This is a genomic window from Hyphomonas sp. GM-8P (assembly GCF_003263315.1).
GTDB lineage: Bacteria > Pseudomonadota > Alphaproteobacteria > Caulobacterales > Hyphomonadaceae > Hyphomonas.
This window is the reverse complement of record NZ_AWFE01000116.1, coordinates 1-56543: the sequence shown is the minus strand read 5'-3', so window position 1 is coordinate 56543 and position 56543 is coordinate 1. Positions and strand designations below refer to the sequence as shown.

The 56543-nt window shown below is 61.9% G+C and carries 52 protein-coding genes (1 of these 52 running past the window's edge); 33 read left to right on the top strand and 19 right to left on the bottom strand.

The features are described 5' to 3' along the window. Nucleotides 1-179 carry the 3' portion of a glycerol-3-phosphate dehydrogenase gene (locus HY26_RS16580; protein WP_034766845.1) on the top strand. 1321 nt of this gene lie to the left of the window's left edge, so the window shows 179 of its 1500 coding nt (coding positions 1322-1500); the start codon falls outside the window, past its left edge; it ends in the stop codon at nucleotides 177-179. 127 nt (nucleotides 180-306) lie between these two features. Beyond that, complete coding sequence (locus HY26_RS16575; protein ID WP_034766843.1) at nucleotides 307-1296, top strand: complex I NDUFA9 subunit family protein; 990 nt, start codon at nucleotides 307-309, stop codon at nucleotides 1294-1296. A 1-nt stretch (nucleotide 1297) separates the two neighbouring features. On the opposite strand, the gene HY26_RS16570 is transcribed toward HY26_RS16575, so the two are convergent. Next, nucleotides 1298-2152, bottom strand: coding sequence for an undecaprenyl-diphosphate phosphatase (locus HY26_RS16570; protein WP_034766841.1), 855 nt, complete (start codon nucleotides 2150-2152; stop codon nucleotides 1298-1300). 231 nt (nucleotides 2153-2383) lie between these two features. On the opposite strand from HY26_RS16570, the gene HY26_RS16565 reads away from it, so the two are divergent. Together HY26_RS16565 and gltB are read left to right on the top strand one after the other, a co-directional pair. Continuing rightward, nucleotides 2384-3826, top strand: coding sequence for an NAD(P)-dependent oxidoreductase (locus HY26_RS16565; RefSeq protein ID WP_034766839.1), 1443 nt, complete (start codon nucleotides 2384-2386; stop codon nucleotides 3824-3826). 4 nt (nucleotides 3827-3830) lie between these two features. After that, entirely contained in the window at nucleotides 3831-8372 is a 4542-nt protein-coding gene (gene gltB / locus HY26_RS16560) for a glutamate synthase large subunit (protein WP_034766837.1), read from the top strand. Between the two features lie 65 nt (nucleotides 8373-8437). On the opposite strand, the gene HY26_RS16555 is transcribed toward gltB, so the two are convergent. After that, nucleotides 8438-9373 (bottom strand): DUF4349 domain-containing protein, encoded by a 936-nt coding sequence (locus tag HY26_RS16555; protein WP_034766835.1) that lies wholly within the window; start codon nucleotides 9371-9373, stop codon nucleotides 8438-8440. Between the two features lie 327 nt (nucleotides 9374-9700). Between HY26_RS16555 and HY26_RS16550 the strand changes: the two genes are divergently transcribed. Continuing rightward, complete coding sequence (locus HY26_RS16550) at nucleotides 9701-10864, top strand: histidinol-phosphate transaminase (RefSeq protein WP_034766833.1); 1164 nt, start codon at nucleotides 9701-9703, stop codon at nucleotides 10862-10864. A gap of 30 nt (nucleotides 10865-10894) precedes the next feature. Here the strand turns inward: HY26_RS16550 and HY26_RS16545 are convergent, their stop codons facing one another. Further along, nucleotides 10895-12442: an acyl-CoA carboxylase subunit beta gene (locus HY26_RS16545; RefSeq protein ID WP_034766832.1), complete on the bottom strand. Its 1548-nt coding sequence runs from the start codon at nucleotides 12440-12442 to the stop codon at nucleotides 10895-10897. A 209-nt stretch (nucleotides 12443-12651) separates the two neighbouring features. Between HY26_RS16545 and HY26_RS16540 the strand changes: the two genes are divergently transcribed. The 4 genes from HY26_RS16540 (at nucleotide 12652) to HY26_RS16525 (ending at nucleotide 16571) form a co-directional block, all read left to right on the top strand. Next, nucleotides 12652-12954 carry an SCP2 sterol-binding domain-containing protein gene (locus HY26_RS16540; RefSeq protein WP_034766830.1) on the top strand — a complete coding sequence of 101 codons (303 nt, stop codon included), beginning with the start codon at nucleotides 12652-12654 and terminating at the stop codon, nucleotides 12952-12954. An 82-nt stretch (nucleotides 12955-13036) separates the two neighbouring features. Further along, a complete protein-coding gene (locus HY26_RS16535) occupies nucleotides 13037-13987 on the top strand; it encodes an alpha/beta fold hydrolase (RefSeq protein ID WP_034766829.1) in 951 nt (316 codons plus the stop codon). Nucleotides 13988-14022: 35 nt separating this feature from the next. Further along, a complete protein-coding gene (locus tag HY26_RS16530) occupies nucleotides 14023-15492 on the top strand; it encodes an AMP-binding protein (protein ID WP_034766827.1) in 1470 nt (489 codons plus the stop codon). Between the two features lie 74 nt (nucleotides 15493-15566). Continuing rightward, nucleotides 15567-16571: an NAD(P)-dependent alcohol dehydrogenase gene (locus HY26_RS16525; RefSeq protein WP_034766825.1), complete on the top strand. Its 1005-nt coding sequence runs from the start codon at nucleotides 15567-15569 to the stop codon at nucleotides 16569-16571. Between the two features lie 150 nt (nucleotides 16572-16721). Here the strand turns inward: HY26_RS16525 and phbB are convergent, their stop codons facing one another. Further along, nucleotides 16722-17447: an acetoacetyl-CoA reductase gene (gene phbB / locus HY26_RS16520; protein ID WP_034766823.1), complete on the bottom strand. Its 726-nt coding sequence runs from the start codon at nucleotides 17445-17447 to the stop codon at nucleotides 16722-16724. Nucleotides 17448-17599: 152 nt separating this feature from the next. Between phbB and phaR the strand changes: the two genes are divergently transcribed. Beyond that, a complete protein-coding gene (phaR, locus tag HY26_RS16515) occupies nucleotides 17600-18184 on the top strand; it encodes a polyhydroxyalkanoate synthesis repressor PhaR (protein ID WP_034767076.1) in 585 nt (194 codons plus the stop codon). Between the two features lie 76 nt (nucleotides 18185-18260). Here the strand turns inward: phaR and HY26_RS16510 are convergent, their stop codons facing one another. Then, nucleotides 18261-18827 (bottom strand): hypothetical protein, encoded by a 567-nt coding sequence (locus tag HY26_RS16510; protein ID WP_233348775.1) that lies wholly within the window; start codon nucleotides 18825-18827, stop codon nucleotides 18261-18263. 148 nt (nucleotides 18828-18975) lie between these two features. Further along, complete coding sequence (locus HY26_RS16505) at nucleotides 18976-19707, bottom strand: glycosyltransferase family 2 protein (protein ID WP_081813124.1); 732 nt, start codon at nucleotides 19705-19707, stop codon at nucleotides 18976-18978. 169 nt (nucleotides 19708-19876) lie between these two features. Here HY26_RS16505 and HY26_RS16500 point away from each other — a divergent pair, with 169 nt between their 5' ends. Then, the gene (locus HY26_RS16500; RefSeq protein ID WP_034766819.1) at nucleotides 19877-21871 is read left to right on the top strand and encodes a glycosyltransferase family 39 protein; all 1995 of its coding nucleotides are present in this window, start codon (nucleotides 19877-19879) and stop codon (nucleotides 21869-21871) included. Here HY26_RS16500 and HY26_RS16495 read toward each other — a convergent pair. Then, the gene (locus HY26_RS16495) at nucleotides 21868-24081 is read right to left on the bottom strand and encodes a TonB-dependent receptor (RefSeq protein ID WP_051600042.1); all 2214 of its coding nucleotides are present in this window, start codon (nucleotides 24079-24081) and stop codon (nucleotides 21868-21870) included. The two genes, HY26_RS16500 and HY26_RS16495, sit on opposite strands and share 4 nt — an antisense overlap. Nucleotides 24082-24272: 191 nt before the next feature. On the opposite strand from HY26_RS16495, the gene HY26_RS16490 reads away from it, so the two are divergent. Further along, nucleotides 24273-25589, top strand: coding sequence for an amidohydrolase (locus HY26_RS16490; protein WP_034766817.1), 1317 nt, complete (start codon nucleotides 24273-24275; stop codon nucleotides 25587-25589). Between the two features lie 10 nt (nucleotides 25590-25599). Here HY26_RS16490 and HY26_RS16485 read toward each other — a convergent pair whose 3' ends face one another. After that, nucleotides 25600-26172: an ActR/PrrA/RegA family redox response regulator transcription factor gene (locus HY26_RS16485; protein ID WP_051600041.1), complete on the bottom strand. Its 573-nt coding sequence runs from the start codon at nucleotides 26170-26172 to the stop codon at nucleotides 25600-25602. A 48-nt stretch (nucleotides 26173-26220) separates the two neighbouring features. Then, complete coding sequence (locus HY26_RS16480; protein WP_112074147.1) at nucleotides 26221-27606, bottom strand: ActS/PrrB/RegB family redox-sensitive histidine kinase; 1386 nt, start codon at nucleotides 27604-27606, stop codon at nucleotides 26221-26223. A gap of 64 nt (nucleotides 27607-27670) precedes the next feature. Between HY26_RS16480 and HY26_RS16475 the strand changes: the two genes are divergently transcribed. Further along, complete coding sequence (locus HY26_RS16475; protein ID WP_034766815.1) at nucleotides 27671-28282, top strand: SCO family protein; 612 nt, start codon at nucleotides 27671-27673, stop codon at nucleotides 28280-28282. A gap of 17 nt (nucleotides 28283-28299) precedes the next feature. On the opposite strand, the gene HY26_RS16470 is transcribed toward HY26_RS16475, so the two are convergent. Next, complete coding sequence (locus HY26_RS16470) at nucleotides 28300-29082, bottom strand: 3-hydroxybutyrate dehydrogenase (protein ID WP_304412372.1); 783 nt, start codon at nucleotides 29080-29082, stop codon at nucleotides 28300-28302. Nucleotides 29083-29175: 93 nt separating this feature from the next. Here HY26_RS16470 and HY26_RS16465 point away from each other — a divergent pair, with 93 nt between their 5' ends. The 6 genes from HY26_RS16465 to HY26_RS16440 all read left to right on the top strand — a co-directional run bounded on the left by HY26_RS16465 (nucleotide 29176) and on the right by HY26_RS16440 (nucleotide 35078). Continuing rightward, nucleotides 29176-29607 (top strand): DUF350 domain-containing protein, encoded by a 432-nt coding sequence (locus tag HY26_RS16465; protein ID WP_034766813.1) that lies wholly within the window; start codon nucleotides 29176-29178, stop codon nucleotides 29605-29607. 21 nt (nucleotides 29608-29628) lie between these two features. Further along, the gene (locus HY26_RS16460) at nucleotides 29629-30450 is read left to right on the top strand and encodes a serine protease (RefSeq protein WP_034766810.1); all 822 of its coding nucleotides are present in this window, start codon (nucleotides 29629-29631) and stop codon (nucleotides 30448-30450) included. Then, nucleotides 30447-31346, top strand: a complete 900-nt coding sequence (gene pyrF / locus HY26_RS16455) for an orotidine-5'-phosphate decarboxylase (protein ID WP_034766808.1) — start codon at nucleotides 30447-30449, stop codon at nucleotides 31344-31346. The genes HY26_RS16460 and pyrF overlap by 4 nt, the downstream gene beginning before the upstream one ends. Nucleotides 31347-31465: 119 nt before the next feature. Beyond that, nucleotides 31466-33613, top strand: coding sequence for a PQQ-dependent dehydrogenase, methanol/ethanol family (locus tag HY26_RS16450; protein ID WP_034766806.1), 2148 nt, complete (start codon nucleotides 31466-31468; stop codon nucleotides 33611-33613). A 61-nt stretch (nucleotides 33614-33674) separates the two neighbouring features. Then, complete coding sequence (locus HY26_RS16445) at nucleotides 33675-34214, top strand: hypothetical protein (protein WP_034766804.1); 540 nt, start codon at nucleotides 33675-33677, stop codon at nucleotides 34212-34214. Between the two features lie 36 nt (nucleotides 34215-34250). Continuing rightward, entirely contained in the window at nucleotides 34251-35078 is an 828-nt protein-coding gene (locus HY26_RS16440; protein WP_034766802.1) for a sulfotransferase family protein, read from the top strand. Here the strand turns inward: HY26_RS16440 and HY26_RS16435 are convergent. After that, nucleotides 35062-35742, bottom strand: a complete 681-nt coding sequence (locus tag HY26_RS16435) for a glutathione S-transferase (protein ID WP_034766800.1) — start codon at nucleotides 35740-35742, stop codon at nucleotides 35062-35064. The two genes, HY26_RS16440 and HY26_RS16435, sit on opposite strands and share 17 nt — an antisense overlap. Further along, the gene (locus HY26_RS16430) at nucleotides 35739-36035 is read right to left on the bottom strand and encodes a YciI family protein (RefSeq protein WP_034766797.1); all 297 of its coding nucleotides are present in this window, start codon (nucleotides 36033-36035) and stop codon (nucleotides 35739-35741) included. The genes HY26_RS16435 and HY26_RS16430 overlap by 4 nt, the downstream gene beginning before the upstream one ends. A 134-nt stretch (nucleotides 36036-36169) precedes the next feature. On the opposite strand from HY26_RS16430, the gene HY26_RS16425 reads away from it, so the two are divergent. Beyond that, a complete protein-coding gene (locus tag HY26_RS16425) occupies nucleotides 36170-36769 on the top strand; it encodes a TetR/AcrR family transcriptional regulator (protein WP_034767067.1) in 600 nt (199 codons plus the stop codon). Nucleotides 36770-37031: 262 nt separating this feature from the next. On the opposite strand, the gene tsaD is transcribed toward HY26_RS16425, so the two are convergent. Then, on the bottom strand, nucleotides 37032-38141 hold the full coding sequence (gene tsaD, locus HY26_RS16420) for a tRNA (adenosine(37)-N6)-threonylcarbamoyltransferase complex transferase subunit TsaD (protein WP_034766795.1): 1110 nt from the start codon (nucleotides 38139-38141) through the stop codon (nucleotides 37032-37034). A gap of 104 nt (nucleotides 38142-38245) precedes the next feature. On the opposite strand from tsaD, the gene HY26_RS16415 reads away from it, so the two are divergent. From HY26_RS16415 to HY26_RS16405, 3 genes are all read left to right on the top strand, one after another. Next, nucleotides 38246-38767 (top strand): RNA polymerase sigma factor, encoded by a 522-nt coding sequence (locus HY26_RS16415; RefSeq protein WP_034767064.1) that lies wholly within the window; start codon nucleotides 38246-38248, stop codon nucleotides 38765-38767. Then, entirely contained in the window at nucleotides 38760-39347 is a 588-nt protein-coding gene (locus HY26_RS16410; RefSeq protein ID WP_034766793.1) for a hypothetical protein, read from the top strand. Before HY26_RS16415 ends, HY26_RS16410 begins: the two co-directional genes overlap by 8 nt. Before the next feature lie 102 nt (nucleotides 39348-39449). Further along, nucleotides 39450-41138: a serine hydrolase gene (locus HY26_RS16405; RefSeq protein WP_034766791.1), complete on the top strand. Its 1689-nt coding sequence runs from the start codon at nucleotides 39450-39452 to the stop codon at nucleotides 41136-41138. Here HY26_RS16405 and HY26_RS16400 read toward each other — a convergent pair. Beyond that, nucleotides 41135-41974 carry a class I SAM-dependent methyltransferase gene (locus HY26_RS16400; protein WP_034766790.1) on the bottom strand — a complete coding sequence of 280 codons (840 nt, stop codon included), beginning with the start codon at nucleotides 41972-41974 and terminating at the stop codon, nucleotides 41135-41137. The two genes, HY26_RS16405 and HY26_RS16400, sit on opposite strands and share 4 nt — an antisense overlap. A gap of 72 nt (nucleotides 41975-42046) precedes the next feature. Here HY26_RS16400 and HY26_RS16395 point away from each other — a divergent pair, with 72 nt between their 5' ends. Further along, on the top strand, nucleotides 42047-42472 hold the full coding sequence (locus tag HY26_RS16395; RefSeq protein WP_034766789.1) for a helix-turn-helix domain-containing protein: 426 nt from the start codon (nucleotides 42047-42049) through the stop codon (nucleotides 42470-42472). Between the two features lie 3 nt (nucleotides 42473-42475). Here the strand turns inward: HY26_RS16395 and lepA are convergent, their stop codons facing one another. After that, a complete protein-coding gene (gene lepA / locus HY26_RS16390; RefSeq protein ID WP_034766788.1) occupies nucleotides 42476-44281 on the bottom strand; it encodes a translation elongation factor 4 in 1806 nt (601 codons plus the stop codon). A 199-nt stretch (nucleotides 44282-44480) separates the two neighbouring features. On the opposite strand from lepA, the gene HY26_RS16385 reads away from it, so the two are divergent. From HY26_RS16385 to HY26_RS16370, 4 genes are all read left to right on the top strand, one after another. Next, nucleotides 44481-45581 carry an aromatic ring-hydroxylating dioxygenase subunit alpha gene (locus HY26_RS16385; RefSeq protein ID WP_034766787.1) on the top strand — a complete coding sequence of 367 codons (1101 nt, stop codon included), beginning with the start codon at nucleotides 44481-44483 and terminating at the stop codon, nucleotides 45579-45581. A 28-nt stretch (nucleotides 45582-45609) separates the two neighbouring features. Next, entirely contained in the window at nucleotides 45610-46884 is a 1275-nt protein-coding gene (locus HY26_RS16380) for an SDR family oxidoreductase (RefSeq protein WP_034766786.1), read from the top strand. Further along, nucleotides 46884-47354, top strand: coding sequence for a DUF2269 domain-containing protein (locus HY26_RS16375; RefSeq protein ID WP_051600039.1), 471 nt, complete (start codon nucleotides 46884-46886; stop codon nucleotides 47352-47354). The genes HY26_RS16380 and HY26_RS16375 overlap by 1 nt, the downstream gene beginning before the upstream one ends. Before the next feature lie 184 nt (nucleotides 47355-47538). Next, on the top strand, nucleotides 47539-48336 hold the full coding sequence (locus tag HY26_RS16370) for a helix-turn-helix domain-containing protein (protein WP_034766785.1): 798 nt from the start codon (nucleotides 47539-47541) through the stop codon (nucleotides 48334-48336). 6 nt (nucleotides 48337-48342) lie between these two features. On the opposite strand, the gene HY26_RS16365 is transcribed toward HY26_RS16370, so the two are convergent. Continuing rightward, the gene (locus HY26_RS16365) at nucleotides 48343-49200 is read right to left on the bottom strand and encodes a hypothetical protein (RefSeq protein ID WP_034766782.1); all 858 of its coding nucleotides are present in this window, start codon (nucleotides 49198-49200) and stop codon (nucleotides 48343-48345) included. 175 nt (nucleotides 49201-49375) lie between these two features. Between HY26_RS16365 and HY26_RS16360 the strand changes: the two genes are divergently transcribed. From HY26_RS16360 to HY26_RS16340, 5 genes are all read left to right on the top strand, one after another. After that, nucleotides 49376-49867: a hypothetical protein gene (locus tag HY26_RS16360; protein WP_034766780.1), complete on the top strand. Its 492-nt coding sequence runs from the start codon at nucleotides 49376-49378 to the stop codon at nucleotides 49865-49867. Nucleotides 49868-49939: 72 nt separating this feature from the next. Then, nucleotides 49940-50443 carry a crossover junction endodeoxyribonuclease RuvC gene (ruvC, locus tag HY26_RS16355; RefSeq protein WP_034766778.1) on the top strand — a complete coding sequence of 168 codons (504 nt, stop codon included), beginning with the start codon at nucleotides 49940-49942 and terminating at the stop codon, nucleotides 50441-50443. Continuing rightward, the gene (ruvA, locus tag HY26_RS16350; RefSeq protein ID WP_112074146.1) at nucleotides 50440-51060 is read left to right on the top strand and encodes a Holliday junction branch migration protein RuvA; all 621 of its coding nucleotides are present in this window, start codon (nucleotides 50440-50442) and stop codon (nucleotides 51058-51060) included. The genes ruvC and ruvA overlap by 4 nt, the downstream gene beginning before the upstream one ends. Next, nucleotides 51057-52085, top strand: coding sequence for a Holliday junction branch migration DNA helicase RuvB (gene ruvB, locus HY26_RS16345; RefSeq protein WP_034766776.1), 1029 nt, complete (start codon nucleotides 51057-51059; stop codon nucleotides 52083-52085). Before ruvA ends, ruvB begins: the two co-directional genes overlap by 4 nt. Nucleotides 52086-52176: 91 nt before the next feature. Further along, entirely contained in the window at nucleotides 52177-52866 is a 690-nt protein-coding gene (locus tag HY26_RS16340) for a hypothetical protein (protein ID WP_034767058.1), read from the top strand. A gap of 602 nt (nucleotides 52867-53468) precedes the next feature. Here HY26_RS16340 and HY26_RS16335 read toward each other — a convergent pair. From HY26_RS16335 to HY26_RS16325, 3 genes are all read right to left on the bottom strand, one after another. After that, a complete protein-coding gene (locus tag HY26_RS16335) occupies nucleotides 53469-53900 on the bottom strand; it encodes a hypothetical protein (RefSeq protein ID WP_034766775.1) in 432 nt (143 codons plus the stop codon). Nucleotides 53901-54012: 112 nt separating this feature from the next. Beyond that, on the bottom strand, nucleotides 54013-54942 hold the full coding sequence (locus tag HY26_RS16330) for an HNH endonuclease (RefSeq protein ID WP_081813122.1): 930 nt from the start codon (nucleotides 54940-54942) through the stop codon (nucleotides 54013-54015). 18 nt (nucleotides 54943-54960) lie between these two features. Further along, a complete protein-coding gene (locus tag HY26_RS16325) occupies nucleotides 54961-56202 on the bottom strand; it encodes an argininosuccinate synthase (protein ID WP_034766773.1) in 1242 nt (413 codons plus the stop codon). Nucleotides 56203-56543: the final 341 nt, after the last annotated feature.

The window sequence follows — 56543 nt, the reverse complement described above, 5'->3', positions numbered from 1 at the left end:
AATTCGGCGGCAGCCTGACCGAGCGCGAGGTCGCTTGGCTGGTCGATCAGGAGTTTGCCCGCAGCGCTGAGGACATCCTCTATCGGCGCTCCAAGCTCTACCTGCACATGACAAAAGAAGAGCAGGGCGCCTTCACCGACTGGTTCAATACCAGTCATCCCGTCACCCCTCCCGCCTGACGGCGCGCCTGCTGACATTATGTGCAGGCGCGCATGCGCTGCTGTGCCCCGTACGGCGGCCATAGACAGGCCCGGCGGCGTGTGGTGAAAGGCGGAAAATCAAACGTTCAGGCAGGGTTTGACCAACATGACCAAGGGCTTGGTGACCATTTTCGGCGGTTCGGGCTTCATCGGGCGCTATGCGGCCCGTGAGCTGGTGAAAAAAGGCTGGCGTGTGCGTGTGGCCTGCCGCCGGGTAAATCTGGCCGGCGATGTGCGTCTGGCTGGCGCGCCGGGCTGGGTCGACATCGCTCAGGCCAACATCCGCGACCGTGCCTCGATCGAGCGCGCGCTGGAAGATGCCGATGCGGTGGTGAACCTGGTTGGCGTCCTCACCGAAAAGGGCAAACAGACCTTCGAATCGACGCAGGCCGAAGGCGCGGCCCTGCTGGCCGAGATTGCGGCAGAGAAGGGCATCACCCGGTTCGTTCAGGTTTCCGCCATCGGCGCCGACGCAGAGTCGAAGTCTGTCTACGCAAGGACCAAGGCAGAAGCTGAAGCCGCCGTGCGCGAAGCGATCCCGACCGCCACCATCCTGCGTCCGTCCGTCGTGTTCGGGCCGGAAGACGAATTCTTCAACCGCTTTGCCCAGATGGCTCGCGTGGCCCCGCTGATGCCGGCCATCGGCGGCGGGAAGACGAAGATGCAGCCGGTCTATGCTGGTGACGTGGCCGAGGCGATTGCCGTGGCCGTCGACGATGAGGCGACCGAAGGCAAGACCTATGAACTCGGCGGTCCGCGCGTCTACACGATGAACGAGATCTATGATTTCGTCTGCAAGACGATCTCCCGCCCGCGCTTCAAGATCACGCTGCCGTTCTTTGCCGCCAAGCCGATCGGTTACCTGTCAGGCGCTGTCTGGCGCTACGTTCCGCCATTCTCCTGGGGTTTCCTCGGCGACGCGCCGGTGACGGGCGACCAGGTCGAGCTGCTGAAGACCGACAATGTCGTCGCTGAAGGCGCCCTCACGCTGGCGGATCTCGGCGTCACCACGCTGGAAACGCCCGAAGCGATCGTGCCGACCTATCTCTGGCGCTTCCGCGACTACGGCGAGTTCCACAAGGCGTCTGAAGCCTGATCTAGAACAGTCCGATCAGGGGTGAGCCCAGCAGGAGCAGGGCCCCCAGAAGGAATCTGTACAGCACGAAGGGCAGGAAGCTCATCCGTCTGAGCAGGGCCATCAGGCCCCAGATGGAGGCGAGCCCGGTGATGAAGGCAATGCCTGCCACGACCAACCCATCCTGCAGGGTCAGTACGGCGCTGCCGTCTGTTTCTGCCGTGAAGAGGCCATAGGCGCCGTAAAGGCCCGCGGCAGCCAGGATCGGCGCACCGATCAGCATGGAAATCCGCGCCGCTTCGGTGCGCTCATAGCCGAGCGCGCGGGCGGCCGTCATGGTGATGCCGGAGCGGCTGGTGCCCGGGATGATCGCGGCGATGGCCTGCGTCGCGCCGATCAGGGCGGCATGGGCAAGGGTCATGTCCTCTTCCTTGCGGGTGCGCGGACCGGCCACGTCTGCCCACCAGAGCAGGGCGCCGAAGAAAATGGTCGCCCCGGCCACGGTGTAGACGCTGCGCATCATGTCCTGCACGCCCTGGGGCAGTACCGCCTCGTAGAGCAGGGCGGCGACGAGGGCGATGGGTGTTGCCACGATAACGCAGGCGGCGAGGCGCCCACTCTGCGACAACGGCTTCTTCGAGACCGGCGCGGCCAGAAGTTCGAACCCGCCCAGGAAGGCAAGGATCACATCCTTGCGGAAATAGATCAGCATGGCCGCCAGCGTGCCAAGATTTGATACGGCATTGATCAGCAGCTCATCCCGTCCGGTAACTCCGAACGTGTCGGAAGCGAGCAAGACATGGGCGGAAGAGGAGATGGGCAGCCATTCCGTGATCCCCTGAAGGGTCGCGATGATGGCAAGCTGTAGCAGTGACAACGGGCTGGCCTTTCAGAGCTTTGCCAGAAGGTCTAATTTGGTTTGACCAGAGAGGCACGCGCTTTTCTCAATATCAAATTGATATTAATAAGGCATATCAAGTGGGCTGGATATGCCATTATCTGCGCTGTTTTTGCATGTAGATATCATAACGATATTGTATATTGCAGATTCATCTTGCCGCCTCCGTGCTCTGGTTCTATGCCCGGTGCAGATACTCGGGAGGCCGGTATGGCGGAAAGAATGCTGCAGTTTATCCATGTGCCGCGCACCATGCCGGACAAACGTGGTGCCAAACAGCGGGCTACGGATTTCGCGGAAATCTACGATGCGTTCGGCGCGGATGCGGCCAAGACGCAGGCGTCCCGGTGTTCGCAATGCGGTGTGCCTTTCTGCCAGCAGGGCTGCCCGCTGCAGAACAATATCCCGGACTGGCTGCGTCTCGCCGCCGAAGGCCGGCTGGAAGAGGCCTGGCGGGTCTCGTCCTCGACAAACAACATGCCGGAGATCTGCGGCCGGATCTGCCCGCAGGACCGGCTGTGCGAAGGCATCTGCACGATCGAGCAATCCGGCCATGGCACGGTGACGATCGGCTCGATCGAGAAATACATTACGGACAATGCGTGGGCGGAAGGCTGGGTGGAGCCGATCAAGCCGGTACGCGAGCGCAAGCAATCGGCGGGGATCATCGGTGCAGGCCCGGCAGGCCTGGCCGCGGCTGAACAGCTGCGCCGCAAGGGATATCAGGTCACGATCTACGATGCGTATGACCGGGGCGGCGGCCTGCTGACCTATGGCATTCCGGGCTTCAAGCTCGAAAAGGATGTCGTGGAACGGCGCATCCAGCGGCTGGAAGACTCCGGCATCAAGTTCAAGTTCAATACGCGCGTCGGCAAGAAGGTGACGCTGCAGAAACTGCGCGACACGCATGACACCGTACTGATCGCAACCGGCGTCTATGCGGCGAAGGACCTGAAATGCCCGGGCTCCGGCTCTGACGGTGTGCATGCGGCGCTCGATTACCTGACGGCGTCGAACCGCAAGGGATTTGGCGATCCAGTGCCGGAATTCGACGTCGGCACCCTTGACGCAAAGGACAAGCGCGTCGTCGTGATCGGCGGCGGCGATACGGCGATGGACTGTGTGCGTACGGCGATCCGCCAGGGCGCCAAGGAAGTGACTTGTCTCTATCGCCGAGACCGGGCCAACATGCCGGGCAGCCAGCGCGAGGTGCAGAATGCCGAGGAAGAAGGCGTGAAGTTCGAATGGCTCGCCAGCCCCGAAGCGATCCTCGACACCAAGGGCAAGGCCAAAGGCGTACGCGCCGCACGGATGAAACTCGGGGAACCGGATGCCTCCGGCCGCCAGAGCCCGGTGAAGACCGGCGAGACCTTCAATGTAAAGGCCGACATGGTGATCAAGGCGCTGGGCTTCGACCCGGAAGACCTGCCGGCCCTGTTCGACGAGCCGGCCCTGTCGGTCAATCGCTGGGGCGCGGTGAAAGTGGACTATTCCACGATGGAAACCAGCCTGCCGGGCGTTTACGCCGCTGGCGATATCGTTCGCGGCGCGTCTCTCGTTGTCTGGGGCATCAAGGATGGACGCGACGCAGCAGAGGCCATGCACCAGGCCATGAAACAGGACGCACGTGCCTCCAAAGTGGCGGCGGAGTAATCAGATGTCAGACTATGTGAAACAGTACGAACAGAACCGTCAGCGCCTGATTGAGGCGAACGCCTACAATCCGGAAAACGAGCATGATGCCTGCGGCGTGGGCCTTGTGGCCTCACTGGACGGCAAGCCGCGCCGTGAAATCGTCGAGATGGGCATCAAGGCCCTGAAGAATGTGTGGCACCGCGGTGCTGTCGACGCGGACGGCAAGACCGGCGATGGCGCCGGTATCCGTGTGGAAGTGCCGCAGGAATTCTTCCGCGAGCATGTCACCCGCACCGGCCACAAGCCGACGGACGATCCGATCTGCGTCGGACAGATCTTCCTGCCGCGTACGGATTTCGCCGCACAGGAAGCCGCGCGGACTTTGGTAGAAACCGAAGTGCTGCATTTTGGCTTCTATATCTATGGCTGGCGCCAGCCGCCGATCGACGTGTCCGTCATCGGTCAGAAGGCGAAGGATACGCGCCCGGCGATTGAGCAGATCATGTTCCGCGATGCGATGGGCCGCTCCAGCGAAGAACTGGAACGCGCACTTTACATCTGCCGCCGCCGCATCGAACGCCGAGCCCGCGAAGCAGCGATCCCGAGCTTCTATATCTGTTCACTGAGCAACGCGTCCCTGATCTACAAGGGTATGTTCCTGGCGCAGGACATCGACAGGTTTTACCTCGACCTGCAGAGCGAGCAGTTCAGCTCCGCCTTTGCGATCTACCACCAGCGCTATTCCACCAACACGTTCCCTCAATGGGCCCTGGCCCAGCCGTTCCGCATGATTGCCCACAATGGTGAGATCAACACGGTGCGCGGCAACAAGAACTGGATGAAGAGCCACGAGATCCGCATGGTCTCGGAAACCTATGGCGAGCATGTCGAAGACGTGAAACCGGTGATTCCGGATGGCACGTCGGATTCCGGCGCGCTTGATTCCGTGTGGGAACTGCTCTGCAAATCCGGCCGGTCTGCTCCGATGGCGAAAGCCATGCTGATCCCGGAAGCCTGGTCGAAGCGCGACTCGGTGATGCCGCTCGCGCATCGTGCGCTCTACGATTACTGCAACTCGGTCATGGAGCCGTGGGACGGCCCGGCCGGTATCGCGGCCTATGATGGCCGCTGGGCGATTGCGGGTCTCGACCGTAACGGCCTGCGCCCGCTGCGCTATGCGCTGACGACGGACGGTATCCTCGCCGTCGGGTCCGAAACCGGCATGTGCCCGCTCGGCGATCACGAAGTTGCCAAGCGCGGCTCGATCCCCGCTGGCGGCATGATCGCGGCAGACCTGAAAACCGGCAAATTCTATGACCACAAGGACATTGTGGACTATCTGGCCGCCCAGGCGCCTTACGAGGAATGGCTGTCGGCCGTGACGGAACTGGATCCGGAAATCGGTCCCGGTGAAGAACCGGCGATGTTCGCCAAGGAAGAGCTGCTGCGCCGCCAGACAGCCGCCGGCTATTCTCTGGAAACGCTGGAACTGATCCTGTCGCCCATGGTGGAATCCGGCAAGGAAGCCATCGGCTCGATGGGGGATGACACGGCCCCGGCGGTGCTGTCCTTCAACTACCGCCCGATGAGCCATTTCTTCCGGCAGAACTTCAGCCAGGTGACCAATCCGCCGGTTGACCCGCTTCGCGAAGAACGCGTGATGAGCCTCAAGACGCGGTTCAAGAACCTCGGCAACGTGCTCGACACGGACAAGTCGCAGCAGGAAGTCTTCGTGCTGGAAAGCCCGGTACTGACGAACGGCATGTATGAGCGGCTGCTGACGCGGCTTGGCGTGTCCTACACCGAGATCGACTGTACCTTCCCGGCAGAGGACGTCACCAATGATGGTAGCGCCCTGAAGGAAGCATTGTCCCGCATCCGTCAGGAAGCCGAAGATGCCGTGCGCGAAGGCCGCGAGCATATCGTCCTGACAGACCAGTATCAGTCCGCCACCCGCACCGCGATCCCGATGATCCTCGCCACCGGCGCGGTGCACTCGCACCTCGTGGCGCAGGGCCTGCGGACGTTCTGCTCCATCACGGTGCGCTCGTCCGAATGTCTCGACACGCATTACTTTGCCGTGCTCGTCGGCGTCGGCGCGACCTGCGTCAACGCTTACCTTGCGCAGGACGCGATCACCGACCGCCATGCCCGCGGCCTTTACGGCGACCTGACGCTCGAAGAGTGCGTGCACAATTACAAGGCCGCCGTGGAAGCGGGCCTGTTGAAGATCATGTCCAAGATGGGCATCTCGGTCATTTCATCCTATCGCGGCGGGTACAATTTCGAGGCGCTCGGTCTCTCCCGCGCGCTGGTGGCCGATTACTTCCCCGGCATGAACAGCCGTATCTCCGGCCTTGGCCTTGCAGGCCTTGAAGAGAACGCGCTGGTCCGCCACGAAATGGCATTTGACGACGATGTCATCTCGCTCCCCGTTGGCGGCTTCTACCGCCTGCGCGCGAACGATGAACCGCATGCCCTCGATGGCCAGCTGATCCACACGCTGCAAACCGCCTGCAACACGGGCGATTATTCGGTGTACCGAAAATTTGCGGACGCGCTGGAGGCACGCAACCCGATTCAGCTGCGGGACCTGCTGGACTTCAAACGCAACCTGCCGCCAGTGCCGCTGACGCAGGTTCAGTCGATCAATGAGATCCGCAAGCGCTTCGTGACGCCCGGCATGTCGCTCGGCGCGCTCAGCCCTGAGGCACATGGTACGCTCAACATCGCCATGAACCGGATCGGGGCCAAGTCTGTCTCGGGGGAGGGCGGCGAAGACCGCGCCCGTTATCGCCCGCTGCCGAACGGCGACAATATGAACTCGTCGGTCAAGCAGATCGCGTCCGGCCGTTTCGGCGTGACGGCGGAATATCTGAACCAGTGCCGCGAGATCGAGATCAAGGTGGCCCAGGGCGCCAAGCCCGGCGAGGGCGGCCAGCTGCCCGGCTTCAAGGTGACCGAGTTCATCGCCCGCCTGCGCCACGCGACGCCGGGTGTAACGCTGATCTCTCCGCCGCCGCACCACGACATCTATTCCATCGAAGATCTGGCCCAGCTGATCTACGACCTGAAGCAGATCAACCCGGAGGCCCGTGTCTGCGTGAAGCTCGTCGCCCAGTCCGGCGTCGGCACGGTGGCTGCCGGTGTGGCGAAAGCGAAGGCGGACATCATCCTGATCGCTGGAGGTGTCGGCGGGACGGGCGCGAGCCCCCAGACCTCGGTGAAGTTCGCCGGCCTGCCTTGGGAAATGGGCCTTGCAGAAGCGCACCAGATCCTGTCGCTCAACAATCTGCGCGACAAGGTCACCCTGCGGACCGATGGCGGCTTGCGCACGGGCCGTGACATTGTCATCGCGGCCATGCTGGGCGCTGAGGAATACGGCATCGGCACGGCCTCGCTTGTGGCCATGGGCTGTATCATGGTGCGCCAGTGCCATTCGAACACCTGCCCGGTCGGCGTCTGCGTGCAGGACGAGGCACTGCGCGCGCACTTCACCGGCACGCCGGAGAAGGTCGTCAATCTGATGAGCTTCATCGCAGAAGACGTCCGGGAGATCCTTGCCTCGCTTGGCCTGAAGTCTCTCGACGAAGCCATTGGGCGGACGGACCTCCTGGCCCAGGTCAGCCGCGGCGCGACGCATCTCGATGACCTCGACCTCAACCCGCTTCTGGTCCAGGTCGATACCGACAAGCCGATCATCTACCATCCGGCTCACCGCGAGGAAGTGCCGGATACGCTGGATGCTCAGATCCTGCGCGATGCAGAACCCTTCTTCGAGCGCAGTGAGAAGATGCAGCTCGAATACGACGTGCAGAACACGATGCGCGCCATCGGCACACGGTCGAGCTCCGCCATCACGCGCAAGTTCGGCATGCATGCCCTGCCGGAAGGCCGCCTGCACATCCGGCTTGAAGGCTCGGCCGGCCAGTCACTCGGCGCCTTCTCGGTGCAGGGCCTGCTGCTGGAAGTCATCGGCGATGCCAATGACTATGTCGGCAAGGGCCTGTCCGGAGCGACCATTGTCGTGGCCCCGCGCCCGAAAGACCGCCGCTCGGCTTCCGGCGATGCCATCATCGGCAACACCTGTCTCTATGGTGCGACCAGCGGAAAGCTGTTCGCGTCCGGAACGGCAGGCGTGCGCTTCGCGGTCCGGAACTCCGGTGCGAAGACGGTGGTCGAGGGCTGCGGCGCGAATGGCTGCGAGTACATGACCAATGGCCGTGCGGTGATCCTCGGCCCCATCGGCGACAATTTCGGCGCCGGCATGACGGGCGGCGCGGCCTTCATCTGGGATCCGACGAACCGGTTCGAACGCGTCGCCAACCCGGATTCGATCGACTGGTATCCGCTGCCGGAAATGCCGACCGAACATATCGGCGAGGCCAAGGCCCTGATCGAGGAACATGTCCGCCGCACGGGCTCTGTCCGCGGCAAGGAAATCCTCGACGACTGGGACCGCGCCGTCCACGACATGCTGATGGTCGTGCCGAAGGAAATCGCACACCTGCTGCTCGGCCGTACCAAGCCAAAGGCGAAGAAAAAGGTCGCCGCGAAGGCCTGATTCCAGACCTGTAAAGAAAAAGCCCCGCGGAGCGATCCGCGGGGCTTTGCTGTTTGGGGGCAGGATCAGGATTTCTTGCGGCGGATGCGCGGCCAGATCAGTTTCAGCCATATCCAGACGAAGACGCCAATCAGGATCAGCCAGGGCAGGCCAATGGCAAAGGCGGTGATCACGGCGGCCAGCGCGCTCGACAGATTATAGAAGAAATCCCCGAAGGCGCGGGCCAGCGGCTCCAGCGCGCCCTGCGAGACCGGGTTGCGCTTGGTTTCATAGCCGATGGAGAGCTGGCTCATGTTCACCCTCTGGCGCAGGGCCGCGAGGGAAGATTTCAGGGAATCGATCTCGCCGTTGACGCGGGCCAGTTCCCGCTCAGTTTCCAGCAGTTCGCCCAGTTTGCCGGGCCGGTCGGCCAGCAGCTGTTCCAGCCGGGCCTGCAGCGTCTCCTGCGCCTTCAGCCGTGCATCGGTATCAATGATGGAAACGGTCAGGTCTTCGGCAGTCGTCTGGCGGTTGGTGATTTCGCCTTTCGCCGCTTTGGCTTCGGCTTCGACGCCGTTCAGGAACTGTTCGATCCAGGCCGGTGTGGCGCGCAGGTTCAGCGAGGCGGAGGCTTCATCCTCCGAATAGGCATTCATCCAGGAATTCGTCACCATGCAGACCGTGGGCCCGGCCTTGTTGCAGGCATCGATATGGCCCTGCAACGTCGGCTCGATCGCATTGACCGGCAGGCGCATGCCGATGGAGTGGGAGTAGGCAATGTACTGCTGGGCGACGGTCTCGCCACCCATGCTGCCATCTGGCCCGCCGCCGGCCTCCATCTCTTCCATCAACATGCCGTCGTCGGCGGCGTATTTCGCGCCCATCGACATTTCGACCGGGGGAGGGGGCGCGTTTATAGGGCGGGCGGATTCCCGCGATGCGCCGGGTCCGCCGCAGGCGGCAAGGCCCATGGCCGACAGGGTCAGCGCCGACAGCGCGAGGCGAAGTGATTTGGTGTTCATGTGTGTCCCTCCAGTGGACTCATCTCCCACATGAAACGCGGAAAAAGGCAAGATTCCGCTCGCAAAGCGAAAAATTGCGGCGGTCGGGTCCGCGGGAGGGGGCAGAGTGCGGCTCAGGCGCGCGACCCGCCCGCAACGGCGCCCGCCTCACAGGCGAATCTGGTCATCAAGGAAGCAATCGCCAGCGGATTCCCCGGCAGGGTAACCTTTGTGTTGCCGACGCAGCAGGCGAGGCGGATCGTTCTTGCACATCCGGCGCCTCGGAGGGTGCGCCGGTCCTCCAGCCTCGGTGAGAGACCCTCCGGACCATTCTAAGGACCCAAGGTCATGAACAGATTTTCCAGCGAACCGCTCTTTTCACCTTCCCGCCGCAGCCTGATGAAACTGGCCGGTGTCGGCGCCGTTGGCGCGGCGACCGCCCTCTCAGCCTGCTCGGAAACCGCCACTGCGGCCACCCCGGCCAATGACGCGATCGACCCGGATGCCCTCGCCATCCTGTCGGCCAACGAAAACCCGTATGGTCCGTCGCCCAAAGCGGTTGAGGCGGTCAGGGCCGAAGCTGCGAACCTCTATCGCTACACCTATCCGACCGTGTCGAAATTTGCCGCGATGGTCGCCGAGCGCGAAGGCGTTGCACCGGAGCAAGTGCTGGTCACCAACGGCTCAACCCCAATCCTGGCGGCGTTCTCCGACTGGGTGAATGTGAAGGGCGGCAAGATCATCACCTCCGCGATTACCTATGAGGGCGTGCCGCGCGTCGCAGAACAGGCAGGCACCGAAGTCGTCTACATGCCGCTGACCCAGGACATGGGCTATGACATGGAAGCCATCGCGGCCCGTGTCGGCCCGGACACGGGGGCTGTCTATCTCTGCAACCCGAACAACCCGACCGGCAAGACGATCCCGACAGCGCAGCTGAAAGCCTTCGTCGAAGACGTCAGCAACAAGGTTCCGGTCTTCGTCGACGAAGCCTATCTGGACATGTCGGACGACTATCCGGGCAATGTGATGTCCGAATTTGTTGCCGCTGGTAAGCCGGTTATCGTGGCACGGACCTTCTCGAAAATCTACGGCATGGCCGGTCAGCGTCTTGGCTACGGCCTGATGCCGGCCGACATGGCGATGGATATGCGCATGACGGGCCGCCTGTCGAACGTCAACTATCTCGGTCTCGTTGCTGGCATGGCCAGCCTTGAGGACACGGCCCATTTCGAAAAGATGCGCGCCACCATGATCCGTGGACGCCAGAAGTTGATCGCCATGGCCGCAGACCTTGGCCGCCCGATCGCACCGGATCCGCAGGGCAGCTTCATCTACATGGATGTCGGTATGCCGGCGAAGGATTTCGCCGCCAAGATGCTGGAGCGCAATGTGCGCGTTGTTGGTGAGCGCTGGAGCGACCTGCCGAACTGGACACGTATCTGCGTGGGCCTCGATCACGAGATCGACAAGTGCCACGCGGCCGCAAAAGAAGTCCTGACCTCGATCTAAAGGGGGGTGGGGCCCCGGCCCTGGCTTCGGTCAGGGCCGGTAGCCCACCTTGCGCTCGCCGGGTTCGAGGACCCGCCAGGCGTGATGGATGAAATCCACCAGCAGCGGCCGCGTGTCGCGCGGGTCGATGATTTCCTCCGCAAGGAAACTTTCCGCCGTTCGGAACGGTGAGCGGATCGCTTCAAACTTCCGGTACAATTGCTCCTTCAAGGCGTCGGGATCTTCCGCCTCGGCCAGTTCCTTCCGGAACGCGGCCTCGATGCCGCCCGCCATGGGCAGGCTGCCCCAGTCGCCGCTCGGCCAGCAATAGCGCCACTTCGTTTTCGACTGGTTCATCATCGCCGACCCGGCGAGGCCATAGGCCTTGCGGATGACCACCGAACAGACTGGCACGTCTGCCTGATAGACGGCCGTCATGGCGCGTACACCTGCGCGGGTGACGCCGGCTGTCTCCGCCTTCACGCCGACAGCGAAGCCCGGACAGTCGACAAAGTGAATGACCGGCAGGTGGAACATGGAGCAGAGGTCCATGTGCCGTGTGACCTTGTCGCAGACATCTGCCGTCCACGCCCCATCCAGGAAGAAGGGGTCGCCCGCCAGGATACCGACGGGGTAGCCATCGATCCGCGCGAAGCCGGTGACGATGCCGCGGCCCCATTCCTTGCCGATCTCGAAGAAGCTCCCATGGTCGACCGTGGCGTCGATGATCTTGCGCGGCTTGTAGGGGGTCTTTCCGTCGGTTGGCACGATGGAGAGCAGGCTCTCTTCCTTCCGGTCCGGATGGTCGGCCGGGGACGTGCGCTGAGGCAGGTCGTGTACGGACGGGGGCAGGTAGGACAGGAAGCGCCGCGCCGCGATGAAGGCGTCGGCTTCGGTATCGACGACATTGTCTACCGTGCCGTTCTGCGCCTGGATCTTCCAGCCGCCGAGCTCTTCCTTGGTCACGTTTTCACCGAGTGCGATGGCCACGGGCGGTCCGGCCACGAACACCTGGCTGAGTTCCTTGACCATGACCGAAAAATGGCTGGCCGCCACACGGCCCGCGCCCATGCCGGCGCAAGGGCCGAGAGCCAGCGAGACGAACGGCACCTGCGTCATGCCGTGGACGATCTCGTTCCAGCCGGGCGTTTCGGGAATATAGGTGCGCGGGTCTTTCTCCAGCGATTTGACCGAACCGCCGCCACCCGTGCCGTCAATCATCTGAACCAGCGGCATGCGATACTCCGCCGCCATTTTGATCATCTGGACCATTTTCTGCCAGATCGAGGCATCCGAGGCGCCGCCGCGCACGGTGAAATCGTCGGCGAGGATCACGGTCGGACGGCCATCCAGCGTCGCCCGCCCAGTGACGGAACTGGCTGGCAGGAAAGTCTCGAGTTCGTCGTCCGCGGTATAGGTCGCCCGGCCGGAGATCTTGCCGATCTCATGGAAGCTGCCCGGATCGACCAGGAAGGCGACCCGTTCCCGGACGGTCAGCTTACCGCGCCCGCGCTGGCGTTCGACGGGTTCTTCGCCGCCCATTTTCTCGGCCAGCCGTTCACGGCGGCGGAGTTCCTCAATCGATTTTTCCCAACTCATGCCGCGACCTTCCACGCTTCCCCAGCGCAACGTCAAGCAGATGTGAAACCGATCTCACAAGATTTCAGCGGGCATGGCCCGGAGAACACAAGGCCGTACCGCGAGAATCTGAAAGCTCCTTCACGATACGGTATGTCACACAGCTTTTCCTTGATTTTCATACCGCGGGTCTGCTTTATCGCATCAAATCCATCCCAAGGAGGAATCTCATGGATCTCGCAGAACTCACAGCCAAGGCCAATGACGCTGTTTCCGCAGGCGGCGACTTCAAGAAAAAGGTGAAGTTTGATTTCGGCGATGCCGGCAAACTTTTCATCGACGGCATGAATGGCGTGGCCAACAATTCTGACGACGCAGCCGATGCGACGATCAAGGTTGATTGGGAAGACTTCAAGAAGATTGCCTCCGGCGGCCTCGACGCCACGATGGCCTTCATGCAGGGTAAACTGAAAGTTGAAGGCGACATGTCGGTTGCCATGCAGCTTCAGAGCCTGATGAAGGCGCTCTCCTAAGGCGAACCGCCCTTCGGGTTTGACAGGTCAGGCCGCCCCGGGACACCCTGCGGGCGGCCTTTTCCGTCTGGGATAAAACTGCATGGACACGACCCCTTCGCCGGATACCGAATTCGTCCTCGTTCCTGGCAATCCGCCGCCTACAGGAGCGGAGATCGTCTGGTTCAAGGGCACGGGCGGACGTGCCCTGCGTGCCTGCGTCGCCCCGGCGCTGGCGCCTGACAAGCCACGCGGCACGGCCATCGTCTGCCCGGGCCGGACGGAATTCATCGAAAAATATTTCGAGGTCGGGCACGAGCTGCAGGCGATGGGCTTTGCCGTCGTCATTCTCGACTGGCCGGGGCAGGGCCTGTCGGAGCGCCTGCTCGACGACACGAAGAAAGGCCATATCGACCGGTTCGAGACGTTCATGGGCGCGCTGGCCAACGGGCTGGAGGCGCTCGATGACCGCCTGCCGCGGCCTTATGTGTCGCTTGCTCATTCCATGGGCGGCGCGATTGCGCTGGCCGCCATTGCACGAGGTCTTGTGAAGGTGGACGCCGCCGCGTTCTCTGCGCCGATGTGGGGGATCAAGTCGAAATTCCTCGGCATGCGCTATCTCGTCTGGGCGATGCGGGCGACCGGCCGGTCCGGTGACTATGCTGTCCAGCCCGGCCCGCCGGAGACGTTCGAGACGAACATCGTGACCCATGACAGAAAGCACTGGCAGCTGCAGCGCGACCTCGTCGATGCCCGGCCGGAGCTGGACCTCGGCCCGGTAACATGGGGCTGGCTCGGTGCGTCGCTGGATATCCTTGCGACCTTCACAAAAGCCAGGACGCTAAACTCTGTGACCATTCCCGTCTTCGTCGCCTCTGCCTCAGAAGAGCAGCTGGTCGACAATGCGACCCATACCGCTGTCTGCAAACGCCTGCCGGATTGTGAGCACGTGATGGTTGAGGGCGCGATGCACGAGATCCTGATGGAAACGGACGACAAGCGCGCGCAGTTCTGGGAGGGCTTCCAACGCCTCCTGAAACGTGCGGATATATAGACAAGAAAAAATAGACTGGGGTTAGGAGGAAACCTGTGGCGATCATTACGCTTTCACGCATTCTGGCTTTCTGGGCGGCGAAACAGCCGGACCGGCCTGCGATCGATCATGAAGGGGCCCAGATCAGCTGGGCAGACCTTGACCGGCGCACCAACCGCCTTGCGCGCGCTTATGAAAAGCTGGGCGTGAAGCAGGACGATTTCGTCACCATTGCGCTGCCGAACGGGATCGAATTCTTCGAAGCCTGCCTCGCCACCTGGAAAGCCGGCGCGACGCCGCAGCCGATTTCTTCCCGCCTGCCCAAGCATGAGCGTGACCAGATCGTGGAGCTTGGCAAGCCATCCCTTGTGGTCGGCGTTCCGGCAGGAGAATATGGCGACACGCCGTCTGTGCCCGAGAACTACGAGCCGGACGCCAGCCTTCCGGACACGGAACTTCCCGAACGCATGGCCGCTTCGCTCAAGGCGATGACCAGCGGCGGCTCCACCGGCCGGCCGAAACTGATTGTATCCAAGATCCCGGCTGCCTGGGATCCGGAACTGCCCTATCTCGAAATCCCGGTGCAGGGCGCGATGCTGATCCCGGGGCCGCTCTATCACAATGGCCCGTTCATGTGGGCGATGATTGCCCTCTTCAAGGGCTGCACGGTCGGTATTACGACACGCTTCGACGCGGAGAAGACGCTGTCGACGATCGAGCGGCTGAAAGTGGATGTCGTCTACACCGTGCCAACCATGATGCGCCGCATCTGGGCACTGCCGGAAGACGTGCGGAACAAGTACAACCTGTCCAGCCTCAAGGCGCTCTGGCACCTCGCGGCGCCATGCCCGGCCTGGCTGAAGGAATGCTTCATCGAATGGCTTGGCGGTGACGTGATCTGGGAGCTCTATGCCGGCACCGAAGGGCAGGGCACGACCATCATTCAGGGTACGGAATGGCTGGAGCATCGCGGCTCGGTCGGCAAACCGGTCGAGGCGTGCGAGATGAAGGTTGTCGGCGAGAATGGCGAAAACCTGCCGCCCGGCGAAGTTGGCGAGATTTTCATGCGCCCGCTGGAAGGCCCGGGCACGACCTATCGTTATATTGGCGCAGAGGCCAAATCGCTTGAAGGCGGCTGGGAAAGCCTCGGCGACATGGGCTACATGGATGAGGACGGCTATCTCTACCTGACAGACCGCCTGTCGGACATGATCCTGTCGGGCGGGGCGAACATCTATCCAGCGGAAGTGGAAGCGGCGATCGATGCCTATCCGGGTGTCCAGTCGTCCGCCGTGATCGGCCTGCCGGACGAGGATATGGGCGCGCGCCTGCATGCCGTCATTTGCCGGCCGGAGGGCGCGGTGGACGAGGCCGACATGGTGGCCCATCTCGCCACCATGCTTGTGCGCTACAAGATCCCGAAGAGCTTCGAATATGTCAGCGAAGCGGTGCGCGACGATGCCGGAAAGGTACGCCGCAAGACACTCCGCGAAGAACGGATCGCGGCCATGGCCCAAAACGCCTGAAGTGATTCCGGTTCCGCTTGACTTACCCTAGGGCGGGACCGCTCCCTTCCTCCCAAATTCAGGAGGAAAACCCCATGAAAGTTGCAGCCGTCAAGAAGCCGGGCGGACCCGGAAATCTCGTCATCGAAGAACGCCCCGATCCGAAACCCGGCCCGGGAGAAGTGCTGGTGCGCGTGCGCGCCTCCAGCCTTAATTATCACGACTTTGTCGTCGTCATGGGCGGCATCCCGACCCCGGATGGCCGCATTCCGATGTCCGACGGCGCCTGCGAAGTCGTCGCCGTCGGCGAGGGCGTCACCAAATGGAAAGCGGGCGACAAGGTCCTCTCGCTGTTCTTCCCAAGCTGGCAGTCCGGCCAGATCGAGGCGGCGGGCTTCCAGTCCGTTCCCGGAGACGGAGCAGACGGTTTTGCGGCGGAGCTTGTTGCTGCGCCGGAAACGGCCTTCACCCGCATGCCGGAAGGCTGGACGTTTGAAGAGGCCGCAACCCTTCCGTGTGCAGCGCTGACCGCTTGGCGCGGCATTGTCGCCGAAGGCAAGATCAAGCCGGGCGACTGGGTGCTGACGCAAGGCACGGGCGGCGTGTCGATCTTCGCGCTGCAGCTCGCCAAGGCGGCTGGCTGCCGGGTGATCTCGACCTCGTCGTCGGCCGAGAAGCTCGAAAAGCTGAAAGCCCTCGGCGCCGATCATGTGATCAATTACAAGGAAAACCCGGAATGGGGCGCTGAAGCCTTCAAACTGGCCGGCGGACGCGGCGTCGATGAAGTCGTCGAGATCGGCGGGCCGGGCACAATGGCCCAGTCCATCGCGGCGTGCCGTCCTGGTGGGCACATCTCGCTGATCGGCGTGCTCACCGGCGTCTCCGGTGAAGTACCGACGGCGGCGCTCTTCTCGCGCAATATCACCCTGTCGGGCATTACGGTCGGCTCGCGCCGGATGCAGGAAGACATGATCGACGCAATCGAGGCGAACGGCATCAAGCCGGTGATCGATAGCACCTTCCCGCTGGACAAGATCGCCGACGCGTTCGCCCATCAGGCGAGCCAGAAGCATTTCGGCAAGATCGTCCTGACGGTCTGATCCGGCAATGTCCGTTATAGTCCGGCATGGTCTTCATTGGTCATGCCGGAGCAGGCCTGGTCCGGTATGATCATGCCATGTTCTATGTGGACATGAAAAAACGCCCTCCCGGCAGGGGAGGGCGTTTCTTTGTCCCGGAACGAAACAGGCTTAGCCGGCGATATATTGCGCGCCGTTCACCGTCATCGTCGCGCCGGTAATGAAAGCGCCGTCGTCGCTGGCGAGATAGGCGCACATGGAGGCGATTTCTTCCGGCTTGCCGAGGCGGCCGACCGGGATCGTCGCGATGATGCCTTCCAGCACTTTCTCAGGCACGGCACGCACCATCTCGGTGTCGATATAGCCCGGGCAGACCGTGTTCACGGTGATGCCCTTCTTGGCGCCTTCCTGGGCAAGGGCCTTGCTGAAACCGATCAGGCCGGCCTTGGCGGCGGAATAGTTCGCCTGGCCGAACTGACCCTTCTGGCCGTTGATGGACGAGATGTTGATGACGCGGCCCCAATTGCGCTCGCGCATGCCTTCCCAGACATGGTGCGTCACGTTGAAGGCGGAGGTCAGATCGATGTCGATCACCTGCTGCCATTGGTCTTTCGTCATTTTGTGGAAGGGCGCATCGCGCGTTACGCCGGCATTGTTCACGACGATGTCGATCGGGCCGAGGTCTTTTTCAATCGCGGCGATGCCGGCGCCAACGGCGTCATAATCGGCGACATCGAACTTGTAGACATGGATGCCGAGCTCGTCGGCGGTCGCCTTGGCGGCTTCCTCGTTACCGGCATAGTTTGCCGCGACTTTGTAGCCGGCTTTCGCCATGGCTGCGCTGATGGCGTGGCCGATACCGCGTGTACCGCCTGTGACCAGAACCGTTTTGGACATGGGTGCTCCTCCCTTAAATTTTGCACTGCAGCATGCTTAGCGTTACTGTTGCAGAAACTTCAATAGCGCATTGGTCGCATGCAGATTTTATGCGAGATTATGCGGCATAGCACAAAAATTGCTTTCCCCTTGCGGAAAGCTGAGGGATGAAAATGGTCAAAGGGTCGGGTTCTTCGGAGCCAATCATCATCAAAAAATATGCGAACCGGCGCCTCTACGACACGTCGACCTCGTCTTATGTGACGCTGGATCACCTGTCCGAACTTGTCCGCGAGGGTCGGGATTTTGAGGTCCGCGATGCCAAGACGGGCGAGGATCTGACGCGCCAGGTTCTGACGCAGATCATCTTCGAACAGGAAACCAAGGGTGAGGGCGCCCTGCCGCTGAACTTCCTGCGCCAGCTGATCGGCTTCTATGGCGGTGGCGCGCAGACCTTCCTGCCAGCCTTCCTAGACATGTCGATGAACTCCTTCGCCGAAGCGCAGAAGGAGTGGCAGAAGGCGGCCAATCCGATGACCATGTTCGAGAAACAAGCCCGCCGGAACATGGCGATGTTCGAACAGGCCATGAAGATGTTCATGCCGACGCTCTACAATTCGTCGAAGCCCCAAAACTCGTCCTCGTCGTCTTCCCCGGCCGGTTCCATGATGGAAATGCAGGCCGAGGCGCTCGCCAACATGCAGGCCCAGATGTCCGCCATCCAGGACCAGCTGGCAGAGCTGTACCGCAAGGACTGAGACGCGCGCTCAAGGTGAAATCAAAAAAAGCCCGCTCCATCGAGCGGGCTTTTCTGCTTTTAGTTTCGGTACCGGATCAGCCGTGATCCACGCCAAAGTCGCGCCGCGCAGACACGATGGTCACCACCACACCGGCCAGCACATCCAGAAGTGTCATCGACATCAGGATGAAGAAGGTGGAGGTGGCGAAGTTAGGCGCCAGCAGGAACTCGATGAGGCACAGGATGAACAGCATCATCGAAATCGCGTGATTGATGATGGTCGAGGTGCCGGTGCTGGTCGACTTCAGGATTTCCAGGAACAGGAAAACGATCGACAACAGCAGGATCGCATCGCCCTGGGTCAGCACCCATTTGACGCCGGAAATCATCGGAAGCGAGAAAAAGGTCTCGTTCAGCACGGCCTGAAGCGGGGCGGTATCGCTGACAATGATCTGGCCAAGCTCATTGGTTGTCGTCGCCGGGCCGCCGGCCATGACGGCCAGAAGGTTGTAGAGGGCCACCGGCACGACCAGTAGCGGAAAGATTCCGAAGATTGCACGCATCAAATACCCCTTTTCGGTGCTGCTGCGGGACCCGGCATTTTGCCGTTTGCGTCTGGCGATGAACCCGCCAATGACGGCTGCCTGCGTGTCCTTTTTCATGTTCACTAACCCGTCGCTCAGCGCGTGTTAACACGAGGTGTACCGGATAGTTTCCGGCGAGGCGAGGAAAAACCCCCACGGCCTTAACCACCAGTATTCCCGCAAATCGGGCGATTTGCAGGCGGTTTGCCCATGAATTTAAGGGGGCTCAGATTTCGTCCGCGCCGCCCGGATTGCGCCGGCGGCGGATCAGCCAGGTGACACCGCGCAGATCTGAGAAAGCATCGTTCAGGCGGCCGAAATTTGTATAGTTCGATTTGCCCGTCCCGCGCTCGCGGTGGTTGACGTCCCGGTATTCCACATTGAACCCTTCAGCCCGCATCAAGGCCGGCATGTAGCGGTGCATGTGATCGAAATAGGGGAGCTGGATGTAGGCAGCGCGCTTCATCACCTTGATGCCGCAACCGCTGTCGTCGCAATCATCCTTCAGCATGCGCTTGCGGATATTGTTCGCAAAGCGCGAGCCGAACCGCTTCCAGGCCGTGTCCTTGCGTTTGGCCCGGCGGCCCATGACCATGTTCAGCTTTTCCGGGGCATCCTGACGGGTGAGCTGGCGGTAGAGATCCGGCAGGTCAGCCGGGTCGTTCTGTCCATCGCCGTCCAGCGTGCCGATGACCGGAGCTTTTGCGGCCAGAATGCCGGAGCGGATCGCACGGCTCTGGCCGGCATTCTTCCGGTGTCCGAGCACACGCAGCATCGGATATTTCGCTTTCAGCTCCACCAGCTGGGCGCGGGTGTCGTCGGTCGAGGCATCGTCGACAAAGACCATTTCATAAGCGCGCCCGTCGAGCGCCTTGGCGATTTCGCCGATCAGGGTCGCCACATTCCCGGATTCATTATGCACCGGGACGACGACGGAGAACTCAAGAGCCTGGTCCAAATCCAGATCCCTTCTGCTGGTGCGCCCCCCAAACTGGCGCTCGAAAAAGTCTTCGCGTCATACAGAGCGTTCCGGCGAAAGGCGAGCCCTGCGCTTCACTTGCGGCTGACACGGCCTTCACGCCCAAAAGCGCAAGACGAAGCGGCGCGAACCGGTTAGAGGAGGGGCCATGACATTGCTCGACCGCCTTTCGACCGGCTGGAAAGCCTGGGTCGCTCTCTTCCTCATCACCTTCAGTGCGGCTGCGCCGGGTGTTTTCATGTTGCCGGCGCTGGACCGGGACGAAAGCCGGTTCGCCCAGGCCTCAAAGGAAATGCTGGAAGAGCACGACTATATTCGCATCCAGTACCAGGACGAGCTGCGCAACAAGAAACCGGCCGGGATTCACTGGCTGCAGGCGGCCTCAACGGCGGTTTTCACCGGGCCGGAAGCCAAGCAGATCTGGACCTATCGTTTCCCGAGCTGGATCGGCGCGAGCCTTGCGGCTGTGGCCTGTTTCTGGTGCGGCATCCCGCTGGTGGGCCGGCGCGCGGCCTTTCTCGGCGCGGCGATGTTCGGCTCAACGCTGCTGCTCACGTCCGAGGCGCATATATCAAAGACCGATGCGGTGCTCGTCTGCCTCACGACGATTGGCATTGGCGCATTGGGGCGGCTGTACCTGCGTGAGGGTTCGCCCAAGCAGATGGCGCTCCTCTTCTGGCTCGCCATGGGGCTCGGCTTCCTCATCAAGGGGCCGGTGACGCCGATGGTCGCCTTCTATGCAGGGCTCGGCGTCTGGGTCTGGGGCCGGGCGGAGAACGGGAAGGGCGGGGACTGGTGGCGTCCGCTGCTCTGGTGGCCGGGACCGCTTCTGTTCGTCGCCTTGGTCCTGCCCTGGTTCATCTGGGTTCAGGTGGCGACAAGTGGTGAGTTTCTGCAGGGCGCGGTCGGCAAGGATCTGAAAGACAAGTTCACGGGCGCGTCGGAAGGTCATGGCGGCTGGCCATTCTATCACCTCACCCATCTGCCGATCTGGTTCTTCCCGGCGATCCTGCTGATCGTGCCGGGGCTTGTCGCAGGCTGGAAGGGCGTGCGGCAGGCGACTGTCGCCCGAACCGGTCGGCCGGGCTTGCTGATTGGCGGCGCGCTGCTCATGATCAGCCTGTTGCTGGCGCTGGTCCTGCCGACGACCGCCGCAAACGGCGTGAAGGTCGCTTATCCGTCAGTACTGCTGCTGGTTTTCTGGTTCCTCTCGACACGGGACGAATGGTGGCGCCGGGCACCGGCCTCTCCCGAAGCCTCAGCGGAGGTGAAGGGCCTGCGCCTGCTCTTGTGCTGGACGCTGCTGACCTATGCCTTTTTCGAACTGATGCCGACGCTGCTCAGCCACTATATCCTGCCAGCCTATCCGGGCATGGCGCTCCTTTGCGGCTATGCCGCGGTGCGCCTGATGGAAGGGGTCAAGATGCCGGTCTCACGCTGGCTCTCGCTTGCCCTGTTCGGACTTGGCGCCGTCTTGTTGCTGGCAGTCTCCTATCCTGGAGTGACCCATAATTTCATGACGGAAGCGGCAGGCGATTTCACTACCGCATCCAGTTCTGAAGTGTTGGAGACCTGGCAGGGCTACCGTGTGTTTCCGGTCTGGCTCTGGTGGGCGGCGTTTGTACTCTGCGGCGCCGCGGCGATCGAATTCAGCCGTGCGCGGATGGCTGTCTCCATCGGGCTCAGCATTGCGGCCGCTTTCGTCATCGGTTGGCATATCCGCATCTTCATGCTGCCGAGCCAGGTCTGGGTGCAGCCGACGGAAACCGCGCGTCTGGCGCTGGAAGATGTCTGCGGCATCCCGGGTGAAGCCTGCGCGATGACACCACCCCAGCGCATCCTTGCGCTTGGCTATGCGGAGCCGTCCTACATCCTCACCATGGGTACTCAGAATACGCACCCACCGGAAACGCCGCTGGATTTGCCGTCAGATGAGAGCGCCTATCCGGTCGTTTATCTCGTAAATTACGAGGACCGGAAGGCCGAACCTCCGGTGGCCGAAGAAGTGGCGCATTTGCGCGCGCAGGCCAAAGGCATGGGCCTCTGCATCACGGAGTCAGAACCTTACTATGCGCTCAACTATTCCAATGGCGATCCGGTGAATTTCGTCGCCATGCGGTTCGACCGGGAAAGCTGCCGCTAGAAAGTGTAGCCGATGCGGAAGCCATAAGTTCGCGGATCGGACCGGAACGTATCGTAACCGATAAAGCCATACCCCGAGAGGGCATAGTCTTCGTCCGTCAGATTCCGGGCCCACAGGGTGACATCTATTCCGGGATCTGAAAACCGGAGACCGGCTTCTGCCTGAAGCGTTGTGAACCCTTTCTGCATGCGGGACGCCAGTCCTTCCGGATCCAGATAATAGCGGCTGCGATACTTCGCGTGCAGCGAGACATGACCATCTGTATTGGGAGTGAAGGCGAATTCATACCGACCACCCAGCATGGCGGAGACGTCCGGCGCGAAAGGCAAGGGATTTGCATGGAACTTTCCGGCATTGCCTCCAATATCTGAGGTTTGATCGATTTCCGTGTCGAGCAGGGTGAACCCGCCTTTCAGAGACAAGGCATCGGTTGCCTGCCAGCGCATATCGGCATCCAGGCCATAAACAGTCGCTGCGTCGAGATTTGAGAGAGAATTGGACGTGATGCTGGAACCGTCCGGAAGCGGGAAGTTCACGAAGATGCGCGCCTGGGGGGCGTCATAGTCCTGATAGAACAGGGCGGCGGTCCAGATGAAACGGCCTGAAGGCTCTGACTTGAACCCCGCCTCATACGCCGTGACGGTCTCTGCATCGAACAGGCCTTCATTGGAAAAGTGGGTGGCGTTGTTCTGCACTTCCCCATTGAAACCGCCGGACTTGTAGCTGTTTGCGATGGACATATAAGCCGTGCCCGCATCCGTCTCATAGGCCAGCGCCGCATTCCCGGTGAGCTTTGTGTCTTCAATTTCGTTCGAACCGGCGGCAAGGCCAAGACCGCCGACATTGTTGTAGCCGATTGTGCCGTCATCGAAGAGGTGCCGTCCCGCGCCGGCACCTTCGATTGTCTCGCGCGTGATCCGGGCGCCGAGCGTGGCGGTGAGCCGGTCGGTCAGCGCCACCTCATTGTAGGTGAAGGCGGCAAGGACAGAGCGTTCCTGCCGGATGTCCGTGATGAGCGTCTTGGCGGTTCCGTCCGAAACAGGCTGAGGACCTGCCCGGCTGGCGGCCCCGACATAGGGGCAGGTGCCGAGGAGGGTGTCCGGGTTCAGCTCTCCGCACCAGATTGTGTAGGTCTGGCTGAAATCCTCTGCGGCGGCATAGATGCCGAACAGGGTGGAGTTGTGGTCGCGCTCCGTCGTCAGGCGGACTTCCTGCGAATACTGCCTGAAATTGCGATCGTAGGAGAGGTTTGCATTGAAGAGCGGGTTGCCGAAGAGGGCCACACCCCCGTCGAAGTCAAACCCGTAAGACTGGTTGAAGCCTTCAAACGCGGTGAGGGAAGTCAGCGTCCAGTCGCCGATTTCGCGCACATAATCTGCGGAGGTTCCGTAGAACGCATTATCTGTATCCTGAACACCATCGCTTCCAACGGAAATATCATGATCCGACAGGCCAAGCGTATCGTTTCGCGGCGCGGCATTCACGCCATTGTCTTCCTCATAGTGCGTACGGATCAGGAGTGAGCCGCCAACGGCATCTTCCCAGTTGAGACCGAGCCGCAGGCCGAACTCGTCCCGTATGCCGCCTGCCGCGTCTGGCCCGCCGGTATTGTCGAGTGCCGCATCGCGGGAAAGGTAACGTCCGGCAAGGCGGTAGCTGAACCCGCCGGACGTCTGACCGAACGCACCTTCCACATCGGTGCGTTCCAGATTGCCATATCCGGCGCGCAGATAGCGGGACTGGCCATCTTCCGGGCGGCTGGTCAGGAAGCTGATTGCGCCAGAGGATGCATTGCGCCCGAACAATGTGCCTTGCGGGCCTTTCAGAACCTCGATGCCGGACAGGTCGTACAGCATCAGGCCGGTCTGCACATTTGTCGCCAGCAGGACACCGTCGGAATAGACGGCCGCTGCGCCCGGTGTCAGCGCCTGATGGTCTACAGCGCCGATCCCGCGGATCTGGAAGGACACCTGGCTGCCATTGGCCACGGCGGCTTCCACACCGGTGAGCAGGTCCGTCACATCCTCGGCGCCGAGATAAGCGGAGGCGAGCCCGAGATCCTCCCCGTTGATGACGCTGACCGACATCGGGATGTCGCTGAGCGGCGTCTGGCTGGCCGTTGCCGTTGTGACGACAGGATCGAGTCTTGCCGGGGCATCTTCCGGACCGGCAGTGAATGTTGACGCGGCGAGGATAAGCGCAAGAGACATTTTGAGGGACCCTTCTTTGGGAAGAGGGCGCTTATCAGGCTTGGCGAAAGCGCATCAACCGGTTCGCTGCTGCACGTCTGCTAAAGTGACTTTGCACTTTACTTGCTGCAGGTTCGGCCGGGGCTGACAGGTCGGTGATTTACACCGCCGGGCATGATGCCTAGCCTGCGTCCAACAGCGGGAGACATCACATGAACTGGAAGCTTCGGGCGTGCGCCGCCTCACTGATCGCACTTGGGACTGCCGGTATGGCATCGGCCGACAGCGAGCTCAGCGCGGCGATCGACAAGGACTACAAGGAAAACCTCGGCCCGCTTTTCCAGTATTTCCACCAGCATCCGGAGCTCTCCTTCCTGGAGACCGAAACGGCCAAACGGCTTGCCTCAGAACTGCGCGCCCTCGGCTATAACGTTACCGAAGGGGTTGGCGGCACCGGCGTGGTCGCGGTCCTGAAAAATGGTGACGGCCCGACGGTCCTGATGCGCGCCGATATGGATGGCCTGCCGTTGAAAGAAGACAGCGGCGTCGCCCAACCCTCCACGGTCACACAGGTCGACATCGACGGCATCGAGAAGCCTGTGATGCATGCCTGCGGGCATGATGTGCACATCACCTCGCTCGTCGGGGCGGCCCGCCAGATGGCTGAGCGCAAGCAAGACTGGTCGGGCACGCTGGTGCTGGTCGGCCAGCCGGCAGAAGAGCGGATCGGCGGGGCACGCGCCATGATCCAGGACGGGCTTTATGAGCGGTTCCCGAAACCGGATTATGCAATTGCCTTCCATGTCGCGGCCGATCTTGAGACCGGAAAACTCCAGGTGCCACTGGAGCAGGTCGCCTCCAGCTCCGACAGTGTGGACATCATTGTGCACGGTGTCGGCGCGCATGGTGCCTATCCGCATTTAGGGATCGACCCGGTGCTGGTCGCATCGCAGATCGTCGTCTCGCTTCAGTCGGTTGTCTCGCGGTCGATCGCGCCGCTGGAGCCGGGCGTGATCACGGTTGGGGCCATCCACGGCGGCTTCAAGCACAACATTATCGGCGACAAGGTCGAGATGCAGATCACTGTCCGCTCCGACGATCCGAACATCCGGGAAGAGTTGCTGGACGGTATCGACCGGGTGGCGCGCGGGGTTGCGATCTCGATGAATGTGCCCGAAGACCTGATGCCGGAAGTGATCCGGTCCGAGACGGAAACCACGCCGCCCACGATCAATGACCCGGCGACCGCCCAGCGCCTGCGCGATGCCTTTGCCGCGCGTATTTCAGACAACGTGCTGGTCGATCCGCCGCGCGACGGCATGGGGGCCGAGGATTTTGCCTATTTCGTCACGCCCGATACCGGCGTGAAAGGCGTCTATTTCAATGTCGGCGGCACGCCAGCCGATGAGCTGGAAAATGCTTCGTCCCACCATTCCCCGTTCTTCAGGATCTGGCCGGAACCTTCGGTGGAACTGGGCACGGAAGCCATGGTTATCGGAGCGATGACCCTGATGCCTGCGAAGGACTAAAAGGAGAAAGTCAGCGCGGCGCGCGCTTGGCGAGAATTCGCTGCAGTGTGCGCCGGTGCATGTTCAGACGGCGAGCTGTTTCCGAGACATTGTGATTGCACAGCTCATAGACGCGCTGGATGTGTTCCCAGCGGACCCGGTCAGCTGACATCGGATTTTCCGGCGGGGCAGGCTTCTCGTCAGAGGTGGCCGTGAGCGCACGGATGATGTCTTCCACGTCAGCCGGTTTTGAGAGGTAGTCCACGGCGCCTGCCTTCACTGCGGCGACGGCCGTTGCGATGGCGCCATAACCCGTCAGAATGACGGCGCGCGCTTCCGGGCGACTCTTCTGCAGTACTTCCACAACGTCCAGGCCGCTGCCGTCTTCCAGGCGCAGGTCCAGAACAGCAAATGCCGGCGGATTCAGGCGGGCGATATCCTTGCCTTCCGCAACATTCGTTACAGCAGATACGATGAAACCGCGCTGCGCGAGTGCCCGGGCCAAACGCTGAACGAACGGGCCATCATCGTCCATTACGAGACAGGAGCGGTCTTCGACGCCCTCCAGGCTCTCATGAAGATTAATATTTACTGGCCGTTCCATGCTCAGCTTCCCTAGCTACCTGATTCTTTTATAGGACTTCCAAATCAATTAATCCAACGCGGATGCTTCAAGAGCTGCACGCGGCCAGAGGGCCTGAACGATGGCGCCCGTCCGGGGTGGTGTGCGGTTCCTGGTGGCTATCCTGCCGCCGGTTCTTTCGATCAGGGTTTTTGCAATAAAGAAGCCAAGCCCCATGTCTCCGCCGCCGAGATGTGCTTCGCTTCGTTCCGAGACATAAGGCTCTCCCAGCTTCGGCAACACTTCCTGAGAAAAACCGGGCCCGTCGTCACTGATCGAGATCATGATCTGGTCAGCGGTCCAGCTGGCCTGCGCGGTCACCCCGGAATCGGCGAAGCTCACGGCGTTCTCCACAAAGGCGCTGATGGCGTGGAGGATTTCGGGGCTCCGGTTCAGGATCGGCGGACGGGAATCTGCTTCGTCTTCTGAGGGCCGGACAACGACTTCCACAGCGACGCCCAGGCCTTTGAAGGGCGCAGCGGCTTCGGCGACCAGCGCATCCAGCGTGACGCGGGCGTGCACGATGTCGGTGGCATCGCGCGCCTCACGGATGGTCGCCAGAATGTTGCGGCACCGGTCGGCCTGCTCGGCCAATAGAGTCAGGTCCTCATATTTCGGATCGTCTTGCGGGGTCTCGGTCAGCAATTCCTTGGCGACGAGGTGAATGGTGGCGAGCGGCGTGCCGAGCTCATGCGTCGTCATGGCGGACATTGCACCGATGGCGGAGAGTTTCTGTTCGCGCGCCATGACAATGCTGGCCGCATCAAGCGCCCGCACCAGCTTGGCCTCGTCCTGGCTGACGCGTCCGGCGGAGACCGCGAAGAACACCACGCCGACGGCAAGCGCCGCAAACTGGCCGAGGTGAAACAGCGGCGGCAGCTCCACCATGGCGCCATTGATCCAGGGCAGGGGCAGCGAGATCAGGGGCATGATCGCCGCAAGGGTCAGCGCCAGCAGGGCGATCAATACGGCCCGCGTGGGAGACAGGCTGAGCGCTGCCACCGTTACGGGCGCGACCAGCAGGAGAAGGAAGGGGTTCGACAGGCCGCCTGTCACCGCCACAAGGGCGGCGAGCTGTACCGTATCGAAGGCCAGTTGCAATGAGGCTTCCCAGCCGCGCGTCAGGCGCTGGCTCTGGAACGCGAACGACAGGAACACGTTCAGCCAGGCCGATGCCGCAATGATGGCCAGACAGGCCGCGAGCGGCAGGTCGAAGTGCAGCACGAAGGCCACGAAGAGCACGGCAGCGGTCTGTCCAGCGACGGCCAGCCAGCGCAGCGTGATGAAGGTGCGCAAACGCGTCCGTCCAAGGGCCGATTGGGCCGACCCAAGCCCTTCCGGGGCGAGGGTAAAGATTGCATCATCGAAGCCGAGCCGGTCGGCGCGATTCACGTCTTGTCGGGACAGATCACTCATTTGTGTCTTATGCGGCAGCGTGACGCCCTCGCCAAGCGGCGGGTCCACGTCCTAGAGGAAGGTCATGACCAGACTTCGTATGTCCGCGGCCTTGCTGGCCGGATTGCTCGCCGCCTGTGGCCCTGCAAAACCTGCTGAACCCTCTGCCGGCGGGTCGGCCGGAGGCTGTATGTCGCGCGCCTATCCGAACATTGGCGGACCGATTTCGCTGGTGAACCAGGACGGGGAGCCTGTCACGGAAGAGACCTATAAGGGCCACCCGACGCTGATCTATTTCGGCTTCACCTATTGTCCGGATGTCTGTCCGATGACTCTGGTGACTCTGAAGCGGGCTTATGACCGGCTGCCGGAAGATGTCAGCCCCCCGCAGACCCTGCTGATTTCCATCGATCCCGAGCGGGATACGCCGGAGCAGCTGGCGCAATATGTGTCGACCAACGCCTTCCCGGACAATCTTCAGGGACTGACCGGAACTCCGGAAGACGTCCGCGCGGCTGCGGATGCTTTCCTGGCGGATTACTCGCGGATCGAGCAGCCGGGCAGCCAGAGCGAATACTCGATGGATCACACGTCTTTGCTGTACCTCATGGATGAAGACTGGAAGCTGAAAACCTTCTTCACCCATGAAGACACGGACGAGACGATCGCCACCTGCCTCACCGAACTGCTGGAATAGGCGGCCAGGCGGCCCGTTTACTGGGCCGTCCAGCCGCCATCGACCGCCAGCAGGGCCCCGTTGATCTGACTGGCTGCAGGAGAGCAGAGGAACGCCGCCATCTCGCCAATCTGCTCGGCTGTGACGAATTCCTTGGTCGGCTGGGCGGCGAGGATCACATTCTTCACGACTTCATCCTCGGTGATGCCGCGAGCTTTGGCCGTGTCGGTGATCTGTGCGTCGACCAGCGGCGTGTGGACATAGCCCGGGCAGATCGCATTGCAGCGGACGCCATGGGTGGCGCCTTCCAGCGCAACTGTCTTGGTCAGGCCTGCGATCCCGTGTTTTGCCGCCACATACGCCGCCTTGTAGGGCGAGGCGACGAGCGCATGGGCCGACGCCGTCTGGATGATCCTGCCCCAGCCCTTTTCCTTCATGCCCGGCATGGCCAGACGGATCGTGTGGAAAGCCGCGGAAAGGTTCAGCGCGATGATCAGGTTCCACTTGTCGACCGGGAACTCCTCGACCGGTGAGACATGCTGCATGCCGGCATTGTTGACGAGAATATCGGCGCCGCCGAATTCGCTCTGCACATAAGCCATCATGTTCTCAATGGCCGGAATCCGCGTCAGGTCGGCACTCGAATAACCTACCATGACCGAGTGTTCTGCGGCGAGCGACCGTTTCAGCGCGTCGATCTCTCCGGAATCGCCGAAACCGTTGAGCACGATATTGCAGCCTTCAGCCGCCAGTCGCTCTGCAATGGCTTTTCCAATGCCGCTCGTAGAGCCCGTGATAAGGGCTGTTTTACCTTTCAGCATGATGGTCTCCTTGAGTGGCGGAAGCGCCATGTTAGGAATAGGGCCGGGCCCCCGCCGGGTCACCACTATAATCACACAGGATTATCAGGATTCATGGGCGGAGAAATCGGTGCATTTGTCGAGGCGTTTCCAAGATTCCTGATCTGGACGGCCAGTGCTGGTGTGATGCTGGTCGTGTCGAGCACAATTTATGTTCTGCTGACACCCTGGAAGGAGTTTGCCGAGGTCCGGCGGGGTAACGCCGCAGCGGGAATCGCCCTGGGCGGTGCGATTGCGGGTCTGGCTTTGCCGATGTCTTCGGCGCTCGCTTCAAGCATCACCCTGATCGATTTTGCCATCTGGGGCCTGGTGGCGCTATTGCTGCAGCTGATCGTCTACCGGCTGGTGGATCTCCTGCTGGGCGGCCTGCCCAAACGGATCGAACAGGACGAAATAGGCGCTGCCGCAGTGCTCGTTTCTGCAAAGCTGGCATCTGCCCTCATTCTTGCCGCAGGATTGTGGGATCCTGCGTTGCAGAGATTTTGATCTGAGGAGCAGATAAGGCCGATGCGCAAGTTCGATTGGCTGCTTTATGTTACCGCGCTCGGGTTGGTCGTTTTCGTCCTGTTTGCGCAGGGCGATCATGCTGACGCGCCTGAGGCGCCGCCCACCGTCCTTGAGGCGGACGGCCCGACCTTGCCGCCGCCCTCCCCATTTGATGAGCAGATCCTGATTCAGGTCGATGCGCCGAAAGACGGCATCGGCACGGCGTTCGCCGTCAATCGGAAGGGCCAGTGGATTACGGCCCGGCACGTGGTTGATGGGTGCGATTCCGTCGGCCTGCTTGTCGCGCCGGGTCAGTATGTGCCGGTGGAGTCAGTTACCCTCGATCCGGATCACGACCTCGCCCTGATTTCCACGGGCCGCAGCCCAAATCCGGTTGAGCTTGATCTTGCGACGCCGCTGCGCATCGGCAGTGAAGGTTATCATGTCGGCTACCCGCAGGGGCGGCCCGGCGAGGTCGCGACAAGACTGATGTCGCGGTCCAACCTGATCACGCGCGGGCGGCGGGAAAACTCCGAACCGATCCTGGCCTGGGCGGAATTCGGCCGGACCCGCGGCCTCGATGGCACGCTGGGCGGGATCTCGGGTGGCCCGGTATTCGATGCGCAGGGGCGTGTTCGCGGTGTCATCGTGGCGGAAAGTCCGCGCCGCGGACGGATCTACACCACGGCGCCAACCTCGGTCGAAGCCTTCCTGACGCGCCTGAATGTCAGCCCTGAAAACGGTCCGGCGGAAGCGTTCGATGAAGCGACGTACGGGCCACGATCCGACAATGCCCGGCGTCTGTTGCAAGTGGTCAAGGTTGCCTGCAAGGTGAAGCCATGACTTGCTTTGCCGACCGCCTGATCTATGCCACCCGCCGGCATGGGCCGCTTTGCGTCGGCATCGACCCGCATGCCGGCCGGATCCCGGCATTGTTCGGCGGCGATACATCGGAAGGGCTGGCAGCCTGGGGCCTCGCCATGATCGGCGCTTGTGAAGGCCGGGTCGCCTGTATCAAACCGCAGGTTGCCCTGTTCGAACGTCACGGCCCGGAAGGCATGAAAGCGCTGCAGACCATTGCCCGCGCCGCAAAAGAGGCCGGCCTGATCGTGCTGATGGACGCAAAGCGCGGCGACATCGGCTCGACGGCGGAAGGTTACGCTGCCGCCTATCTCGGCAAGGACGCGCCGTTTCATTCCGACGCCCTGACCGTGAACCCCTATATGGGGCTGGATACGCTGGAACCCTATGTCCGCGAAGGCGAGGCGAACGGGAAGGGCGTGATCGTGCTTGTGCGTACTTCCAATCCCGGCTCGGCCGATTTTCAGTCCCGCGACCTTGAGGGCGCGCCGCTCTACGCGCGCGTCGGTGAGGCGCTGGCCCCGCTTGCAGAGCGCCTGCTCGGCCAGTCTGGCTGGTCCGGCCTGATGATGGTGACCGGCGCGACGGGACCTGACGAAGCACGGGCCATCCGCAAGATTGCCCCGACATCTCTGTTCCTGGTGCCGGGCTATGGCGCGCAAGGCGCGGACGCAGATGAAGCCCTGGCCGGCTTCACGCGGACCGGCAACCGGCTTGAGGGCGGCGTGGTCAGCGCGTCCCGTTCGGTGAATTTCCCGGCAGGTTCCGAAAAAGCGGCCAATCTGGCCGATTGGCGGGTTCGCGTCGAAGCGGCCATCGATGCTGCGCAGGCCGATCTCTCAAGCCGGACCGGCAGCACGTCTGCAATTCCGGCCTGAAGCGGCCCCGGCGTGCCGCCGGGTTATGCCTCGACAAACGCATTCGAAGGACTAGCATTGCCTGCAACAGAGCGGCTCGAAGACCGCGTGCGAAATATGTCGAGGGGAGGAACACCGACATGGCTGTTTGGAGTCGTATTCTACTGGCTGGTTCAGCGCTGGCGCTGCTGGCCGCATGCGGGCCGAAGGACACCCCGCCTCCGCCGGAGGAAAAAGGATTTGCTGCCGTCGACACGGCGCGCATCGAAACGGCCTCGGCCGGTGCAGAATGGCTCACCTATGGCGGGACCTATGATGAGCAGCGCCACTCCTCGTTGGACGCGGTCAACAAGGACAATGTCGACCAGCTCGGCGTTGCCTGGACGTTCGACCTCGCGACCAACCGGGGCGTGGAAGTCACGCCGATCGTTGTCGATGGCGTGATGTTCGTCACCTCTGCCTGGTCCGTCGTGTATGCGCTCGACGCAAAGACTGGCGAGCTGCTCTGGGAACATGATCCGGATGTCGACCGTGCGGTTGGCGTCAACGCTTGCTGTGACGTCGTGAACCGCGGCGTCGCTGTTTATGACGGCAAGATCTATGTCGGCGTCATCGATGGCCGCCTTCAGGCGCTGGATGCGAAGACGGGCGATCTCGTCTGGGAAAAGGTGACCGTAGACCAGTCCAAGCCCTACACGATTACAGGCGCCCCGCGCGTGGTGAACGGCAAGGTGCTGATCGGAAATGGCGGCGCGGAACTTGGCGTGCGCGGATACATCTCCGCCTACGACGCAGAGACCGGCGACAAGATCTGGCGCTTCTACACAGTGCCGAACCCGCAAAAGCAGCCAGACGGTGAAGCATCTGATGCAGCCTTCGAGCAGGTCGGTAATGCGACCTGGGGCGACGAAGGCGCGTGGGTCACCGATGGCGGTGGCGGCACCGTCTGGGATTCGATCGTCTATGACGAAGTGAATGACCAGATCATCTTCGGTGTCGGCAATGGCTCTCCGTGGAACCGGACATTCCGTGACCCGTCGGGCGGGGACAACCTCTTCCTGTCTTCCATCGTCGCGGTCGATGCGGATACTGGCGAGTACAAGTGGCACTTCCAGACGACGCCTGGCGACAACTGGGACTACACCGCCACGCAGACCATCATTCTGGCGGACCTGCCGCTCGGACCGGATGGTGCCAGCCGCCGGGTTGCGATGCAGGCCCCGAAGAACGGCTTCTTCTATGTGATCGATGCCGCGACCGGCGAGTTCATCTCTGGCGATGCCTTCGGTCCGATGAACTGGGCGACGGGTCTCGATGAGAACGGCCGCCCGATCGAGATCGCTGCGGCACGTTATGGCAAAGAGCCCTACCAGCAGCTGCCGGGCCCGCTGGGCGCGCACAACTGGCATCCGATGGCCTATAATCCGGACCTGGCGCTGGCCTACATTCCGGCGCAGGAAATTCCGCAGGCCTATGCGGAAGACCCGCTTTTCTTCTCCAAGGACACTGCGTGGAATACAGGTGCGGACTTCGCCGCCGGCGTGCCGCCGATCGCGCCGCCGGAAGTGGCCAAGTTCCTGCGTTCGACCCTGAAGGGCCGCCTCATCGCCTGGGATCCCGTGGCCCGCGCGCCGCGCTGGACCGTGGAGCATGACAATGCCTGGAATGGCGGCGTGCTGTCGACGGCTGGCGGTCTGGTCTTCCAGGGCAAGCTGAACGGCCACTTCGTTGCTTATGATGCTGCCACCGGAGACGTGCTGTGGGACTACAATGTGAAGTCCGGCGCTGGCGCCGGGCCGGGCACCTACATGATCGATGGCGAACAGTATGTGACCATCGCAACGGGCTGGGGCAGTGCGTTCGCCTTGGCTGCAGGCTTCGCCTATGACGACAAGGTGCCGTCGACCGTTGGCAAAGTGGTGACCTTCAAACTGGGTGGTACCGGTGAGATTGCAGATGCAGACCTCACGCCGATTGACCGCACGCCGAAAGCCGAACCGTTCGGAACAGATGCTCAGCTGGCGGAAGGCGTCGTCGACTTCTCCCGCAACTGTGCTGTCTGCCACGGCCCGCTGGCCGTCAGCTCCGGTGTGCTGCCGGACTTGCGCTGGTCGGCCATCTCGGCTGACCCTGAAGCCTGGAAAGGCATCGTGCTGGAAGGGCACTATTCGGCAAACGGTATGGTCTCCTTTGCGGAGTATCTGAGCGAAGACGATGTCGAGGCGATCCGCGCCTATGTGCTCGCTCAGGCGCATGCGGCGACCGCAGCGGAGGATGGAGGCGAGTAAAGCCTCTTTCCATCCGACGAATCCTGTAGCGCGGCCCACTGGGCCGCGTTACTGTTTTCGGATGCAAGTACTTCTGTTCCTGCTCGGCATTCTGGTGGCGATCGGTGTCTGGTCGTGGCGGATCCGTATGGCGCGGGAAGGTCTGCGTGAGGCCGGCAAACTGGCGCAAACGGCGATCAACATGCCGCGCAAACTGGCATTCAAATACAGGGCAGGGCGGGGCGGCCTGGGCCTGATCGAAGATCCGCGGGAAGCGGCCGCCATCATGATGATGGAAGTAGCCCGCGCCCGCGGAGGCCCGCTGACGGAGAGCCAGACCGCCGCGATTGACCACGAAATCATGCATCATTTCGAATTCAGTCAGGAAGAAGCCGATGCCCTGACAGCGCATGCGGCCTGGGTTACCAACTCAGCCCCGCCGCCGGCAGAGACCATGCGCAAGCTGAGCCAGTTGATCGTGTCATCTTCCGTGCTCGGTCCAAAAGAGATTATCGATCTTGATGCCATGCTTGTGGCGGTGTCCGAGGCCGAAGGCCTGCCGACCCGTGACCAGCTGGCGCTGCTGCAGGTCTATCGGGACAAGGCCGGCCTGAAGACCTGAGTTGCGCCGTCTGTCATCTGGCCCTAGGGCAGTTCAATGACTGCGACGACTCTGCCTTCTGCCTATCGGGCCAAAGTGCTCAACGAAAACTGGACCAATTTTTCGGTGCTGCGCCATGGTGCGTTCGATGGCGTGCTGGTCACATCGAAGAATTCGGGGACGCACTGGCTGAAATACATGCTGGCTGTGGCGCTTGCTGAAACGCACGGGATCGAGCCACCAAAGTACTTCTCCGAGAATGCCGTGCGGCCCTATATCGGCTGGCCAAAGGATGCGCCGGTTTTCCCGCAGCTTCCCAGACTTGCCTTCAGCCACACGATCCCGCACCGCCTGGTGGACTGGGGCTGGGCGCGTGGCTTGGCCGGTCTGCCGCCTTATGTGTTGGCGGTCCGGCACCCGATGTCGATCCTCGCCAGTCACCACGCAAAATGGGAATACGACATCAAGGTCGACTGGCTGACCTATCTGGAAGGTGATCCGGCCGGCTCAAGATACCGCTGCGATCTCTACTGGCTCGCCCGGTTCTGGAACCGCTGGGGGGAAGTCCTGGCCCGTCACGGTGAGTCCATCCTCGTGGTCCATTATGAGGACACGCTGAAAGACCCGCGGAAGATCCTGGAAGCCGTTGACCGGCATTGGAACCTGAAGCTCACGCCAGCCTCCATTGATGCGGCGCTGAAGGCAGGCACGAAAGAAGCCATGGCTGAGAAAGTCGACCCGGAAGCCGAGCCGAACGTCCTGCAGAATCGCAAGACCAGCCTGTCGGACCTGTTTTCTGGTGAAGCGCTGGAGATTTATCAGCGCAAGATCGGCGAATTGTTCCGGCACGACCTTGGATACGACCTGCTCAGTCTTCCGTCTTGAGATAGCCGCTGGATCGTCCGTCCGGCCCATATTTGATCCACCAGGGTTCTGCCTTGGCCTGCGCCTCCAGTTTCAGGAAGTCGGGATCTGACAGAACGGCAGCCGAGTAATCCGCTGCGGCACCACTGAGCGGCAGGCCATAAGTTCTGAATCTTGTGACGACTGGCAAGTAGAAGGCATCTGCTGCGCTCCATTTACCGAACAGGAACGGGCCATTCCGGCCATATTCGCTGCGCAGGCCGCTCCACAATTCCTGAATGCGATCAATATCGGCAGCGAGCTTGCTGGTCATTTCCGGCGGAAGCTCCCGGCCCCGGATATCCATCGGGCACTGGCTGCGCAGTTCCGGGAAGCCGGCATGCATTTCGCTCGCGGCGGCGCGGGCGACAGCGCGGGCGACCGGGTCTTCCGGCCAGACCGTACCAGGCGGGGCCCATTCGGCGATCCATTCCGTGATCGCGAGACTCTCCCAGATCGTCTGGTTATCCCAGATGAGGAGCGGCACTTTTGCGGTCGGGCTGATTTCCTTCAGGCGTGCCGTCGTTTCCGGAAAATCGAGCGGCACGATGATTTCCTCCACTGGTAGACCCACTTTGCGGGCCACCATGAGCGGGCGGATCGACCAGCTGGAATAGTTCAGGTTTCCCAGAACGAGGCGCCTCATGCGGGTTTGCCTTCCCCGATAGCCCAGCGGGTCTCATTGATATGAACGTGTCCGAACACGCCCCCGGTGACATAGGGGTCCTGCGCATGGATCGTTTTTGCAGCGGCAAGATCCTCTGCTTCGATGAGGAACACAGAACCGACCATGTTGCCGCCCTCGTCCAGAAGCGGTCCGGCCATGCGTACGCAGGCGCCAAGTTCCGCTGCCCAGGCCAGGTGGGCTGGCCGGGCCTTGGCGCGCGCTTCGGCGCCACCATCGGTCTTATCCAGGCAGTGCAGGCAGAAAAGGGGCATAGGTTTACTCCATCCAGACGTCCGGCGGACGCTATCGCACAGTCGGCCGCACCTGCCTATGGCTGCCGCGACAGATTTTGTGCTTCCTGAATGAATCATTGATCCTTCAGTATTTCCCGGTATGGTCCGGCTCCATGAACGATACCACTGATACCCGCCAGCTGATCCTGGATGCCGCCATCGAGCGGATCCTTCATTATGGCTATGCCAAGACCACGATGTCGGAGATTGCCAAGGATTGTGGCATGTCCGCCGGCAATATCTACCGCTTCTTCGCGTCCAAGCTGGATATTGCTGAGGCATTGGCCCGCAAATTCAATGGCGAGATGTATCAGGCCTATGCGTCGATCGCCCGCGAGAAGAAACCTGCGCCCGAACGTTTGCGGGAGTTCTTCGATTACGGCATGGTCAGCACCTATCAGGCGATTGAAGCGAAAGCGAAGATTCTCGAAGTTGCCGAAGTTCTGGCGGACGAACGGCCGCTGTATATGAACGAACAGATGGCGCAGGAGCGTGTCTATCTGGTGCAGATTCTTGAAGATGGCATTCGTGACGGCGTATTCCGGCCGCTCGAGCGGCTCGATGAAACTGCCGAATTCATGCAGGCGGCATTGATGAAATTCCGGTTCCCTCAGCTGTTTTCCCACCTCACCCTGCCGAAACTGAAGCGGGAGCTGAAAGGAGTCCTCGACCTGATCCTCGCGGGCCTGTCGAAAGACGCCAGCGTTCCATGAGTAGGTAAAAATACTAAACTCTGAATAATTTTAAAATCGTTCATTGATTTGTGTTCATGGTTTCGCTATATGAAGCTCGTGGACGGCAAATGTTGCCGTTCCCGAACAAGGAACAGAGACAATGACCCTTTCGAAAACTGAATCCCGCCAGTCGCTCGTTGCCCTCATGGCAGCTCTGCCGTTCACGGTTGGCCTGATCGCCACCATGGTGTCATTCGCCGAATTCGTGGTTTAAGGCGTTGAGCCGTTTCGAGCAGACCCTTCAGGCCTTGGCGCCCCGGCGTCCCGTCGCATAGGCCGGATCTGACTTCGCCGCCGCTTCATCCAGCGGCCAGCGCGGTCTAGCCCCGGCGCCAAGGTCACCTGCCTCGTTTTCGAGGCCGCCTGCAAGCCGCTCCGCCCCGGCAAGGGCAATCATCGCGGCATTATCCGTACAGTGCCGCATGGGTGGTGCGATCAGGACCGCGCCTGCTGCATCTGCCACTTTTTCCAATCCGGCGCGGATTGCCTTGTTCGAGGCGACGCCGCCCGCCACGACAAAACGCTTTCCGGAATCATTGCCCGGATTGAAATCCTCGAGCGCCCGCCGGGCCTTTTCCGATAACACGTCCACGATGGCCGCCTGAAAACTGGCGCAGATATTGGCCATGCGCGCATCCGTCAGCGCTTCTGCCTCGGCGGCGCGGGCGACGGCTGTCTTCAATCCGGCGAAACTCATGTCTAGGCCCGGCCGGTTCAGCAGCGGCCGGGGAAAATCGATCGATTCGGGGTCGCCGTCTGCGCCAATACGCTCGACGGCTGGTCCACCCGGAAATCCTAATCCCAGCAATTTTGCGGTCTTGTCGAAGGCTTCGCCGGCGGCATCATCAATCGTCGAGCCGAGTCGGCGGTAGTCGCCAAGGCCACGCACTTCCAGAAACTGGCAATGCCCGCCCGAGACCAGCAAGAGCAGGTAGGGGAAGGGGCAGTCATGCGTCAGCCGGGGGCTCAGCGCATGGCCTTCCAGGTGATTGACCGCCAGGAAGGGCTTGCCCGCCGCCTGCGCAATCGCCTTGCCCGTCATCATGCCGACCAGGACGCCGCCAATCAGGCCGGGGCCGGAGGTTGCCGCCACCGCGTCGAGATCTGTATAAGACAGGCCGGAATCGGCCATGGCTGCAGCGACTGTCTGGTCTGCGAGTTCGGCATGCGCCCGCGCAGCGATCTCCGGCACGACGCCCAGATAAGGTGCATGTTCTTCCAGCTGGGTGTGGACTTTTTCGGACAGGATCTGGACCCCGCCGTCAGGTGCGAGGCGGATCACTGCCGCCGCGGTCTCGTCGCAGCTGGTTTCAATGCCGAGGAGGGTCAGCGGGCGTGTCATGCCGGGCATATAGCGCCGGTTTCCAGCCCGCCCAAGCGGGGATGTCTTCGGCACCGGGCGCTTTTCTGCAGAATATCTGTAAGAACATCGAGTGGGCTGACACTAAAAAGGGCATGACACAACAGGCTGATCAGGATGCGCTTTATCAGCGGGCCGCCGATGCGTTCGGTCCGGCGCTGCAGCGTGTCGCCCGCGCTAGTGAGGCGAACCCGGAAAAGTGCCGGGACCTCCTTCAGGATATGCATGTCGCGCTCTGGAAGAGTTTTGCTGTGTTCGATGGGCGTTGTCAGCTCAGCACCTGGGTCTATCGCGTCGCGCACAATATAGCCGCGCGCCACGTCGATCGGGAGCGCAAGCACAATCATGCAAGGATCGATCTTGGCGATATCTCCGAGATCGCGGACGACCTTAATATGGCTGGAGCGGTGGAGAAAATCGACGCGCTTGACCGCCTGAACGCCTGGATCCGGCGCCTGCAGACGCCGGACCGGCAGGTCCTAACGCTTTATCTCGAGAACCTGCCTGCCGCCGAGATCGCCGACATCACCGGTCTTTCTTCCGGCGCCGTCGCCACTCGTATTTCCCGCCTTAAGGCGCAGCTTGCCAAAGACTTCCAGGAGCCGCCACATGCCTGACCGTGATCCTTTTCAGGCCCTTTGGACTCAGCAAAAAAAGGAGACTTTCACCATGTCGCTTGCCGATATTCGCTCCCATTCGCGTCGCTTGCAGTCCCGTGTCCGTACGCGGAATTTTACTGAATATGCCGCTGCAGGCCTCGTAATCGTCCTGTTCGGCTGGGTGGGCTTCCTCATTCCGGACGCAGTCGTGAAGACTGGTGCGTTTCTCATAGCGCTCGGTGCGGTCTATGTGGCTTTAGCCCTCCACCGGAAAGCCCGCGCCATGAACTTGCAGCCAGATGGTGGACAGCCTCTGATAGCTTTTCACCGTGCGGAACTCATACGTCAGCGAGAGGCGTTGGCGACCGTGCCGCGATGGTATCTGGCGCCCTTCGTGCCGGGCATCCTGATATTCATGGGAGGAGTCTCCTTTGCGCCGGATACCGGTCTGCCATTGCTTGACCGCCTCAGCCAGTTTGGCATTTCGCTGGCGATTGTGAGTGCGGTCTTTGCCGGTGTTGCTTGGTTGAATGTTCGAGCCGTGAAGCAACTTGATGCCGAAATTGCTGCATTAGATGCTGCAGGTGCCAGTGAGTGATCCATAATCGCAGCGTCAATTGACCCGACGCAGGGTTGCCCCTTTTCCGGGACCGGGAACAGGATAAGACTTTCCGCGGAAGACGCAGGAAAGGGCGGCTGAATGGATATAGATCGCAGGGCGTTTATTGGCGGCGCAACCTTGTCGGCCAGTTTCCTGGCGGCTTGCCAAAAAAGTACGAATGCGCCGGAGAACGCGCCGCCGTCCAATACGCCATTGGTTCCTGACGATCAGGTCACCGGACCGCTGAGAGATTATATCGAGCAGCATCGTACCGCTTGGGGCTTGCCGGGAATGACCGTCGCCCTCGTCACGCGAGACGGCTATGAGGCGGTCATAACATCGGGCTTTGCGGATATTGAACAGAACATTCCGGTTGGGCGGGAACATCTGTTTCAGGTCGGCTCGATCTCGAAAATGTTCACGGCGCTGGCCGCTTGGTCGCTCATTGATGAAGGCCGTCTGTCTCCGGATGTGAAAGTGCTGGACGCCCTGAACGGATTGAAGATCCGTGACGGGGAAGACATTCACCTCCGGCACCTGCTGGATCATACGTCTGGACTGCCAGGAGACTCTGCCCTGTTTCCGGAAGATGGCTTGTGGACTGGCTTCAAGCCGGGATCGGACTGGTCCTATTCGAATTGCGGTTACCGGCTGGCAGGCAAGATCATTGCGCATGCAGACGGACGTCTGTTCCCGGACGTCGTGAAGGCGCGTGTACTCGACAAGATTGGCATGGTGGAAAGCGTCGCTGCGATGCACGTTGCAGACCGCCCGCGCTATGCACAAGGTTATGAACCTGCGCTGACAGATCGGTTGAATCCGATCCCGGTCCGGATGACGCCTGCCCCATGGGTGGATAGCGACAGCGCGGCCGGAAACATCGCGTCCACGCCAGACGATATGATAAAATTCCTCCGCTTCATGATCCATGTCGCGGATGGCAAAGGCGGCGGCGTTTTTTCCGACGAGGCCGCAAAGCGCTTCCTCGCAGATCCAGTGCAGGGCTGGGGCCCCGGATCACAATACGGAAACGGTGTTGCGCGGGTCGAGATCGATGGGCGGGAATACCTGCACCATACAGGCGGCATGATTTCCTTCAGTTCGTCCCTCGACATCGATCCTGAGGCGGGCGTCGCTGCCTTCGCCTCAACCAATGTCCATTACTCGCTCAATTACCGGCCGAAGGATGTGACCGTACATGCCTGCGAACTCATGCGGGCCATGCAGGAGGGTGCTGCAGCGCCTGCGCCGAAGCCGCCGCGTGAACCGCTGGATACGCCCGAACAATATGCTGGCCGGTTCATTGCCAAAGACGGCGACCAGTTCGATGTTGTCGTGTCGGGCGGAGACGTGCGTTTGCGGAAGAACGGACGGGACAGCGCGCTCTACTGTGCAACCGACCGCCTGTTCGCTACCGATGACCCCGACCACGCGATCACTGGCATCGTGATTGAGTCAGTGGATGGCAAGGCGGAGCGTGCCTGGTGCGGGGATGTGGAATACCTGATCGATCCATCCACGGGGTACAAACCACCGCCGCCAGAATCGCTGAGCGTTCTGGGCGGGCGGTATGACAATGACGATCGCTGGGCGGGCCCCATCTATGTCCATGTCCGAGACGGGAAAGTCCTGCTCGGTAATATCGTGGAACTTTTCCCGGGTGACGGCGGCATCTGGCGAACGGCGGATGCCTCCTCGCCAGAGCAGATCCGTTTCGACGGTGTGATCAATGGCGTCCCGCAGAGAATGCTGTTCTCCGGCATCCCCTATATCCGGCGGTTCAGCTAGGCCGTCGCGCGCGTCAACCAGCAGGCGGCGGTGAACTGAATATCCGGGCCGGAGATATACTCGCTGAAGCCGTCGCGGATGGCTGAAATGACGCGTTCGCGGGTGGCGTCGTCTGATTTCGCCAGCATCTGCCCGACCGGGCCCATGAGGCTGAGATAAGTGTCGAGCGCCGCAGCCGGGAAGGCGCAGACCATGTCGAGCGCTTCACTGGAAACATCGGTCCATCCAGCTGCGTCGAGAATGCCGTGCACTTGATCCTGGTCAGCAAAAGCGAACTGACCGGGGCCGCCGCCCCGCTTCGGCAAGTCTGGCAGGAGCGGCGCGGCTGCCCGCTCGGCGACGGTCATGAACGGATTCTCGGTGATACTCCGCCAGGAAATCATGGCGAGCCTGGCATCGGGTTTCGCGGCGCGGCGGAGGTTCGCAAAGGCTGCGACGGGATCGGAGAAAAACATCACGCCGAAGCGGGAGACGATGAGGTCAAATTCGCCGGGCGGGAAGGCATGGGTCTGCGCATCCCCGGCGAGGAAGCGGGCAGGGGAGCCATCTTTTTCCGCAAGCGATTCCGCATGCGCGATCATCGGGGCGGAAAGGTCGAGCCCGAGCGCCGTGCCCTCCGGCGTTATGCGGCCGGCAATGGCGCGCGTTGTGGCGCCCGTGCCGCAGCCGACATCCAGCACGGCGTGTGCGCCGGCCTCTGCCGCCATGTCCGCCAGCAGCGTCTCAAAGCCGTGGAAGGCCTGGTCCAGCACGGCCTGCGCGGTGATCCAGCTGCGCGCGCCGGGGCCGTTCCACAGTTCGGCCATTTGGGGGTTTGCCGTGTTCGTATCGCTCATGTCCGGTCCTCTGCCTTGTGTTTCGAATTCGATAGGCGCACATTGCCACTTCAAGCCAGCTTGAGGTCAAGCATGAAAGATCCGGATATTTCAGAGGTCGCAAAACAGTCCGGCGTGCCGGCCTCGACGCTTCGATATTATGAAGAAAAAGGGCTGATCGCCTCAAACGGGCGGCGCGGCCTGAAGCGAACCTTTGATCCGGGCGTGTTCGAGAAACTGGGCCTTATCGCCCTCGGCCGGGCGGCCGGTTTCACGCTGGACGAGATCGCCGCAATGATGTCACCGGACGGGCCGCGGATCGACCGGAAGCGCCTGATCGAGAAGGCCGACGAACTGGATGAGAAAATCCGCCAGCTGACCGCCATGCGCGACGGCCTGCGCCACGCTTCTGCGTGCCGCGCACCCAGCCATATGGAATGCCCGAGCTTCCGCCGGATCCTGAGGGCGGCCACGGTGGGAAGGATTGCCGCACCTGCGAGTGCGGCGCCCGGAAAGTAGGGATCAGTCCCCATCCATCCGCAGGGCGGCGACGAAGGCTTCCTGCGGGATTTCCACTTTGCCGAACTGGCGCATGCGCTTTTTACCGGCGGCCTGCTTGTCGAGCAGTTTCCGTTTCCGGCTGGCATCGCCGCCATAGCATTTCGCCGTCACGTCTTTTCTCAGGGCGCTGAGCGTTTCGCGCGCGATCACTTTGCCGCCGATCGCAGCCTGGATCGGGATCTTGAACATCTGGCGCGGGATCAGGTCTTTCAGGCGTTCGCACATCTGGCGGCCCCGGCTCTCAGCCCGGTCGCGGTGCACCAGCATGGCGAGGGCGTCGACCGGCTCGTCATTAACGAGGATTTGCAGCTTGACGAGGTTTTCCGCGCGGTGGCCGATGATCTCATAGTCGAAGCTGGCATAGCCGCGGCTGATGGATTTCAGGCGGTCATAGAAGTCGAACACGACCTCGTTCAGCGGCAGTTCGTATTTTACCAGCGCCCGCCCGCCGACATAGGAAAGTTCGGTCTGGATGCCGCGTCGGTCCTGGCAGAGTTTCAGGATCGCGCCCAGATATTCGTCCGGCGTGTAGATCGTCGCGTTGATCCACGGTTCGCGGATCTCCTTGATCTTGGTCACTTCCGGCATGTCGGCCGGATTGTGCAGCTCGATCTCGGTGCCGTCGGTCATCGTCATTTCGTAGACCACGGACGGGGCCGTCGCGATCAGGTCGAGGTCGAATTCGCGACTGAGGCGCTCCTGAATGATTTCGAGGTGCAGGAGGCCAAGGAAGCCACAACGGAAGCCCATGCCGAGCGCCGCACTGGTTTCCATCTCCCAGGTGAAGGAGGCATCGTTGAGACGCAGCTTGCCCATTGCGGCACGCAGATCGTCGAAGTCGCCTGCATCCATTGGGAAAAGGCCGCAGAAAACGACTGGCTGGACTTCCTTATAGCCGGGCAAGGCCTTTTCGGCCGGGCGGCGCTCTTCGGTGATCGTGTCACCGATGGCCGTGTCGCCGACTTCCTTGATCGAAGCGACGAAATAGCCGACTTCGCCGGGCCCGAGTGTGTCAACTTCGGTGAGCTTCGGATTGAATGTGCCGACCTTGTCGACCTCATATGTGCCGCCGGTCCGCATCATGCGGATCTTCTGCTTGGCCTTCAGCACGCCGTCATGCACGCGCACGATCACGACGACGCCGAGATAGGGGTCATAATAGGCATCGACCAGCGCTGCCTTGAGCGGCGCGTCCGCATCGCCGGATTCCGGCGGGGGCAGGCGGGTGACGATCGCTTCCAGCACGTCGGTAATGCCAAGGCCCGTCTTGGCGGAGGTTTCGATCGCATCGGAGGCGTCGAGGCCGATAATGTCCTCGATCTGGTCCTTCACGCGCTGCACGTCGGCTGCCGGTAGGTCCACCTTGTTGAGCACGGGCACGATTTCGAGGTCCTGGTCGATGGCCTGGTAGACGTTCGCCAGCGTCTGGGCTTCCACGCCCTGGGAGGCATCGACCACGAGCAGTGCGCCTTCACAGGCGGCAAGGCAGCGGGAGACCTCATAGGAGAAATCGACGTGTCCGGGCGTGTCCATCAGGTTGAGGACGTATGTCTCACCATCCTTCGCCGTATAGTTCAGGCGCACTGTCTGGGCCTTGATGGTGATCCCGCGCTCCTTCTCGATGTCCATCGAGTCGAGCACTTGTTCCTTCATTTCCCGGTCTGTCAGGCCGCCGCAGGTCTGAATCAGGCGGTCCGCCAGCGTCGACTTGCCGTGGTCGATATGGGCGATGATGGAAAAATTCCGGATTTTGTCACGAGGTGTCATTCGCGCGATATAGCGGTGCCAGAGCGGGGCGGGAAGAGGGCTTTGGCTGGGCGCGTCGCGCAGCGGCCCGCGCCAGACGAAATGTTGCCCTCAATCGCAGCCCAAGAGGGTGTTTGGGTACGACGACGCCATGACTGTACCGGACTAACTACGTGCCTCACCGGGTTTCCGCTGCACTTTTGCCGGTGTAAGGGGGATCATGGCTGACACACAGCACTCCTCACCGGCCAAGACCGGCATCACCGAAGACGGCTTCCTCACGGATTGCTGGTATCTCGCCGCGCCCTCGGTAGAGCTGAAGGCCGGAAAGCAGCAGCGCATCATGGTTCTGGGCGAGCCGGTCGTCGTGGGCCGCACCCCGGCGGGCGAGCCGTTCGCCCTGCGAGATATCTGTCCGCACCGCCTTGTGCCGCTGTCGGCCGGCCGGCAATTGGAGACCGACGGTGAATGGGCGCTGCAATGCCCGTATCATGGCTGGCGCTTCGGCACCGATGGCGGCTGCAAGCTGATGCCGAGCCTGACGCCGGATTCGCCCTATGATGCTTCCAAGGTGAAGGTGCGCCGCTATCCGGTGCATGAGGCGAATGGGGCGGTCTATCTCTACGTCGCGCATAATCCGCGTTTCGAGGGCGAGCCCGCCGTGTCGCCGCCAGATTTCGGGCCGCTGCCGGCGAAGCCCAAATTCATCATTCACGATGTGTTCAACGCACATATGGACGATGCCGTCGTCGGCCTGATGGATCCGGCGCATGTGCCCTTCGTGCATAATCAGTGGTGGTGGCGTCCGCCGTCGGCGGGCCTGAAGCTGAAAGAGAAGCCCTTCGTGCCGACCGAGCGCGGCTGGGCCATCGATCGGCACTCGCCCTCGTCCAATTCGAAACTCTATCGCTGGATCTTCGGCGGCGACGTGCAGACGGAAATCCGTTTCCAGCTGCCCGGCTATCGCTGGGAGATCGTCTCCAACGACACTGCGCGCCTGCTGACGCTGACCTGCCTGACCCCGGAAGCGCCGAAGAAGACGCGCATCACCCAGTTCACCTGGTGGACGGGCGCGCCGCTGCTGAACCTCGCCATTCCGATTGCGAAGCCTGCGGGCAAGAAATTCCTCGATCAGGACGGCACGATGGTGAACCTCCAGAATGAGGGTATGGCGCACCAGAAAGCGATGCTGTGGATCGACGACATCGACGTGCAGGCGAAATGGTACCAGCGCCTGAAACGCGAATGGACCGAGGCGCGCACCGAAGAGCGTGAGTTCAACAATCCGATCGAACCGCGCACGCTCCGCTGGATGAGCTAAGGCGGCTCGCTTCAGGCAGGGGGACAATTTGAAAATTCTTGTCCTTGGCGGATACGGCCTGATCGGCCTTTCAATCACGAAAGCCTTGCTGGCCGCCGGGCATGAGGTGACCGGGCTTGGCCGCTCAGCCGCGAAGGGCTGCGCCGCTGCACCACAGGCGGACTGGGTTGCGCGCGACCTTTCTCAGATGACGGAGGAAGCCGGCTGGATGGACGTTTTGGCCGGCATGGACGTTGTGATCAACGCGGCCGGCGTGCTTCAGGACGGCATGAATGATCGCGTCATGGCGGTCCAGCGCGATTCCGTGCAGGCCATGGCGGCTGCCTGCAAGCCAGCGGGTGTCCGGCAGATTGTCCAGATTTCCGCCCCCGGCGTTTCAACAAGTTCGGATACGGTGTTTTACCGGTCAAAGGCCGAAGGCGACGCTGCCGTGAAGGCGAGCGGCGTGCACTGGGTTATTTTCCGCCCCGGCCTTGTCCTGTCGCCTCAGGCTTATGGCGGCACCAGCCTGCTGCGCCAGCTGGCCGCCGTGCCGCTGGTCCAGCCGGTCATGCTGGCGGATGCAGATATCCGCACCGTGCATGTGGACGATGTGGCCGGCGCTGTCGTCCGGGCGGTCGAGAAGGGGCTGACGGAGGTGGATGCAGACCTTCTTTCCTCCGAGCCCGCACGCCTTGAAGACCTGATCCTTGCCATCCGGTCCTGGCTCGGCTTTGCCCCGCCAAGGGCGGTGATCCGTGCACCATACTTTCTGGGCGCGTTCACCGCGCGGCTGGGGGATCTTGCCGGTTGGCTTGGCTGGCGCCCAGCGCTGCGGACAACGTCCCTGAAAGTCCTGGGGAAGGGGGTGACGGGAAACGCAGAGCAATGGCCGGTGAGAAACCTGTCTGACACGCTGTCGGCCTTGCCTTCCACGGTGCAGGAGCGGACCTATGCGCGCACCGCGCTGCTCTATCCTTTCCTGCTATTTATCCTGTCGGCTTTCTGGATCGTCTCCGGCGTCATCGGCTGGACGCAGCAGTCTTCAGCCATGGCCGTCTTCGGGCCGGAGATGCCCGCAGCGCTCGCGAAAGCGTTCGTTCTCGGCGGTGGGGTTGCCGACATCGCCATCGGCGCAGCGCTGCTGATCCGGCCGCTGACGCGCGCGGCCGCGCTGGCCGCTGTGTTTGTCAGCCTCGCTTATCTTGCAGGCGGCGCGGTCCTTGCGCCCCATCTCTGGGCTGATCCGCTGGGGCCGATGGTGAAGGTGTTTCCGGCCATCGCGCTGACCCTGACTGTCTGGACCCTGACGGAGGCGCGCTGATGGAGTGGATGCATTTCCTGCGCTGGACGCACATTATCGGAGCGACGGTCCTGCTTGGCACTGGCGCGGGCATCGCCTTCTTCATGGTGATGGCGCACCGCACACGCGATGCGCGGCTGATTGCGCACACGGCGTCCATTGTCGTGATTGCGGACTGGCTGTTCACGGCGACCGCGGTGGTGGCCCAGCCAATCACAGGCGCGCTGCTGGCCATGGAAATGGGCTGGCCGCTGACGCAGGGCTGGATCGTCGCGGCGCTGGGGCTCTACGTCTTCACCGGTCTGTTCTGGCTGCCGGTCGTCTGGATCCAGCACAAGCTGCGCGATCTTGCGCGCGACGCGGCGGAGACGGGCGCGCCGCTGCCGGAGCGCTACTTCCGTCTTTACCGGATCTGGTTTGCCTGCGGCTTCCCGGCTTTCTTCGCCGTGCTCGCGATTCTCTGGCTGATGGTTGCCCGCCCGGCCTTCTGATTATCTTGTCAGATTTAGCGGACCCTGCCGGGAGCCGGAAAGGGGATGATGGCATCCTGACTCAATTGAATCTGGGCGCATCACCCCCACCCAGCCTGCGTATTGGTCAAAAAGTGCGAGAATTGACCTTCAGCGTGACAATTCTTGCCGCTCCTGAGATGAGTGCGGTATTCAGGAAACGCCAATGAATGTCGAAAACCTGCCAGATTTGAACCCGCCACAGGACCTTGGGGACGTTCATGACCCTTCACGTCCGATTCTGTCCCTGGCTGTTGAGAAGGATGGAGCGCACCGCGTCGCCGCCCACGCGCATGATCGCGGGCATATCGTCTGTCCCACGAGCGGCGCCTATTGGATCGTTACGCCGGAAGGCACCTGGCTGGTTCCGGCGGGGTTCGCCTTGTGGATTCCGCCGGGCATGCATCACGAAATCTACTCCCACGGCTCGGTGGCGGCCCGCATCCTGTTCATCGATCAAGCCTGTGCCGGGCAGCTGACGCCCAACGGAGGGGTCGTGAAAGTCACGCCGTTCCTCGAAGCGCTGCTGGAGCGCGCCATGCGATATGGCAACGATTATGAGGCGGACAGTCCCGCCGCACGACTGGCGCAGGTGACGCTTGACGAATTCGCGGATCAGGAATTTGCCTCACTGTTTCTGCCGGTGGCGAAGGAGCCGCGGCTGGCGCGGGTCATGCGGATCCTGATCGATGCGCCCGGTCAGTATGCCGGTATCGCGGAACTCGCGCGAGAAGCCGGGGCGAGCGAACGGACGCTGGCGCGTCTCTTCCGGAAAGAGACCGGCATGACGTTCACGCAGTGGAAAACCAACCTCACCCTGCTGCATTCCATGGAGCGGCTGGAGAAGGGGGAGGCGGTTGCGGATGTGGCGCACGATCTCGGCTATGCCAGCCCGTCGAGCTTTGGATACATGTTCCGGCGGCGCCTGGGCGTCTCGCCCGGATCCTTCCGGAAGAGTTCGTAATAGCGCCTAGTTGCCGGTTGCGAGAAACACCTCAGACGCCGCGACCGTCAGGGCGGAGACGTCTGCATCCAGAGTGTCCGGCCGGGCAGCGGTCGGATAGGCTTCGTCCAGCAGGGTCAGCGCCCCGCGGATGGCTTCGGCCGCATCCGGGTTCTCGGCTTCGATGGCGACCTCAGCCTCTTCGAACTGGTCTTTCGCCGCCGTGTAGAAGCCGTAGCCATCGAGATAGGGTTCGTAGAATTCCGACTCCATGGCGAGGCGATACATCTTGGTGGCGCGGTCGATCATGTCGGCGACCACACCGGTGGTGATGCTGGATGGGCTGGAGCCATCGTCCGGGGCATTGCCGGCGACCGTGCGCAGCGTGGCGATAATGGTCGCTGTGCGGGCATTGATGTCCTCGACGCTGGCGCCAGCGAACACGGCGGCGGAGGCTTCCAGGAACTGGTCGGTGAAATCGGATACGCCGCGCGCCTCGAACACCGGCTCCATGTCGAACAGGACTTCGGACACCGGGTGGGCAAACATTTCGCCGGCGGCCTGCGCTTCGCCGTCACGATAGGCATCGCGGGCGGCCAGGACGTGGGCCTCTGCTACCGTGAGCGCGATGTTGTAAACAACCGGATCGGTGAGGGCGGCTTCAATGGCGACACCGCCTTCGCCTTCGCCGGAGGAGGATGCCGCGCCGTTCACTTCGTCCAGCTTCGCTTCGACGTCGGCTTGGCTGGGGGCGCCGGCTGCAGGCTGTTCGCTGGTCGCAGGCTCTTCCTTAGCGGCGGGCTCACCGCAGCTGGCCAAGGCCGTCGTGGTCATGAGGGCGGCGCCGAGGCCGAGATGCGTCCAGCGTTTGATCTTGATGTCCATGGCCGTGCAGGGCTCCTTCGGTATCCGGAAAAATGTGTCTGCGCCCCTCCTGCCCGAAATGAGAAGCATTCGCAACTTATATTCCGCCGCAGCAGCAGTCTGGCGTCCTCAGTGCCCGCTTGACCGCCGCGGCGGGCGAGGTTCAGATGCCGGAAAAGCGAGGGAGGTCGTGCCAATGTTCAACCTGAAGCAGTCATCCGCCATTGTTGCCGGCATGGCGCTGGTATCCCTGTCGGCGCAGGCCCAGTCCTGGGGTGCGACGGCCGATCCGCAGAAACTGCCTGATAATACGCCTTACTGCATGCTCTGGCTGGGCGAGGCTCCCCCATTGATGAATTTCATGGCGACCCCGACCGGTGTCAAATATGTCGTGGTGGCCGATGCCTTTGACGATGTGCCGGTTGGTGCTCCGGTGTCTTTCGATTTTGGGGATGGCACATCGGTTTCCGTCGCGCCGGCAACTAAGCCGAAGCCGGCCGAATATCCGGGTCTTGTCTCTGGTGGCGTCTCTGAAGAGGCGTTGTCCACGATCCTTACCCGTGTGTCGCTTGGCAGTTATGGCGAAGCGCCGATGACGGTAAAGGCCGGGCAGAAGACTCAGGAGTTTCACCTGCGCAGTGCCGCAGGCGATTCCGGCCTGTTCACGAGCTGCAAGGACGAACTCTGATGGCCTTGCGGGAGTGAACAAATAGAGAATACAGTAGCGCTTCGTTAAGCAACACCCGCGATACGTGGCTGGATGACTCACACGATTCGAATTCTCGGTATCGACCCGGGCCTGCGCCATACCGGTTGGGGCGTGATCGAGCTTGCTGGCATGCGGCTGACGCATATTGCCCATGGCGTGATCTCGGTGGATCCGAAGCTGGAGATGGCAGAACGCCTGGGCGGCATCTTCGAGGCCGTGGGCGAACTCGCCCGCTATCACCAGCCAACCGCCGCCGGGGTGGAGGAGACGCTGGTCAATGCCAACCCGCGCTCGGCGCTGAAGCTCGGCCAGGCGCGCGGCGCAGCGATGGCAGCCCTCGCCATGGGCGGCGTACCGGTCGCTGAATTTGCACCCCGCAAGATCAAACTCGCCGTCGTTGGTACCGGCACGGCGGACAAGGAGCAGGTCATGTTCATGGTGAAGCGCCTCCTGCCCAAGGCGGCGGACCTGAAATCTGACTCTGCCGATGCGCTGGCCTGCGCCATCTGCGCCGCGCACCATCTGCCGGCTGACATGAAGCGGGGCGCGGCATGATCATCGGACGGCTTGTCGGCGAGGTTGCAGGTCTCGGCACGGATCACTTGCTCGTGGACGTGAACGGTGTCGGCTATGTCTGCATGGCGGGCACGCGGCTGCTCTCGCGCACACATGCGGGGGAGAAGATCACCGTTCATGTCGAAACGCGGGTGACGGAGAATTCCATCACACTGTTCGGCTTCGGTACGGATGAAGAGCGCGCCTGGTTCGTCCGTCTGCAGGATGTCCATGGCGTGGCCGGCAAGGCCGCGATGGCGATCCTCGATGCGATCACGCCGGCGGAACTGATGGATGCGATCGCGCTCGGCGATGCCAAAGTGCTGGAGCGCGCAAAGGGGGTCGGCAAGAAGCTGGCCGAGCGGATTGTGCACGACTTATCCGGCAAGGCGCCGCCGCTGGGGCGGTTCGGCAAGTTCGAGGCCGCCAGTGCCGCAGGCATGGCGAGCGCGCCTGTGGCCGCGGCGACCGGCGCCCGGGGCGAGGCGATCTCGGCGCTGGTCAATCTCGGCTATTCCCAGTCCGATGCGGCGCGGGCCGTGGCGGGTGTTGCGAAAAACGCCGGTGACGAGGTTGGTGTGCTGGTCAAGGCGGCGCTCAAGGAACTTGCGAAATGAGCCGCGAGGGGTCTCTTTCGGATCCGAACGCACAGGGCGGCGACGCGCTGGACCGGGCGCTCCGTCCTCAGACGTTTGAGGATTATGTCGGCCAGCGCAAGGCGAAGGCGAACCTCAAGGTCTATGTTGAGGCCGCGCGCGGTCGGTCTGAGGCGCTGGATCATGTGTTGCTGTTCGGCCCGCCGGGCCTCGGCAAGACGACGCTGGCGCAGATCCTTGCCCGGGAAATGGGCGTTGGTTTCCGCGCCACGTCAGGACCCGTCATCGCCAAGGCCGGCGACCTGGCCGCGATCCTCACCAATCTTGAGCCGAACGATGTCCTGTTCATCGACGAGATTCACCGCCTGCCGCCGGTCGTGGAGGAAATCCTTTATCCCGCCATGGAAGACTATGCCCTCGACATCGTGATCGGGGAGGGGCCATCGGCCCGATCCGTGCGGCTGGACCTTGCGCCCTTCACGCTGGTCGGCGCTACCACGCGCGCGGGCCTGTTGGCGACGCCGCTGCGCGACCGGTTCGGCATTCCGGTGCGGCTCGAATTCTACGAGCCGGAAGAGCTTGGCCGTATCGTCATGGCGGCGGCGCGCAAACTGAATGCGCAAATCACGGAGGAAGGCGCCGTCGAGATCGCCAGCCGTGCGCGGGGCACGCCGCGGATTGCGCTGCGCCTCTTGCGCCGTGTGCGCGACTTTGCCGAGGCCGCCGGCGACGCGATCAACCGGGAGAGCGCCGCCAGCGCGCTGAAGCGGCTGGAGATCGACAGCGACGGCCTCGATGCGCTTGACCGGCGCTACCTGCATGCCCTCGTGAACACCTATGCCGGCGGGCCGGTGGGCGTGGAGACACTGGCCGCAGCGCTGTCAGAGGCGCGCGATGCGGTGGAAGACGTGATTGAGCCTTACCTGATGCAGCGCGGCTATGTTGCCCGCACGCCGCGCGGGCGCGTCGCGGCGCCGCTCGCCTATGAACGGCTCGGCCTTCCGGTGCCGGGCGGCCAGCAATCCGGCCTGTTCGGCGAGAAATAGGTCATTCGGCCACCAGACACAATTTGAACACTATTGGCGCGCGAGGATGAAGATTGCGGCTTTTCTGCCGCGTGATCCGAAAGGAACCTCCATGCTTCGCCAGACCTTCACCGCCCGGACGCAGCTCCGGTCGGGAGCCTTTGCATTGCTGTGCGCAGTATTGGTGGCTTTCCTTCTTGCTGGTGCCGCAACAGCGGAAAACACCGTGCCGGACAACGCAACCGCCAATTCCTATAATACGGGCTGGAAATGCGATGACGGGTTCCAGGAACAGGATGGCGCTTGCATAGGTGTTCAGTTGCCTGACAATGCCTATCTGAACAACCGGTCGTTTGGCCGTGGCTGGGTCTGCATGTTCGGGTTTGAGCGAATTGACGAAGCCTGCGTTCCTGTGGATGTGCCCGATCATGCCTTTCTGGAGCCTTCCGGTGTCCGGTGGAGCTGCGAGCGCGGCTATGAAGCGAAAGACGGCGAATGCCAGCCGGTTGATGTGCCGGAAAACGGCTATCTCAGCGGACTCAGCTATAATGACGGCTGGGCGTGCGAGCGCGGCTACAAGGCCGTCAGGAATACCTGCGCCGAGATCATCGTGCCGGAACATGGCTATCTGAGCTCCGAACGGTCTGGCCCTGGCTGGAAGTGCGAGCGCGGCTACATCGCGTCAGGCGATTCCTGCGTCTCGCTGAACGTGCCGGAGAATGCCCACATCGGATACATGGAAGAACGCTGGGAATGCAACAAGCCTTATGTTCAGCGTGGGGACGTGTGCGTGCTGCCATGAAGGCCGGGTGATCCCGGTTTTCGTGGCAGTGACGACCCTGCGCTCAGCACTTTGATCCGGACTGGCCCCATAGCCATCCGGTTACAGAACAGTCGGCCCCTATGGACCCTTGGCGCAGCGGGCGCCGTGGCGCTCCACCTGGTGTCAAGAAATAGGCTAAGGAGTGGAGCGTTACCGCCTGCCGCGCCGACTGGAGAGCTCGGTCAGCGAAGGACCAGAAAACGCGCCAGTGGCGCGTTTTCCCGGAACAGGCCCAAAGCGTAAGCGCAGGGCGGCGGGCATGCCTTTCGCTGTCGCTCAAGGCCTTCTCGAGGAAATTGATCCGCCGGATCAATTTCTGATCTTTCGAAGTCCCTTCACCCCCCACTCGACCGGAATCTCTAGACTTGCCCCGGCCGTTACCCCGGGTGCAAACCCATCTCTCCAATCCTCCCCAAAGCAAACCGAACGGTACCGGCCGGCCCCCGCCCCGAGAAGACCCGCCGAATGGCCGGGAAGGTTTATGTGTTGGATTGAGAGTGCAGATCGCGCGCTGATCTCCAGCAACGGTGGGGAGGAGGGCAGATGACGATGTGGGGCTGGAGATCATCTCTCCCCACGCGTCAGGGTAGCATGACGGCGCCGCCTTTCCAGAAGATCGCGATCAGGATGGAGGCCGCCGACACGATCAGCGACAGTGCCGCCATCCGGGTGGAAATACGGAAGCGGGATTTGTCTTCCTGCAGATCCGCCAGCACGCTGGCCAGCAGGGGGAAGTTCACGCAGTGGCGGTCGCCCCCGATGCGCAGGGAGAACATGTTCACACTGTCGCCATCGCCGGTGTGCGAGCCGTATTTGGCGTTCATGTGATAATAGAGCCGACCGAAGACCAGGTCCGGGTCACAGCGGAAGCGCCTCGCCAGCACATCGATATCGATCGGCACCCAGATCTTTGTGGAGCGGGTCTTGTTTTCGTCGGAGAAGTCGCCAAAGGCGCGCTCATAGCGCTTGTAGATCTCCGCCAGCAGGCGCTCGTCCGTCGGGATCTTCGCCATCGGTCTCCCCTCCGCTTGGCTGCGGGTTGAGGATGGCAGGGGAGGGGTGGGAGGGCAAGACCAGCTTGTGGCACAGTTGGACAAGATTTACCGAGTAGCTGGTCCAGTGGTCCTAAGCCGCTTCAAGTTTGTGGAATTCACGGTGCCAGCGCAAATATTCGGGATGTGGTTGATGTTCTGGTCTGGATGGGCGCACTAATTTCCGACTTGGATTGATAAGTCTTTCGATGCTGCCTTTGTCGTTCACTTTTCTTGAAATGAGAATGTCATCGTTGGCCGCGATGCCTATTAGTCCCCTGTCAAACATCCAATGGATAGTTCCGGATAAGGCTAGGCCGTTGCATATTCTATCTGACCCTCCGTGTTCGACGGGTCGGATATGTGCAGCTTCGGCTTCCGCTCGGCCTCCCCCATTTACGAAATTCCAGCCAGTAATTGCGCAACGTTTGTTGTATGCGTGAAGTACTGCAGTTCGAAACCTAGGATCGCGGACTTTCCGATTCAGGAGTTGTTCGATAATTCTTCTATCTACCTCGTGCTCAAAGCCGAGTTGATCTTCTTTTACACCACTTGAGCGCCCATGATCTTTCTCGCCTGTCCGAGGTAGCTCAACTTGGGTATCGGGCCAAGCTAGACCAATAATCCGATCGAAGACTTCGTTTGAAATATGTCGAACGGATTTTTGGGAAACACCGCTATTCGCAGAACCGTTTTTGCCGGCCAAAGCGGGCTCGATATAAGTCCCGTCTACAACCCTTGGGATAGGCTGAGCGAAGTCGGCGTAGGTGTTACTGAGCACTGATGCGTAGTAATGCTCGTCAAGCGTTGGATCGGGCGTAATTTCACCAAGTTGCGCTGTCGCGAAATAACACCCTCGATTTTCAGGACTAACGCCAAGATCTTTCACGGGTGTGTAGAACACGACCCAGTCACCAGCGACTTTTTCCATACTATCAAGATGGTAGCTGGAAAAATGATACCGACTTCCCACATCATCATCATATCTGGAGGAAGATTTCTGAATGAGAATTGCCTTGGTCATCCGAGTAATCTCGAGTGGTCAGTTCTTCCCGAACTTCCGGTCACGCCCTGCCAGCAATCGCAACCGTAGCGCGTTCAGGCGGATGAAGCCTTCCGCGTCTTTCTGGTCGTAGGCGCCGTGGTCGTCTTCGAAGGTGACGATTTTCTCTGAGTACAGAGAATAGGGGCTGGAGCGGCCGATCAGGTAGGCCTGGCCCTTGTAGAGCTTGATCGTCACTTCGCCGGTGACGAAACGCTGCGAGTGGTCGATGGCGGCCTGCAGCATTTCGCGCTCCGGGCTCCACCAGAAACCGTTATAGATGAGCTCTGCATATTTCGGCATCAGCTCGTCTTTCAGGTGCGCGGCGCCGCGGTCGAGCGTTGCCTGTTCGATACCGCGGTGGGCGACCAACAGGATCGTACCGCCGGGCGTCTCATAGATGCCGCGGGACTTCATGCCGACGAAGCGGTTCTCGAGCAGGTCCAGCCGGCCGATGCCGTGCTTCTTGCCATAGGCGTTGAGGGCGGTCAGCAGCGTCGCCGGGGACATTTCCTCGCCATTGATCGAACAAGCATCGCCCTTTTCGAAACCGATGGTGATGATCTCCGGCTCGTCCGGCGCCTCTTCCGGGGAGATCGTGCGCATATGGACGAATTCCGGCGCGGGCTGGGCCGGGTCTTCCAGCACTTTGCCTTCCGAGGAGGAGTGCAGCAGGTTTGCATCGACGGAGAAGGGGGCCTCGCCGCGCTTGTCCTTGGCGATCTCGATGCCGTGGGATTCGGCGAATTTCAAGAGGTCCGTCCGTGATTTGAACTCCCAGTCGCGCCAGGGGGCGATGACCTTGATGTCCGGGTTCAGGCCGTAATAGCCAAGCTCGAAGCGGACCTGGTCGTTTCCCTTGCCGGTGGCACCATGGCAGACGGCGTCGGCGCCGACCATGTCGGCAATCTCGATCTGGCGCTTGGCGATCAGCGGCCGGGCGATGGACGTACCGAGCAGGTAGACGCCCTCATAGACGGCATTGGCGCGGAACATCGGGAAGACGTAATCGCGCACGAAATCCTCGCGCACATCCTCGATGAAGATGTTTTCCGGCTTCACACCGGCAGCGAGCGCTTTCTTGCGCGCCGGTTCCAGTTCCTCGCCCTGTCCGAGGTCTGCCGTGAAAGTCACAACTTCTGCGCCGAACTCGGTTTGCAGCCATTTCAGGATGATCGAGGTGTCTAGACCCCCGGAATAGGCAAGAACGACCTTTTTCGGGGCGGATTTCGGCGTGGACATGGAGAATTTTTCCCTGAGCGCTGCAGCTTGAGGCTGTTGCATTAAGGCGACGGCTGGCCCGTGACAAGCGGGGAGCCGCTATCGAGTTGCTTTCGATGCGCCATGGTTTTCGTTACATTAATCGTTTACCGTAACTTAGAGGGCAGGTTAATCGTCTGCACTGTGGGGTTAAGGTCATGATCGACAGGCAAAACGACGGAAACGGGGCGGCCAGCAAGGCCGCTGACGCTGGGTCTTTCCGGGCCCGGCTGATGGCGCGCCAGGCGGCGCGGCCACAGTCCACGCTCGCCATTGATTCCGGCATTCTCTACCGGCCAGGCGCCTCCAGCACGCCGGAAAGC

What these genes read in the sequence shown, in the direction of transcription:
- HY26_RS16575 (WP_034766843.1), top strand. Translation starts at nt 307, where the DNA reads ATGACCAAGGGCTTGGTGACCATTTTCGGCGGTTCGGGCTTCATCGGG.
- HY26_RS16565 (WP_034766839.1), top strand. Translation starts at nt 2,384, where the DNA reads ATGGCGGAAAGAATGCTGCAGTTTATCCATGTGCCGCGCACCATGCCG.
- gltB (WP_034766837.1), top strand. Translation starts at nt 3,831, where the DNA reads ATGTCAGACTATGTGAAACAGTACGAACAGAACCGTCAGCGCCTGATT.
- HY26_RS16555 (WP_034766835.1), bottom strand. Translation starts at nt 9,373, where the DNA reads ATGAACACCAAATCACTTCGCCTCGCGCTGTCGGCGCTGACCCTGTCG.
- HY26_RS16550 (WP_034766833.1), top strand. Translation starts at nt 9,701, where the DNA reads ATGAACAGATTTTCCAGCGAACCGCTCTTTTCACCTTCCCGCCGCAGC.
- HY26_RS16545 (WP_034766832.1), bottom strand. Translation starts at nt 12,442, where the DNA reads ATGAGTTGGGAAAAATCGATTGAGGAACTCCGCCGCCGTGAACGGCTG.
- HY26_RS16540 (WP_034766830.1), top strand. Translation starts at nt 12,652, where the DNA reads ATGGATCTCGCAGAACTCACAGCCAAGGCCAATGACGCTGTTTCCGCA.
- HY26_RS16535 (WP_034766829.1), top strand. Translation starts at nt 13,037, where the DNA reads ATGGACACGACCCCTTCGCCGGATACCGAATTCGTCCTCGTTCCTGGC.
- HY26_RS16525 (WP_034766825.1), top strand. Translation starts at nt 15,567, where the DNA reads ATGAAAGTTGCAGCCGTCAAGAAGCCGGGCGGACCCGGAAATCTCGTC.
- phbB (WP_034766823.1), bottom strand. Translation starts at nt 17,447, where the DNA reads ATGTCCAAAACGGTTCTGGTCACAGGCGGTACACGCGGTATCGGCCAC.
- phaR (WP_034767076.1), top strand. Translation starts at nt 17,600, where the DNA reads ATGGTCAAAGGGTCGGGTTCTTCGGAGCCAATCATCATCAAAAAATAT.
- HY26_RS16510 (WP_233348775.1), bottom strand. Translation starts at nt 18,827, where the DNA reads ATGAAAAAGGACACGCAGGCAGCCGTCATTGGCGGGTTCATCGCCAGA.
- HY26_RS16500 (WP_034766819.1), top strand. Translation starts at nt 19,877, where the DNA reads ATGACATTGCTCGACCGCCTTTCGACCGGCTGGAAAGCCTGGGTCGCT.
- HY26_RS16495 (WP_051600042.1), bottom strand. Translation starts at nt 24,081, where the DNA reads ATGTCTCTTGCGCTTATCCTCGCCGCGTCAACATTCACTGCCGGTCCG.
- HY26_RS16490 (WP_034766817.1), top strand. Translation starts at nt 24,273, where the DNA reads ATGAACTGGAAGCTTCGGGCGTGCGCCGCCTCACTGATCGCACTTGGG.
- HY26_RS16485 (WP_051600041.1), bottom strand. Translation starts at nt 26,172, where the DNA reads ATGGAACGGCCAGTAAATATTAATCTTCATGAGAGCCTGGAGGGCGTC.
- HY26_RS16480 (WP_112074147.1), bottom strand. Translation starts at nt 27,606, where the DNA reads ATGAGTGATCTGTCCCGACAAGACGTGAATCGCGCCGACCGGCTCGGC.
- HY26_RS16475 (WP_034766815.1), top strand. Translation starts at nt 27,671, where the DNA reads ATGACCAGACTTCGTATGTCCGCGGCCTTGCTGGCCGGATTGCTCGCC.
- HY26_RS16470 (WP_304412372.1), bottom strand. Translation starts at nt 29,082, where the DNA reads ATGCTGAAAGGTAAAACAGCCCTTATCACGGGCTCTACGAGCGGCATT.
- HY26_RS16465 (WP_034766813.1), top strand. Translation starts at nt 29,176, where the DNA reads ATGGGCGGAGAAATCGGTGCATTTGTCGAGGCGTTTCCAAGATTCCTG.
- HY26_RS16460 (WP_034766810.1), top strand. Translation starts at nt 29,629, where the DNA reads ATGCGCAAGTTCGATTGGCTGCTTTATGTTACCGCGCTCGGGTTGGTC.
- pyrF (WP_034766808.1), top strand. Translation starts at nt 30,447, where the DNA reads ATGACTTGCTTTGCCGACCGCCTGATCTATGCCACCCGCCGGCATGGG.
- HY26_RS16450 (WP_034766806.1), top strand. Translation starts at nt 31,466, where the DNA reads ATGGCTGTTTGGAGTCGTATTCTACTGGCTGGTTCAGCGCTGGCGCTG.
- HY26_RS16445 (WP_034766804.1), top strand. Translation starts at nt 33,675, where the DNA reads ATGCAAGTACTTCTGTTCCTGCTCGGCATTCTGGTGGCGATCGGTGTC.
- HY26_RS16440 (WP_034766802.1), top strand. Translation starts at nt 34,251, where the DNA reads ATGACTGCGACGACTCTGCCTTCTGCCTATCGGGCCAAAGTGCTCAAC.
- HY26_RS16435 (WP_034766800.1), bottom strand. Translation starts at nt 35,742, where the DNA reads ATGAGGCGCCTCGTTCTGGGAAACCTGAACTATTCCAGCTGGTCGATC.
- HY26_RS16430 (WP_034766797.1), bottom strand. Translation starts at nt 36,035, where the DNA reads ATGCCCCTTTTCTGCCTGCACTGCCTGGATAAGACCGATGGTGGCGCC.
- HY26_RS16425 (WP_034767067.1), top strand. Translation starts at nt 36,170, where the DNA reads ATGAACGATACCACTGATACCCGCCAGCTGATCCTGGATGCCGCCATC.
- tsaD (WP_034766795.1), bottom strand. Translation starts at nt 38,141, where the DNA reads ATGCCCGGCATGACACGCCCGCTGACCCTCCTCGGCATTGAAACCAGC.
- HY26_RS16415 (WP_034767064.1), top strand. Translation starts at nt 38,246, where the DNA reads ATGACACAACAGGCTGATCAGGATGCGCTTTATCAGCGGGCCGCCGAT.
- HY26_RS16410 (WP_034766793.1), top strand. Translation starts at nt 38,760, where the DNA reads ATGCCTGACCGTGATCCTTTTCAGGCCCTTTGGACTCAGCAAAAAAAG.
- HY26_RS16405 (WP_034766791.1), top strand. Translation starts at nt 39,450, where the DNA reads ATGGATATAGATCGCAGGGCGTTTATTGGCGGCGCAACCTTGTCGGCC.
- HY26_RS16400 (WP_034766790.1), bottom strand. Translation starts at nt 41,974, where the DNA reads ATGAGCGATACGAACACGGCAAACCCCCAAATGGCCGAACTGTGGAAC.
- HY26_RS16395 (WP_034766789.1), top strand. Translation starts at nt 42,047, where the DNA reads ATGAAAGATCCGGATATTTCAGAGGTCGCAAAACAGTCCGGCGTGCCG.
- lepA (WP_034766788.1), bottom strand. Translation starts at nt 44,281, where the DNA reads ATGACACCTCGTGACAAAATCCGGAATTTTTCCATCATCGCCCATATC.
- HY26_RS16385 (WP_034766787.1), top strand. Translation starts at nt 44,481, where the DNA reads ATGGCTGACACACAGCACTCCTCACCGGCCAAGACCGGCATCACCGAA.
- HY26_RS16375 (WP_051600039.1), top strand. Translation starts at nt 46,884, where the DNA reads ATGGAGTGGATGCATTTCCTGCGCTGGACGCACATTATCGGAGCGACG.
- HY26_RS16370 (WP_034766785.1), top strand. Translation starts at nt 47,539, where the DNA reads ATGAATGTCGAAAACCTGCCAGATTTGAACCCGCCACAGGACCTTGGG.
- HY26_RS16365 (WP_034766782.1), bottom strand. Translation starts at nt 49,200, where the DNA reads ATGGACATCAAGATCAAACGCTGGACGCATCTCGGCCTCGGCGCCGCC.
- HY26_RS16360 (WP_034766780.1), top strand. Translation starts at nt 49,376, where the DNA reads ATGTTCAACCTGAAGCAGTCATCCGCCATTGTTGCCGGCATGGCGCTG.
- ruvC (WP_034766778.1), top strand. Translation starts at nt 49,940, where the DNA reads ATGACTCACACGATTCGAATTCTCGGTATCGACCCGGGCCTGCGCCAT.
- ruvA (WP_112074146.1), top strand. Translation starts at nt 50,440, where the DNA reads ATGATCATCGGACGGCTTGTCGGCGAGGTTGCAGGTCTCGGCACGGAT.
- ruvB (WP_034766776.1), top strand. Translation starts at nt 51,057, where the DNA reads ATGAGCCGCGAGGGGTCTCTTTCGGATCCGAACGCACAGGGCGGCGAC.
- HY26_RS16340 (WP_034767058.1), top strand. Translation starts at nt 52,177, where the DNA reads ATGCTTCGCCAGACCTTCACCGCCCGGACGCAGCTCCGGTCGGGAGCC.
- HY26_RS16335 (WP_034766775.1), bottom strand. Translation starts at nt 53,900, where the DNA reads ATGGCGAAGATCCCGACGGACGAGCGCCTGCTGGCGGAGATCTACAAG.
- HY26_RS16330 (WP_081813122.1), bottom strand. Translation starts at nt 54,942, where the DNA reads ATGACCAAGGCAATTCTCATTCAGAAATCTTCCTCCAGATATGATGAT.
- HY26_RS16325 (WP_034766773.1), bottom strand. Translation starts at nt 56,202, where the DNA reads ATGTCCACGCCGAAATCCGCCCCGAAAAAGGTCGTTCTTGCCTATTCC.